54 protein-coding genes (1 of these 54 running past the window's edge) are annotated in these 57,671 nt (G+C 43.9%); 25 read left to right on the top strand and 29 right to left on the bottom strand.

What is annotated here, in order from left to right; all coding sequences use genetic code 11:
- The 3 genes from argS to R7Z77_RS11065 all read left to right on the top strand — a co-directional run.
- Nucleotides 1–127, top strand: the end of a protein-coding gene (gene argS, locus R7Z77_RS11075) for an arginine--tRNA ligase (protein WP_005388349.1). Its footprint begins 1,607 nt before the window's first position; the window shows 127 of its 1,734 coding nt (coding positions 1,608–1,734); its start codon lies off the left edge, out of view; the stop codon is at nt 125–127.
- Between the two features lie 124 nt (nt 128–251).
- Nucleotides 252–680, top strand: a complete 429-nt coding sequence (locus tag R7Z77_RS11070; RefSeq protein ID WP_005382194.1) for an HIT family protein — start codon at nt 252–254, stop codon at nt 678–680.
- Between the two features lie 150 nt (nt 681–830).
- Nucleotides 831–1,352: a YqhA family protein gene (locus tag R7Z77_RS11065; RefSeq protein ID WP_005382193.1), complete on the top strand. Its 522-nt coding sequence runs from the start codon at nt 831–833 to the stop codon at nt 1,350–1,352.
- A 108-nt stretch (nt 1,353–1,460) separates the two neighbouring features.
- Here the strand turns inward: R7Z77_RS11065 and R7Z77_RS11060 are convergent, their stop codons facing one another.
- The 5 genes from R7Z77_RS11060 to znuA all read right to left on the bottom strand — a co-directional run bounded on the left by R7Z77_RS11060 (nt 1,461) and on the right by znuA (nt 9,491).
- Nucleotides 1,461–1,691, bottom strand: a complete 231-nt coding sequence (locus R7Z77_RS11060; protein ID WP_169691303.1) for a FeoC-like transcriptional regulator — start codon at nt 1,689–1,691, stop codon at nt 1,461–1,463.
- Nucleotides 1,688–3,964 (bottom strand): Fe(2+) transporter permease subunit FeoB, encoded by a 2,277-nt coding sequence (gene feoB / locus R7Z77_RS11055; protein WP_054578018.1) that lies wholly within the window; start codon nt 3,962–3,964, stop codon nt 1,688–1,690. Before feoB ends, R7Z77_RS11060 begins: the two co-directional genes overlap by 4 nt.
- Nucleotides 3,964–4,191 (bottom strand): ferrous iron transport protein A, encoded by a 228-nt coding sequence (locus tag R7Z77_RS11050; RefSeq protein ID WP_005382190.1) that lies wholly within the window; start codon nt 4,189–4,191, stop codon nt 3,964–3,966. The genes feoB and R7Z77_RS11050 overlap by 1 nt, the downstream gene beginning before the upstream one ends.
- 832 nt (nt 4,192–5,023) lie before the next feature.
- The gene (locus R7Z77_RS11045; protein WP_171343124.1) at nt 5,024–8,401 is read right to left on the bottom strand and encodes an AraC family transcriptional regulator; all 3,378 of its coding nucleotides are present in this window, start codon (nt 8,399–8,401) and stop codon (nt 5,024–5,026) included.
- 202 nt (nt 8,402–8,603) lie between these two features.
- Nucleotides 8,604–9,491, bottom strand: a complete 888-nt coding sequence (gene znuA, locus R7Z77_RS11040; protein ID WP_033906913.1) for a zinc ABC transporter substrate-binding protein ZnuA — start codon at nt 9,489–9,491, stop codon at nt 8,604–8,606.
- A gap of 78 nt (nt 9,492–9,569) precedes the next feature.
- Between znuA and znuC the strand changes: the two genes are divergently transcribed.
- Together znuC and znuB are read left to right on the top strand one after the other, a co-directional pair.
- On the top strand, nt 9,570–10,358 hold the full coding sequence (znuC, locus tag R7Z77_RS11035; protein WP_017634809.1) for a zinc ABC transporter ATP-binding protein ZnuC: 789 nt from the start codon (nt 9,570–9,572) through the stop codon (nt 10,356–10,358).
- The gene (gene znuB, locus R7Z77_RS11030; protein ID WP_005382183.1) at nt 10,351–11,136 is read left to right on the top strand and encodes a zinc ABC transporter permease subunit ZnuB; all 786 of its coding nucleotides are present in this window, start codon (nt 10,351–10,353) and stop codon (nt 11,134–11,136) included. Before znuC ends, znuB begins: the two co-directional genes overlap by 8 nt.
- A 119-nt stretch (nt 11,137–11,255) precedes the next feature.
- Here znuB and sucD read toward each other — a convergent pair whose 3' ends face one another.
- From sucD to sdhC, 8 genes are all read right to left on the bottom strand, one after another.
- Entirely contained in the window at nt 11,256–12,128 is an 873-nt protein-coding gene (gene sucD, locus R7Z77_RS11025; protein WP_005382181.1) for a succinate--CoA ligase subunit alpha, read from the bottom strand.
- Nucleotides 12,128–13,294, bottom strand: coding sequence for an ADP-forming succinate--CoA ligase subunit beta (gene sucC / locus R7Z77_RS11020; protein ID WP_005382179.1), 1,167 nt, complete (start codon nt 13,292–13,294; stop codon nt 12,128–12,130). The genes sucD and sucC overlap by 1 nt, the downstream gene beginning before the upstream one ends.
- A gap of 213 nt (nt 13,295–13,507) precedes the next feature.
- Nucleotides 13,508–14,716: a 2-oxoglutarate dehydrogenase complex dihydrolipoyllysine-residue succinyltransferase gene (gene odhB / locus R7Z77_RS11015; RefSeq protein ID WP_005382177.1), complete on the bottom strand. Its 1,209-nt coding sequence runs from the start codon at nt 14,714–14,716 to the stop codon at nt 13,508–13,510.
- 28 nt (nt 14,717–14,744) lie between these two features.
- Nucleotides 14,745–17,570 (bottom strand): 2-oxoglutarate dehydrogenase E1 component, encoded by a 2,826-nt coding sequence (gene sucA, locus R7Z77_RS11010; RefSeq protein WP_005382176.1) that lies wholly within the window; start codon nt 17,568–17,570, stop codon nt 14,745–14,747.
- A gap of 171 nt (nt 17,571–17,741) precedes the next feature.
- On the bottom strand, nt 17,742–18,452 hold the full coding sequence (locus R7Z77_RS11005; protein WP_005382174.1) for a succinate dehydrogenase iron-sulfur subunit: 711 nt from the start codon (nt 18,450–18,452) through the stop codon (nt 17,742–17,744).
- A gap of 15 nt (nt 18,453–18,467) precedes the next feature.
- Nucleotides 18,468–20,234, bottom strand: coding sequence for a succinate dehydrogenase flavoprotein subunit (gene sdhA / locus R7Z77_RS11000; RefSeq protein ID WP_005382172.1), 1,767 nt, complete (start codon nt 20,232–20,234; stop codon nt 18,468–18,470).
- Nucleotides 20,235–20,579 (bottom strand): succinate dehydrogenase, hydrophobic membrane anchor protein, encoded by a 345-nt coding sequence (gene sdhD, locus R7Z77_RS10995; RefSeq protein ID WP_005382169.1) that lies wholly within the window; start codon nt 20,577–20,579, stop codon nt 20,235–20,237.
- On the bottom strand, nt 20,573–20,965 hold the full coding sequence (gene sdhC, locus R7Z77_RS10990; RefSeq protein WP_017634811.1) for a succinate dehydrogenase cytochrome b556 subunit: 393 nt from the start codon (nt 20,963–20,965) through the stop codon (nt 20,573–20,575). Before sdhC ends, sdhD begins: the two co-directional genes overlap by 7 nt.
- A 396-nt stretch (nt 20,966–21,361) precedes the next feature.
- On the opposite strand from sdhC, the gene R7Z77_RS10985 reads away from it, so the two are divergent.
- Nucleotides 21,362–22,651 carry a citrate synthase gene (locus R7Z77_RS10985; protein ID WP_005382163.1) on the top strand — a complete coding sequence of 430 codons (1,290 nt, stop codon included), beginning with the start codon at nt 21,362–21,364 and terminating at the stop codon, nt 22,649–22,651.
- 92 nt (nt 22,652–22,743) lie between these two features.
- Here the strand turns inward: R7Z77_RS10985 and R7Z77_RS10980 are convergent, their stop codons facing one another.
- On the bottom strand, nt 22,744–23,502 hold the full coding sequence (locus tag R7Z77_RS10980) for a Nif3-like dinuclear metal center hexameric protein (protein WP_025766984.1): 759 nt from the start codon (nt 23,500–23,502) through the stop codon (nt 22,744–22,746).
- Between the two features lie 232 nt (nt 23,503–23,734).
- On the opposite strand from R7Z77_RS10980, the gene R7Z77_RS10975 reads away from it, so the two are divergent.
- Entirely contained in the window at nt 23,735–24,508 is a 774-nt protein-coding gene (locus R7Z77_RS10975) for a DUF1853 family protein (protein WP_025766985.1), read from the top strand.
- Nucleotides 24,509–24,569: 61 nt separating this feature from the next.
- Here the strand turns inward: R7Z77_RS10975 and pgm are convergent, their stop codons facing one another.
- Nucleotides 24,570–26,216, bottom strand: a complete 1,647-nt coding sequence (gene pgm / locus R7Z77_RS10970) for a phosphoglucomutase (alpha-D-glucose-1,6-bisphosphate-dependent) (protein ID WP_025766986.1) — start codon at nt 26,214–26,216, stop codon at nt 24,570–24,572.
- A gap of 92 nt (nt 26,217–26,308) precedes the next feature.
- On the bottom strand, nt 26,309–26,851 hold the full coding sequence (seqA, locus tag R7Z77_RS10965; RefSeq protein ID WP_005382149.1) for a replication initiation negative regulator SeqA: 543 nt from the start codon (nt 26,849–26,851) through the stop codon (nt 26,309–26,311).
- Between the two features lie 92 nt (nt 26,852–26,943).
- Here seqA and R7Z77_RS10960 point away from each other — a divergent pair, with 92 nt between their 5' ends.
- From R7Z77_RS10960 to fldA, 3 genes are all read left to right on the top strand, one after another.
- Nucleotides 26,944–27,711 carry an alpha/beta fold hydrolase gene (locus R7Z77_RS10960; protein WP_005384988.1) on the top strand — a complete coding sequence of 256 codons (768 nt, stop codon included), beginning with the start codon at nt 26,944–26,946 and terminating at the stop codon, nt 27,709–27,711.
- 112 nt (nt 27,712–27,823) lie between these two features.
- Nucleotides 27,824–28,045, top strand: a complete 222-nt coding sequence (locus tag R7Z77_RS10955) for a DUF2788 domain-containing protein (RefSeq protein ID WP_005393038.1) — start codon at nt 27,824–27,826, stop codon at nt 28,043–28,045.
- Nucleotides 28,046–28,093: 48 nt separating this feature from the next.
- Nucleotides 28,094–28,627, top strand: coding sequence for a flavodoxin FldA (fldA, locus tag R7Z77_RS10950; protein ID WP_005382146.1), 534 nt, complete (start codon nt 28,094–28,096; stop codon nt 28,625–28,627).
- A gap of 52 nt (nt 28,628–28,679) precedes the next feature.
- On the opposite strand, the gene R7Z77_RS10945 is transcribed toward fldA, so the two are convergent.
- Nucleotides 28,680–29,183, bottom strand: coding sequence for a DUF4442 domain-containing protein (locus R7Z77_RS10945; protein WP_005382144.1), 504 nt, complete (start codon nt 29,181–29,183; stop codon nt 28,680–28,682).
- Between the two features lie 200 nt (nt 29,184–29,383).
- Between R7Z77_RS10945 and fcrX the strand changes: the two genes are divergently transcribed.
- Nucleotides 29,384–29,833 carry a ferric iron uptake transcriptional regulator FcrX gene (fcrX, locus tag R7Z77_RS10940; RefSeq protein ID WP_005382141.1) on the top strand — a complete coding sequence of 150 codons (450 nt, stop codon included), beginning with the start codon at nt 29,384–29,386 and terminating at the stop codon, nt 29,831–29,833.
- Nucleotides 29,834–30,053: 220 nt separating this feature from the next.
- On the opposite strand, the gene glnS is transcribed toward fcrX, so the two are convergent.
- On the bottom strand, nt 30,054–31,724 hold the full coding sequence (glnS, locus tag R7Z77_RS10935; protein WP_115385807.1) for a glutamine--tRNA ligase: 1,671 nt from the start codon (nt 31,722–31,724) through the stop codon (nt 30,054–30,056).
- A 276-nt stretch (nt 31,725–32,000) separates the two neighbouring features.
- Nucleotides 32,001–33,494, bottom strand: a complete 1,494-nt coding sequence (nagE, locus tag R7Z77_RS10930; RefSeq protein WP_104975952.1) for an N-acetylglucosamine-specific PTS transporter subunit IIBC — start codon at nt 33,492–33,494, stop codon at nt 32,001–32,003.
- A gap of 489 nt (nt 33,495–33,983) precedes the next feature.
- Here nagE and nagA point away from each other — a divergent pair, with 489 nt between their 5' ends.
- The 4 genes from nagA to asnB all read left to right on the top strand — a co-directional run bounded on the left by nagA (nt 33,984) and on the right by asnB (nt 39,903).
- Nucleotides 33,984–35,120 (top strand): N-acetylglucosamine-6-phosphate deacetylase, encoded by a 1,137-nt coding sequence (gene nagA / locus R7Z77_RS10925; RefSeq protein WP_054578023.1) that lies wholly within the window; start codon nt 33,984–33,986, stop codon nt 35,118–35,120.
- A 2-nt stretch (nt 35,121–35,122) separates the two neighbouring features.
- A complete protein-coding gene (gene nagC / locus R7Z77_RS10920) occupies nt 35,123–36,337 on the top strand; it encodes a DNA-binding transcriptional regulator NagC (protein WP_042523152.1) in 1,215 nt (404 codons plus the stop codon).
- 81 nt (nt 36,338–36,418) lie between these two features.
- Nucleotides 36,419–38,008, top strand: a complete 1,590-nt coding sequence (locus tag R7Z77_RS10915; RefSeq protein WP_318136654.1) for a cation:proton antiporter family protein — start codon at nt 36,419–36,421, stop codon at nt 38,006–38,008.
- 230 nt (nt 38,009–38,238) lie between these two features.
- The gene (asnB, locus tag R7Z77_RS10910; RefSeq protein ID WP_005384979.1) at nt 38,239–39,903 is read left to right on the top strand and encodes an asparagine synthase B; all 1,665 of its coding nucleotides are present in this window, start codon (nt 38,239–38,241) and stop codon (nt 39,901–39,903) included.
- A gap of 115 nt (nt 39,904–40,018) precedes the next feature.
- On the opposite strand, the gene rfaH is transcribed toward asnB, so the two are convergent.
- Nucleotides 40,019–40,519: a transcription/translation regulatory transformer protein RfaH gene (gene rfaH, locus R7Z77_RS10905; protein WP_005382098.1), complete on the bottom strand. Its 501-nt coding sequence runs from the start codon at nt 40,517–40,519 to the stop codon at nt 40,019–40,021.
- Nucleotides 40,520–40,852: 333 nt separating this feature from the next.
- Here rfaH and R7Z77_RS10900 point away from each other — a divergent pair, with 333 nt between their 5' ends.
- On the top strand, nt 40,853–42,241 hold the full coding sequence (locus tag R7Z77_RS10900) for a peptide MFS transporter (protein WP_005382097.1): 1,389 nt from the start codon (nt 40,853–40,855) through the stop codon (nt 42,239–42,241).
- Between the two features lie 49 nt (nt 42,242–42,290).
- Here the strand turns inward: R7Z77_RS10900 and hemH are convergent, their stop codons facing one another.
- The 3 genes from hemH to htpG all read right to left on the bottom strand — a co-directional run bounded on the left by hemH (nt 42,291) and on the right by htpG (nt 46,290).
- Nucleotides 42,291–43,253 (bottom strand): ferrochelatase, encoded by a 963-nt coding sequence (hemH, locus tag R7Z77_RS10895; protein ID WP_017819956.1) that lies wholly within the window; start codon nt 43,251–43,253, stop codon nt 42,291–42,293.
- Between the two features lie 167 nt (nt 43,254–43,420).
- A complete protein-coding gene (gene adk / locus R7Z77_RS10890) occupies nt 43,421–44,065 on the bottom strand; it encodes an adenylate kinase (RefSeq protein ID WP_005382094.1) in 645 nt (214 codons plus the stop codon).
- A gap of 320 nt (nt 44,066–44,385) precedes the next feature.
- Nucleotides 44,386–46,290, bottom strand: a complete 1,905-nt coding sequence (gene htpG, locus R7Z77_RS10885; RefSeq protein WP_213896438.1) for a molecular chaperone HtpG — start codon at nt 46,288–46,290, stop codon at nt 44,386–44,388.
- 271 nt (nt 46,291–46,561) lie between these two features.
- Between htpG and R7Z77_RS10880 the strand changes: the two genes are divergently transcribed.
- From R7Z77_RS10880 to R7Z77_RS10865, 4 genes are read left to right on the top strand one after another with little or no spacing between them, the layout of a single operon-like run.
- Nucleotides 46,562–47,440 (top strand): transcriptional regulator, encoded by an 879-nt coding sequence (locus tag R7Z77_RS10880; RefSeq protein ID WP_005382092.1) that lies wholly within the window; start codon nt 46,562–46,564, stop codon nt 47,438–47,440.
- 11 nt (nt 47,441–47,451) lie between these two features.
- Complete coding sequence (gene toxS / locus R7Z77_RS10875; protein ID WP_005382091.1) at nt 47,452–47,967, top strand: transmembrane regulator ToxS; 516 nt, start codon at nt 47,452–47,454, stop codon at nt 47,965–47,967.
- A gap of 46 nt (nt 47,968–48,013) precedes the next feature.
- On the top strand, nt 48,014–48,769 hold the full coding sequence (locus R7Z77_RS10870; RefSeq protein WP_053307523.1) for a sulfite exporter TauE/SafE family protein: 756 nt from the start codon (nt 48,014–48,016) through the stop codon (nt 48,767–48,769).
- A gap of 21 nt (nt 48,770–48,790) precedes the next feature.
- A complete protein-coding gene (locus R7Z77_RS10865) occupies nt 48,791–49,069 on the top strand; it encodes a SelT/SelW/SelH family protein (protein ID WP_005382088.1) in 279 nt (92 codons plus the stop codon).
- Between the two features lie 39 nt (nt 49,070–49,108).
- Here the strand turns inward: R7Z77_RS10865 and yfcE are convergent, their stop codons facing one another.
- From yfcE to R7Z77_RS10835, 6 genes are all read right to left on the bottom strand, one after another.
- The gene (gene yfcE, locus R7Z77_RS10860; protein ID WP_017634822.1) at nt 49,109–49,654 is read right to left on the bottom strand and encodes a phosphodiesterase; all 546 of its coding nucleotides are present in this window, start codon (nt 49,652–49,654) and stop codon (nt 49,109–49,111) included.
- A 75-nt stretch (nt 49,655–49,729) separates the two neighbouring features.
- Complete coding sequence (locus R7Z77_RS10855) at nt 49,730–49,939, bottom strand: hypothetical protein (protein WP_005382086.1); 210 nt, start codon at nt 49,937–49,939, stop codon at nt 49,730–49,732.
- Nucleotides 49,940–50,088: 149 nt separating this feature from the next.
- On the bottom strand, nt 50,089–50,496 hold the full coding sequence (locus R7Z77_RS10850; protein ID WP_005382085.1) for a CBS domain-containing protein: 408 nt from the start codon (nt 50,494–50,496) through the stop codon (nt 50,089–50,091).
- Complete coding sequence (locus R7Z77_RS10845) at nt 50,493–50,843, bottom strand: P-II family nitrogen regulator (RefSeq protein WP_005382084.1); 351 nt, start codon at nt 50,841–50,843, stop codon at nt 50,493–50,495. The genes R7Z77_RS10850 and R7Z77_RS10845 overlap by 4 nt, the downstream gene beginning before the upstream one ends.
- Complete coding sequence (locus R7Z77_RS10840; RefSeq protein ID WP_213967743.1) at nt 50,833–51,624, bottom strand: DUF1538 domain-containing protein; 792 nt, start codon at nt 51,622–51,624, stop codon at nt 50,833–50,835. Before R7Z77_RS10840 ends, R7Z77_RS10845 begins: the two co-directional genes overlap by 11 nt.
- Nucleotides 51,621–52,355, bottom strand: a complete 735-nt coding sequence (locus R7Z77_RS10835) for a DUF1538 domain-containing protein (RefSeq protein WP_213967742.1) — start codon at nt 52,353–52,355, stop codon at nt 51,621–51,623. The genes R7Z77_RS10840 and R7Z77_RS10835 overlap by 4 nt, the downstream gene beginning before the upstream one ends.
- A 255-nt stretch (nt 52,356–52,610) precedes the next feature.
- Here R7Z77_RS10835 and R7Z77_RS10830 point away from each other — a divergent pair, with 255 nt between their 5' ends.
- From R7Z77_RS10830 to R7Z77_RS10810, 5 genes are all read left to right on the top strand, one after another.
- On the top strand, nt 52,611–53,525 hold the full coding sequence (locus R7Z77_RS10830; RefSeq protein ID WP_005382076.1) for a TIGR01777 family oxidoreductase: 915 nt from the start codon (nt 52,611–52,613) through the stop codon (nt 53,523–53,525).
- Between the two features lie 44 nt (nt 53,526–53,569).
- Nucleotides 53,570–54,397, top strand: coding sequence for an SDR family oxidoreductase (locus R7Z77_RS10825; RefSeq protein WP_064353702.1), 828 nt, complete (start codon nt 53,570–53,572; stop codon nt 54,395–54,397).
- A gap of 472 nt (nt 54,398–54,869) precedes the next feature.
- The gene (locus R7Z77_RS10820) at nt 54,870–55,724 is read left to right on the top strand and encodes a co-chaperone YbbN (protein ID WP_005388628.1); all 855 of its coding nucleotides are present in this window, start codon (nt 54,870–54,872) and stop codon (nt 55,722–55,724) included.
- A gap of 159 nt (nt 55,725–55,883) precedes the next feature.
- The gene (locus R7Z77_RS10815) at nt 55,884–56,801 is read left to right on the top strand and encodes an SPFH domain-containing protein (RefSeq protein ID WP_213967741.1); all 918 of its coding nucleotides are present in this window, start codon (nt 55,884–55,886) and stop codon (nt 56,799–56,801) included.
- A gap of 3 nt (nt 56,802–56,804) precedes the next feature.
- Complete coding sequence (locus R7Z77_RS10810; protein ID WP_047102904.1) at nt 56,805–57,266, top strand: NfeD family protein; 462 nt, start codon at nt 56,805–56,807, stop codon at nt 57,264–57,266.
- The last annotated feature ends 405 nt before the right edge of the window (nt 57,267–57,671 follow it).

The raw sequence follows: 57,671 nt of genomic DNA, 5'->3' as shown, positions 1-57,671 counted from the left end.
ATGCCCTATCCTAGTTGCTGAAGACGAAGCAGTGAAACAAAGCCGCCTGAAACTAGCAGCGCTAACAGCGAAGACCATCAAGCAAGGTCTGTCTCTACTAGGTATTGATACTCTAGAGCGTATGTAATCCGCTTTTACGTAGGTAGCTTAAGTAGCACAAGCTAAATGATGACAAAGGTTGACGTGAAAGCGTCAACCTTTTGTTTTATCTGGCGTATACTGATGTCATTCAATTCAAATCGGACAACATAATGAGTTTTGAACTGCACCCTCAACTGGCAAAAGACACCACCGTTATCGGCCACTTCCCACTGTGTGTGGCGCTTCTGCATAAAGATAACGCCGTGCCATGGGTTATCTTGGTCCCTAAACGTGCAAACCTAAAAGAGCTTCACCACTTGCCAATGCAAGAACAGCAACAGTTTTTGCTAGAGTCTCAAGCGGTAAGCCAAGCACTGGAAGCAACATTCCGTCCAGACAAGCTAAACCTTGGTGCGCTAGGTAATATGGTGCCACAGCTGCACATTCACCATATTGCTCGCTTCAAAGATGACGTAGCATGGCCGGGACCGGTTTGGGGTAACACCAAAGGTGAATTCCGTACAGAAGAAGAGCAAAACGAATTGCTTGGTCGCATTAAAAATGTGCTGTCACTGAGTTCTATTTTCCAAAAAGCATAAGCACTGCTAGCGAAAATAATTCGCCTTTGAATACGGCTGAAATAGACAGAGAAAGATTAATACGTATTTGTAACAATCTTTCTCATTTTTCTGGGATTATCACTAAAATAAAACTTGTTTAGACTACCAGCTCAGTTAGAGAGGGTCATCATGAAACAAGTCTTCAACACATTCCGATACGTCAGCTGGATCGCCATTATCTGTTCTATGGCTGCTTCATTCTTGCTTTTTCTTATGGGTGCAGCAAAAACCTATTCGGCATTTGCGGTCTTCATTCTCAATCAAACACCTCCAGAAGCACTCGCACATTTAGATAAAGCAGACATCGCGATCGCTTATTTGATCAAGTCACTGGATACGTTTCTTGTCGCACTAGTTTTGTTCATCTTTGCTCACGGCATCTACACACTATTTATTTCCAACAAAGCTAAAGCGAAAACACAAGAGCAGTCGGTTTTGCATTGGATCAGAACCCCAAACATCGGCCATCTAAAAAACATTTTGGCTGAAGTCATCATCGTGATCTTGTTTGTGAAGTTCTTAGAGCTCGTGCTGATTAACTTCGACAGCTTAGATTGGACGATCTTAACATTACCTATTTCGATTTTAGTTTTAAGTCTTGGTTTAAAGTTCCTAGAGTTAGGCGCGACTAAACACTCTGAAGAACATTAATTTCGCTGTATTCACAAACAATAACCAGCAAAATAAAAGCCGCATCATTGCTGATGCGGCTTTGTCGTTTTTACGTGATAATTTTTAGGTGACTAATTTTGATAGTCGCTACATGGTGACTGTCAGAGACAAACCATCTTGTTTAGTCACTGAGTAGCGAACACGAGTCACGTCATGAGCTTTATTAGTGTCGACTAGGCGGCTAATTTTGCCCTTCTTAATCCACACGTTTAACATCGCGTCGGCGCCATCTTCACTCATCCCAAACTGTTTAGCCAGATCTGACTGGGAGACGGTTCCTTTGTCTGCAATGAATTGATAAAGCTCTTTTAAAATCATGCTACTTGCGCCTCTAATGCACCGTTTTGTTTCTTACCAACTTGTTTGAACACACGGTATGTGCCAAAGAAGATAGCTACGATCACAGCCATCCAAATACCACTTGTTACTGGGCTATCTGCGAAATGCGTCAATTGGTTGTAGAACGTCGCACATAGGTAAGCCAAGCCCATTGTCCAAACCGCGATAAAGCGTGCGAACTTATGACCAAACTCACGTACGTAAGCACCCATCGCCGCCACACAAGGAGTGTACAGTAGGATAAAGATTAGGTAAGCAAATGCGGCATTGCCAGAAGCAAACTGCGATTTAATGTTACCGAAGATAGAAGCATCGACTTCTTGTTCTTCGGCAACGGCATTTGAGTCAGTTAAGTCACCCACTTCAATGCCTAGTGGATCTGAGTAGCTCAAACCGGCTAGGTTTTCAGGGATACTCATTACTGCCTCTTCTAGGCTGCCCATTAGATCAAATTCTGCGTCTTCACCGTCGCTTGGCGTGGTGTATAGGCTGTTAAGCGTACCAACTACCGCCTCTTTTGCGAAGATACCGGTAATGATACCAACCGTCGCTGGCCAGTTATCTTCTTGAACACCGATTGGCGCGAATACTGGAGTAACAACTTGCGCAGCTTTAGAAAGCACCGAGTTTTCGCTGTCTTCGTTACCAAAACTGCCATCAGTACCCAATGAGTTGAAGAAACTCAGAATAGCAACAACGATAACGATGGTTTTACCTGCACCAAGTACAAAGCGCTTTAGCTTTTGCCAAGTTTTGATCACCACGTTTTGTAGCGTCGGAAGCTCGTAATCTGGCATTTCCATCACTAGGCTGTCGCTGCTACCTGGGTAAAGCGTGTGCTTAAGGAAAAGACCTGTGAAGATCGCTGCCACAATACCAAGTAGGTAAAGTGCGAATACAATGTTCTGGCCAGAACCTGGGAAGAATGCCGCAGCGAATAGCGCGTATACAGGCAGACGAGCACCACATGACATAAATGGTGCCATAGAGGCAGCCAGTTTACGCTCACGTTCTTGGTCTAGAGTACGAGTTGCCATGATTGACGGTACGTTACAGCCAAAACCAAGAACCAACGGTACAAATGCTTTGCCCGGTAGGCCGATCTTCTGCATCACTTTATCTAGTACGAATGCTGCACGAGCCATGTAACCTGAGCTCTCAAGTACCGCTAGGAAGAGGTACAAACACGCGATAACCGGAATGAAGGTTGCAACCGTCTGGATACCACCACCGATACCATCAGCAAGAACCGTCACTAACCACACAGGCAAATGACCGTCTAACAAGTGATGCCCACCATCAACCAATAATGCGCCCACACCAATGTCAAAAAAGTCGATAAATGCACTACCGATGTTAATCGAGAACATAAACATCAGGTACATAACAACAAAGAAGAAAGGAATTCCAATCCACTTGTTCAAAATAAACTGGTCGAGTCTTTCAGTCACACTACGACTTAACTTGCCTTCGCTTCGGCGAACTTTTTTACACTGTTCATGCAGATGCGTGTACTTAGTATCCGCGACATGCAAATCGATATCCAAATCTAACGTCGTAATGACTTCCAAGACTTTGCTTCTATCAATATCAGAAAGACTATTGAGCACCATTGTGTCTTTTTCAAGCGCACGAATCGCTAGTGCACGATGAGCGACGTTTTGGTCGTTAAAAAGTGCGGAAACCGTTTGAATTGCCGACTCCATCTTCTCACCGTAATGCAAAGACAATTCTTTAAGTGGCACTCCTTGAACGATGGATTTATGGAGCTTTTCTTTAAACTCTGCCACTTGAGTTTTATTGGTTGCAGATAAACTGACAACCGGACAACCTAACGTTTTCTCAAGCTCTGCAACGTTAATCATCTGACGTTCACGCTTTAGCGCATCCATCTTGTTGAGGACAACAATCATAGGGCGACCAAGTTCGCGAAGTTGCAGCGTCATGTATAAGCTGCGCTCTAAACTTGTAGCATCCACCACGTTAATAATGAGATCAGCAGGATGAGTTAGAACCGCACGCGATGCGATGGATTCATCAATACTATTACTATCATTACCACTGTCTAATGAGTAAATACCCGGAAGGTCAGTGAGCAAAAACTCATCCCCAGCATGCTTGAATTGTCCCGTTTTCTTTTCAACCGTGACGCCTGCCCAGTTACCAACTTGCTGTTTTGCGCCAGTTAAACCATTAAATAGCGTCGTTTTACCACTATTAGGGTTACCTACGGTTAGCACTTGATATTGCATTACACTCGCTCCACTTCAATTTTCTGAGCAATTGTTTCTCGCAATGCGACAGACACACCACGGACTTCGACTTGTAAAGGATCGCCCATTGGCGCACGTCGAATCACTTTGACTTCTGTATTGGGAAGCAGCCCCATTACCATGAGTTTCTTTCTGATATCTGATGAAAGACCATCTAACAACCGAATCGTCACCGTATCGCCAGGATTAATCTCTGATAACTTCATAGTGGCCCTTAAGAGTATTGCTAATGAGAAATATTATTATTTAATAAGTTTAGGTTGCCAATATTACTCCCCTATACCCCTTCAATCCTTGTGTGAAATCAAAGATTCCGTAAATGTTTTCACGCTTTCAAACGTTAACTTCGTAAATTTCCTCTCGTTATTTACGTCAAAATTAACAATTAAAAATGACACCTAACGAAACAAAAATGTCACAAACCAAGATAGAAAACAAAAAATACAAATTAAAACAATTGGTTAAGTAAAAAACCAAACGTTGTCGCTTTTCTCATATAAACATGGCGTTATTTTTATAAGAAAAATAAGTAACCTCTCGTATAGTTACTCCATCGAGAGGGCAACCTCTCTAATAAATTCCAGAGGTGGCATGGCAACATGTCACTCCGGCAGCAAGCGAAGGTGTCCTTGACACCCGTGGTATAGTCCCCCCGGCTATACCACGATATTTTTTTCACCTCTTTCAAAACTTCTTTACCTTATTCATCTTTTCAACACAGTTTTCGTTTTCACGAATGTCGCACACCATCATTCACCCAAATGAACAACGCTCTTTTGATACAGCAATACAACTGTCATTTATTTGTTGCAACTATCAATAAATCATTCTCTTGAAGCCATTTATGCTTATTGCTATGAACATCGCGACTAACAGATAGAACGTGATCGTGCTTACGTGTTGAGAATGGATTTGTAGGCTAGATGTGATGAAAAAACAATGAAACTCACTGCGTTAGCAACTGCAGCAATAATAGAGCACTGCATGCAGCTCCCCAGCATCTTAACTATTAACTAGGGAGCGTGTAATGAAGGTTTTCTAGTTAATTTCTTGGCTTTCTTGAGTCAAAGCAAACTTGGACGGGGGCAAACCAAAATGTAGCTTAAACTTTTGGCTAAAGTAAGATGGATCATTAAAGCCACAGTTAAAGGCGACTTCACTGATTTTCTCACCCGCCAATAACTGTTCACACGCCGTTTCTAAACGAACCTCTGTGACATAGTCTTTTAACGTTCTTGACGAGGCAGATTTAAAACGTCTCTGCAAAGAGCGTTCAGACATATACAGCATTTTAGCGGCTGACGCAGTGCCAAATTCAGGATCATGGTAATGCTCTGCCACTAATTGATAGACTTTTTGCAACCACTCTTTCTCTGGTGTGACTTGATCTTCTGCAATAGTTACAGGATTGAGTTCTTGCTGCGGTTCATCCAGATAACTACTTTCCTTCGCAGATGGCCATGTAATCTCGACTTTGTTTTGAGCATCAGAAGAGAAGACAGCCAAATAACCACCACTCGTTGTCACTAATTGGGCAAGGTGGTCAATACTCAACTCAGAGTGATTTAAGTTAGATGGAAACCCAGTCGCGACTTTATTAGGTAATTGCGTCCCGTAATCAAGAAAGCTCAATGACACAATATCATGCCCCTCTTCTAGCATAATTCTAACCGTTTGACCTCGGAAAGAGCGCTTGATGATATTGGCAAAAATGCTATTGAAAATAACATCAAGATTAAAGCTTTCCAGAGCAACCCGGCTCTGCTTGCTCTCATCTTCTAGCTCTACCAAAATACCCGCTTTTGCAAAGTCATCTTGCCATACATCAACCACTGACTGAGTTATCTGACTCAAGTTGTAGTTCTGGCTCCCACCACTTACATCACTTGGAACACTTTTGAGTTCATTTAACTGCCAATTCGTTTTAGCCAAATGATCCTCTGTCGCAGTATCCAGAGGCATAGGTAGTTTCGCCACAATAAAGTCGACGCTTGATTTTATGGATAGAGCTACATGGTCTACGAGTAGGTTTCTAACTTGAATCTGTTTACGTAATTGCTGGTTGCTCGTAAGCAACACTCTACTTTGATGTCTTAACTGATTCGTTTTGAGGGTCACTTGAGCTGCTAGATCACGGTTAGCCTGTACAACGTAGCGCGAGCGCCAGAATACGAGTACTGCAACGACCGCAATACTAGCTACGACAAAGCCTAAAATAGCAAATCGCGATAGATACCAAGGATGAAGGACGATAAAGTGAGATTCTAAACCAACGACTCCAGCGGCAACTTGAGACTCATTACTGACCTGCAAGTGATATTCACCGGAACTAAGGTGCTCGAGTGTCAGTTGGCCCCCCTCTAACGTTTGCCATGGGTCATCGTTGTTCAATCGATAGTACAAGTTTTGACTGTCTGGTTTTGGCATCACACCGAATAAAAAACTCAGCGAAGATCCATATGGCAGTGTGAGCCCATTCAGATCGGCACTACCAACTTGCAGAACTTCATTTTCAAGCACAACTTGGCTAACAATAAACTTAGACTCTGGGGGATTAGATACAAGCAGCTTGGATGCTTCTGCTTTTACGAGTCCGTACTTCGACCCCAGAACAAGCTCTCGCTCACCAATTTCTGTCTGCTGTATAACGCTACAAATACCAGGGAGGAACTCATTGTTCATTAAGCCTGATGACGATGAGTAATGTTTCACTAACTCACCCGAAAGGTGGTAATAGCTTAAACCGACAGAGGAAGCTAACCATACACCTTGCCTGTCTCTGATCAAGCAAGCAGGTCTGGCGTTGGGCTCACTCATTTCAACAACACGTTTTTCATCGCTTCGTGTATCAGTTTTAAACACACCATAAGATGAAGCAAACCACTGGCTGCCATCAACCGCCGTGGTCATGTCTAATGATTCACCAAACTTTTCTGAAAAACGGATAAACTGGATGTTGTCATTACTGTATTGGTATACGCCATGATCGGTGCCTATTAATAGGGCATCTTCAGTATCATATAGGCGCGTAACCTTAGCAGGCAAATACTGACTTACTAGCCACTCACTTCCAAAGTTTCGTACGCTTCGTGCAGCAGTATCAACATTGTAAAGATGGTATCCGCTTGATACCCAAAGACGGTCATCACCATCAACGGTCACATGCTCTACGGCATGTCCGGCCATAACCTGTAAATAAGGATATGTAATCTTGTTGAGACCATTTAGCTCAAATATTTCCAGCCCTTTTGAGGTCGCAAGCCAAAGCATACCGTTTTGAAACGCAAATTCATTGATCTGCGACTCCAACTCTAAGACTTGGTTAATCCCACTCTTTCCTGAACGATAAATCTTTCGGTCATCAGCAAACCAAAGCGCACCATCAGGACCTTCAATAGTTTGCCGAATTCGTCCTGATAGGGTGTGTGAGTCATAACTACTAAAGGTCACTCGTTCAAATTTTTTACTAAATAGCGAGTAATAACGAATACCTTGGTTAGTCGCAATCCACATCCCTCCCATATTGTCGCTCAACAACGAATAAATCTTCGTGTTATCTAACTCTAACTCAAGAAAACTTGCAGGCGCGACTTCGGTGACCTCACCTGAAAAAAATGAGTACAAATAAAGACCATGCTCGGTCCCCACCCAATACTCTTGATTTGTCTCTGCGAATGTCAAAACATGTGAGCCGCCAATTCTAATCACTTCTTTATCAGGCTGGTAAATGTTGAAAATTAAAGCGCCACGCAATGTACCTATCAAAATTTCTCTTCGCGTGTGTGAATAATAGACTTTCTCAATGTAGTTTTGACCTGAGGCAGCGACATGGTCAAACTTATCACCTTCAGAAAGATAGAAGCCGGAAGTCGTTGCTAGTGCCCACTTCGTTTCAACTAGCACCGCATCATTAATGTAAACGTAGCTATTATTACTATGTTGATAGAGCTGCAATAGAGAGAAAGAGTTTAATTCGCTAGTGTCGATATTGTAGGTATAGAAATGCGCGCCATCACTCACCCAAATATAGTTCTTTGAAGACCCTATTTTTCTTATTTGTGAGCCTGGATTTAAACTAAAGACTAAACGTCGTTCCTGATTTGGATAGGTTCGATAGACCTCATTTTCAATAAAGGTCCAAAAAGCACCTTTATGATAAGCCAACTGCTTAGCCGACGTTTGTAGGAAGCTACCTGATTTAGGTAATATAGTTTGACCATCGTAAAACAGGACTCGTCCGTGTACGTCATGAATCCACAAACCGCCCTTTTCACCCAAGAACAACTTTTTAGCCGCGATAAAAGTACCCTTTGCCTGAGTTGGCAAAGGGTAAAAGATTGCATTTGCATTATGAAGCGCAAATGCTTGGTAGGATAAGACAAAGCCCAACAGAGCAAGGGCTAATTGGCGTAGCAAGACGAAAACCTTTTGTATCAATTTGTGCTCGGAAAGTGACCGTTCATCGTTTGTAAAGCATGGATTGATACGGTTATTTTGAGCTGATAATTATTGGTAATGATATCTCAATTACTTTCTGAGAAAAGGCTCGCCTTACCAAAGGTTGTAATTCTTACTACTGGATCACGTTAAAAAGACTACTCCTACATTACGACAGCACTTAATCTGACTTTTTGTTCAAGCATTGCTCAAAACTATTCGCCATATTGTTGAGAAAAGTAAAGTAACTGCCAGGTTTTGCTTCAATTGTACTCCCTAACGGGTCAAGCTCGCCTTTAGCGACGTCACTGCCTCTCATTACGCTCTGAACGACAGCCGGGGTAAACTGAGGTTCAGAAAATACACAAGCCACATCTCCACCACTTAGCTTTTGACGAATTTGAATTAAGGTCTTCGCTCCTGGCTTTCGTTCTGGGCTCACAGTAAAATGCCCCATTTGATTTAGTTCATAACGATCTTCGAAATAACCGTAAGCATCATGGAATACAAAGTAACCTTTGTTTTTTACTGGTGCCAGCTTCTGCTTTATCTGTTGGTCAGTGTCTTTTAGCTCGAGTTCAAACTTTTTGAGGTTCGCTTGATATTGAGCTGCATTTTCCGGATCAAGTGATACAAGTTGATTCACAACAGCCTTGGCCACTTGTTGTGCTTGGCTTACACCTAGCCAAAAGTGCGGATCATGTGAGCCATGATCGTGCCCATCATGGTCATGGTTGTGCTCACTATCAAATTCACGCAATTCTAGATTTGGAATTTGACTAATAGTCAAAGTATTCGATCTATCCGAAACAACTTTCTCTAGAAACGGTTCAAGATCATGTCCGTACCAAATAACCAAATCAGCCGAAGCGACCTTTTTAACATCCGATGGACGCAAAGCATAGTCATGGGGTGATGTGTTAGACTGCAATAGCACGTCTGGTGAAGTTACTCCTTGAGTAAGCTCTGTTACTAACAACTGAATAGGTTTGATACTCGTCAGTACCGTTACTGCCTGTGCTGGAAGTGTTAACATTGCTGAGGCAGCAAGAATTAATGCTCTTTTCATAGTTTTACTTGGGATATGGCGTGGAAAGTGAGATAATGTTACATTATAACATTATTGATTTGCAAATGAGTTTCATTCATGTCTTCCTTAGTCCATCTTGAGCAGTTATGCGTCGAGTTCGATGGCCGCAGAGTTCTCGATAACATTAGTATGGAATTAGAAAAGGGCAAAATAACTACCCTAATTGGTCCCAATGGAGCGGGAAAATCAACGTTAGTCAAAGTTATCTTAGGTCTTCAAAAGCCAACAAGCGGCAAGTTGAACCGACAAAGAAAACTGAAAATTGGTTACGTTCCTCAAAAGTTGAAGCTCAATGACTCCCTTCCATTGAATGTAACCCGCTTCCTAAATTTAGCAGGAAAATACAGTAAGCAGGAGTGCATTGATGCATTAAGGCTTGTTGGCGCTGAACATTTACTTAATAGTAATATGCATCGCTTATCCGGTGGTGAAAACCAACGAGTGTTACTGGCGCGCGCTCTGCTTCAGCGTCCTCAGCTGTTGGTATTAGACGAACCAGCTCAGGGTGTGGATATCCAAGGTCAAATCGATCTCTATGACTTAATTGAGAGCATTCGTCACCGCTTTGATTGTGGCGTATTTATGGTGTCGCATGACTTACATTTAGTGATGGCGAAAACGGACGATGTTATTTGTCTGCATCACCATGTTTGCTGCTCAGGTTCACCTGCCACTATTACTCAGCACCCTTCTTACATCGCACTATTTGGCAATGCTGCGAGAGAGTCTCTCGCGTTTTATCATCACGACCATGAGCATCATCATCACGATTTATCCGGAACGCCAGTAAGCGGTGATGCGATATCATGCTCCCACCATAAACACGGACATCACCATCATGATTGAGTTTCTCCTACCTTCTATTCTTGCTGGTATTGGTATCGCGATCATTGCCGGTCCGCTTGGGTCATTTGTCGTTTGGCGTAAAATGGCTTACTTCGGAGATACCCTAGCTCATGCATCATTAATGGGCCTAGCGCTGGGTTTTTTGCTCAATGTAAATCTCTACCTTGCCCTACTCGTCTGCTGTTTAGCTCTGGCCGTTTTGCTTGTCACTCTGCAAAAGCAACAACTTGTGGCTACAGACACGTTGTTAGGTATCTTGGCACACAGTGCACTCTCTATCGGTTTAGTATCGGTTAGCTTTTTGGAAAACGTGCGCGTCGATTTAATGAGCTACCTATTTGGGGACTTACTTGCCGTCTCTCCACAAGATCTGATGTTTATTTACGCAGGTGTTGTTGCGGTAAGTGCGTGTTTGTACGTCTTCTGGCGCCCACTGCTTTCTAGTACTGTTAGTGAAGAACTTGCCGCTGTTGAGGGCGTGAATACAGACTTAGTTAGATTGGTGTTAATGCTAATGGTGGGTGTAGTAATCGCAGTAGGTATGAAGTTCGTTGGCGCGTTGATCATGACTTCGCTCCTAATTATCCCAGCAGCAACAGCACGTAAAGTCTCTTCATCACCAGAGCAAATGGCATTGTTCGCATCCATTATTGGCTCAGTGGCAGTACTGATGGGGCTTAGCCTATCATGGCACTTCGATACACCGGCCGGCCCTTCCGTAGTGATCAGCGCAACATCCTTATTTATGCTGAGCCAGCTGATTAAAAGCAAAGCATAATCGCATTGAGCATTAAACGCGAAAGACCTTGCTAACAACAAACATAAATCCACGGAAACGGAAAAAGAAAAGCCTGCGAAATCGCAGGCTTTTTAATACTTATTAAGTAGTGTGGTCGATTACCAACCCGTCACTTCACGTAGACCTTGGCCAATCTCTGCTAGAGATTTCACAGTTTTAACGCCAGCCGCTTCTAGTGCAGCAAATTTGTCTTCAGCAGTACCTTTACCACCAGAGATAATCGCACCAGCATGGCCCATACGCTTACCAGGAGGCGCAGTTACACCAGCAATGTAAGAAACCACTGGCTTCGTTACATTTTCTTTAATGTATGCTGCTGCTTCTTCTTCTGCAGTACCACCGATCTCACCGATCATAACGATCGCTTCTGTCTCAGGGTCTTCTTGGAACAGTTTTAGGATATCAATGAAGTTTGAACCCGGGATTGGGTCACCACCGATACCAACACAAGTAGACTGGCCGAAACCTTCGTCAGTGGTTTGTTTAACTGCTTCGTAAGTTAGAGTACCGCTACGAGATACAATACCTACTTTGCCTTTCTTGTGGATGTGACCAGGCATGATACCGATCTTACACTCATCAGGAGTGATAACGCCCGGACAGTTAGGACCAATCATGCGAACGCCAGTTTCTTCTAGCTTCACTTTTACGTCGATCATATCTGTAGTAGGGATACCTTCAGTAATCGTTACGATTAGCTCGATACCCGCGTCAATCGCTTCTAGGATTGCATCTTTACAGAAAGGTGCTGGTACGTAGATGACTGTCGCTGTTGCGCCAGTCGCTTCTACTGCTTCACGAACTGTGTTGAATACAGGAAGACCTAGGTGAGTTTGGCCACCTTTACCTGGAGACACACCGCCAACCATTTGCGTACCGTATGCGATAGCTTGCTCTGAGTGGAAAGTACCTTGACCACCAGTGAACCCCTGACAGATTACTTTAGTGTCTTTGTTAATTAATACAGACATTATTTAGCCTCCGCAGCAGCAACAACTTTCTGAGCAGCATCAGTTAGCGACTCAGCAGCAATGATATCAACATCAGAATTAGCAAGAACTTCGCGACCTAGGTCAGCGTTAGTGCCTTCAAGACGAACAACAACAGGTACGCTTACGCCTACCTCTTTAACCGCGCCGATAATACCTTCTGCGATCATGTCACAACGTACAATACCACCGAAGATGTTAACAAGTACCGCTTTCACATTGTCATCAGATAGGATGATCTTGAATGCTTCAGCAACACGCTCTTTCGTCGCGCCGCCACCTACATCTAAGAAGTTAGCTGGTTTGCCGCCGTGTAGGTTTACGATATCCATCGTACCCATTGCTAGGCCTGCACCGTTAACCATACAGCCAACGTTACCGTCTAGTGCTACGTAGTTCAGCTCCCACTGAGCTGCGTGTGCTTCACGCTCATCTTCTTGTGAAGGATCGTGCATTTCACGAAGCTTAGGCTGACGATACAGTGCGTTTGAGTCGATGTTGATCTTACCGTCAAGACATAGCAAGTTGCCTTCACCAGTAATCACAAGTGGGTTGATCTCTAGCAGAGCAAGATCGTACTGAGAAAACATAGTGCCAAGACCCATAAAGATCTTAACGAATTGTTTGATTTGGTCGCCTTCAAGACCAAGTTTGAACGCTAGCTCACGACCTTGGTAAGCTTGTGGACCTACTAGTGGGTCAATTGCTGCTTTGTGGATGAGTTCCGGCGTTTCTTCCGCAACTTTTTCAATTTCCACACCACCTTCGGTAGAAGCCATGAAAACGATCTTACGGCTAGCACGGTCAACTACCGCACCTAGGTATAGTTCGTTCGCAATATTTGAAGCTTCTTCAACAAGGATTTTTGTTACTGGCTGACCGTTAGCGTCAGTTTGGTAAGTCACTAGGTTTTTACCTAACCACTTCTGTGCAAACTCTTTAACGCCTTCTTTTGTATCGTGTAGCTCTACGCCACCCGCTTTACCACGGCCACCAGCGTGAACCTGACATTTAACTACTTTCTTGGCTGTACTAATACGGCCTGCGGCTTCAAAAGCTTCTTGTGGTGTATCACACGCGTAGCCTTCTGGCACAGGCAAACCGAATTCTGCAAACAGCTGTTTGGCTTGGTATTCATGCAAATTCATTTCGATATTCCGTTTGTTTTTCCCTTAAGGGATTTATTATTTCCATAACGCTGCAGTCTTGGCTGCTTGTACGTCTGTAGGGTCTTCTCAAATCAATCCTTCATCATGAGTTCTCATACTGAAGGATTCAAATGAAGGCCAAACGTTGAGCTAGTCTAGCCATTGAAATTTTTAACGTCTAGCTACCTACGATAACTAGACGTTTTAGCGATATTAAACGTCTAATAGGAGACGTGCTGGGTCCTCTAGTAACTCTTTAATCGTTACTAGGAAGCCAACTGATTCACGACCATCAATTAGGCGGTGATCGTAAGATAACGCTAGGTACATCATCGGCAAGATTTCAACTTTGCCATCCACTGCCATCGGACGCTCTTGGATCTTATGCATACCAAGAATCGCTGATTGAGGTGGGTTGATGATTGGTGTAGACATTAGTGAACCGAACACACCACCGTTTGTGATAGTGAAGTTACCGCCCATTAGCTCGTCTACCGTTAGCTTGCCATCACGACCTTTAATAGCCAGCTCTTTGATGCCTTTTTCAACATCAGCGAAACCAAGCTTGTCACAGTCTTTTAGGACAGGTGTAACTAGACCACGTGGAGTTGATACCGCCATGCTAATGTCGAAGTAGTTGTGGTAAACAATGTCATCGCCATCAATCGAAGCATTTACTTCTGGGTAACGCTTAAGCGCTTCTGTTACTGCTTTCACGTAGAAAGACATGAAGCCCAAACGAATACCGTGACGCTCTTCGAACTGATCTTTGTACTGCTTACGAAGGTCCATGATTGGTTTCATGTTCACTTCGTTAAACGTCGTTAGCATTGCCGTGTTGTTCTTCGCTTCTAGCAGACGGTTAGCGACTGTCTTACGAAGGCGAGTCATTGGAACACGCTTCTGACTGCGAGCCGCTGCCGGCACGTCAACCACTGCTGGCGAGTCTTCTTTTGACGCAGATTTAGCGTTCGCAAGATGCGCTTCAATATCTTCACGCGTAATACGACCACCAACACCAGTGCCTTTCACTTGGCTTGCTTCTAAGCCATGTTCAGCCAACAAACGGCGCACTGCTGGGCTTAATGCGTCATTACTTTCTTCGCTAAGCGCAGCTTTGTGACGCTTATCAGGAGATGCTTCAGTACCTTCTGTTTTGTCTGCAGTTGGTTCACCTGCAACTGCGCCTGGCTTCAATTTAGCAATGATTTGTTTAGAAAGTACTGTCGCACCTTCTGCTTCAACAATAGCTTCTAAAACGCCAGCTTCCGGAGCTGGAACTTCTAGCACAACTTTGTCTGTTTCGATGTCAACCAAAACCTCGTCACGCTCTACTGCGTCGCCTGGTTGTTTGTGCCATGTCGCTACGGTTGCGTCAGCAACTGATTCAGGTAAATCTGGAACCAGAATTTCAATTGTCATATCTGTTTCTTCCTTTAACTTCTAATTCTTAATTCGAAGTTTTTGAGTTCACGTTCAGAGCGTCTTCAACCAACGCTTTTTGTTGTTTCAAGTGCACCGACATGTAGCCAACTGCTGGCGAAGCAGAAGCTGGGCGACCTGCGTATTTAAGATTTGCACCTGCAGGAATAGCGGCACGGAAGTTATGTTGGCTACAGTACCAAGCACCTTGGTTCTGAGGTTCTTCCTGACACCACACGAAGTCTTCAACGTTAGTGTATTGAGCAATTGCTGCTTGTACTTCTTCCATTGGGAATGGGTAAAGCTGTTCAATACGCACGATAGCAACATCGTCTTGCTCGTTGTTACGGCGCTGCTCTAGTAGGTCAAAGTAAACCTTACCAGCACAGAACACGACACGTTTCACTTTGCTTGGTTCTAAATCATCTACTTCTGGAATTGCAGATTGGAATGTACCATCCGCCAAGTCTTCAATCGTTGAAGTACATAGAGGGTGGCGCAGCAAAGATTTCGGCGACATAACAATGAGAGGTCGACGCATTGGGCGTACAACCTGACGACGAATCATGTGGTACACCTGAGCCGGTGTTGAAGGAACCACAACCTGCATATTTTGCTCAGCACAAAGCTGAAGGTAACGCTCTAAACGTGCAGATGAGTGCTCAGGGCCTTGACCTTCATAACCATGAGGTAGAAGCATAGTAAGACCGCACAAACGCGCCCACTTTTGCTCGCCTGACGAGATAAACTGGTCGATAACAACTTGTGCACCGTTGGCAAAATCACCAAACTGTGCTTCCCAGATAGTTAAACCACCTGGTTCGGCTGTTGCGTAACCGTATTCAAACGCCAACACAGCTTCTTCTGACAATACTGAGTCAAAGACTTGGAATGGCCCTTGGTTGTCATGAATATTCGCTAATGGAATGTAAGTGCTTGCATCGGTTTGGTTATGAAGAACCGAGTGACGGTGGAAGAAAGTACCACGACCCGAGTCCTGACCAGAAAGACGAATACGCTTGCCATCGTCAACCAATGTAGCATACGCCAATGTTTCAGCCATACCCCAGTCAATGGCTTTTTCACCGGTCATCATTGCTAGACGATCGTTGTATAGCTTATTAACACGGCTTTGCAGTTTATGGCTTTCTGGGTACTGACACAGACGATTGCCTAGCTCAATAAGGCGTGTCTTGTCGTATTTTGAATCCCACTCCATATCCCATTCGTGCCCTAAGTAAGGGGACCAGTCTACAGAGTGCAACGCCATTGGACGCCATTCTTTAACAACCACTTCACCGCGATCTAATGCATCGCGATACTCATTGACTAACTGAGTCGCTGTCTCGATATCTGATTCATTTTTATCGATCAGAACATCTGCATACAATTTGCGTGGTGTAGGATGCTTTTTGATTTTCTGGTACATCAAAGGCTGAGTCGCATTTGGCTCATCCGCCTCATTGTGGCCGTGGCGACGGTAACATACAAGATCGATCACGACATCGCGCTTGAACTCGTTACGGTAATCCAATGCAATGCGAGTAACAAAAGCAACTGCTTCTGGGTCATCTGCATTTACATGGAAAATTGGCGCCTGCACCATCTTCGCGATATCGGTACAGTACATCGTAGAACGCGTGTCACGAGGATTAGACGTCGTAAAGCCTACTTGGTTGTTGATGACGATACGTACCGTACCACCAACTTGGAACCCACGAGCAAGAGACATGTTGAACGTTTCGGCAACCACACCCTGACCAGCGATTGCAGAATCACCGTGGATGGTGATAGGAAGCACTTTGCTACCTTGATTATCACCCAAGCGATCTTGACGTGCTCGAACTGAGCCCATGACTACTGGGTTTACGATTTCTAGGTGCGACGGGTTAAATGCAAGTGCTAAGTGAACATCACCGCCAGGAGTCGCAAAATCAGCAGAGAAACCTTGGTGATATTTCACATCACCCGTACCCCAAGTTTCGTCGTGTTTACCGGCGAACTCATCAAACAGGTCTTGAGGTTTCTTACCAAGTACGTTCACCAGCATGTTCAAACGACCGCGGTGAGCCATACCGATAACCACTTCACGCATTCCACTTGTACCCGCATGACGGATCAACTCTTTCGTCATCGGAATCAGCGCATCACCACCTTCTAAAGAGAAACGTTTTGCACCTGGGAATTTCGCCCCGAGGTAACGCTCCAAACCTTCAGCGGCTGTTAGCTCTTCTAGGAATGTGCGCTTCTCATCTTTGTTGAATGATGGCTGGCCTACGACAGACTCAAGGCGTTGCTGAATCCAACGCTTTTGCTCTGTGTCAGTCATGTGCATGTATTCAGCACCGATGGAACCGCAATAAGTTTTGTTGAGGGCTTCATAGATATCTTTCAACTTCATGGTTTCTTGCCCAACAGCAAAAGAACCTACGTTGAAAGTTTCTTCGAAGTCATCTTCGGTAAGATTATGAAAAGCAGGGTCTAACTCCGCCACTGTTGGGCGTTGCCATAGACCTAGTGGGTCTAATTCTGCAGCTTCATGCCCGCGGAAACGGTATGCGTTGATTAGCTGTAGAACTTTTACTTGTTTTGCATCGACATCTGGGTCACTAACTTGGACATTGTAATGCTTTGTTTCTCTAGCGAGTCGTCGGAAGTAGTCACGGACACGTGAATGTGGTTGTTCTGCCACTTCTTCTGATGGCTTAGGCAAGCCTTCAAAAACACGTTTCCACTCCTCACTTACCAGATCGGGATCACTTAGATACAGTTCGTAGAGGTCCTCTACATACGTTGCATTGGCGCCAGCCAAGTGTGAAGACTCGAGCCATGCCTTCATCACGCCGTTGTGCATATTTTCCCTTAACCAGTAGTTTTCACGTTTGCTTCGGTCTTTGCCGAGCTATAAGAGCCGACTAAAAATACGGTCGGCAATTTTTGTATTCTTTACTCGAATATTACTGAAGCAGTGAAGCGGTCATATCGGGTGATCCGCAACACTGCGACATTCCTAAGAGCGAGTAAATTAAACCGAACGATTAACCAACATCGACTTAATGTGACCGATGGCTTTCGTCGGATTTAATCCCTTAGGACAAACACTTACACAATTCATGATGCCATGGCAACGAAAAACGCTAAATGCATCATCAAGATCAGACAAACGTTCATCTGTTGCCGTATCGCGGCTATCAATTAGCCAACGGTACGCTGCGAGAAGACCAGCTGGGCCGATGAATTTATCAGGGTTCCACCAGAATGATGGGCAAGACGTTGTACAACATGCACACATGATACATTCGTACAATCCATCTAAATGCGCACGATCATCAGGCGATTGTAGGTTCTCACGTGATGGTGGTAATGCACCATCATCAATCAAGAATGGTTTAACTTTCGCATAGTTATCATAGAACTGCGTCATGTCAACGATAAGATCGCGCACGACAGGTAACCCTGGTAGTGGACGAATAACTATCTTATCGCCTTGTAGAGCAGATAACGGTGTGATACACGCTAGGCCGTTTTTACCATTCATATTCAAACCATCAGAACCACATACCCCTTCACGGCATGAGCGACGGAACGCGATGCTTGGATCTTGCTCTTTTAGCAGAATCAATGCATCAAGCACCATCATGTCTGAGCCTTCGTCTACCTCAAGGGTATACTCTTTCATGTAAGGCTTGGTATCCACATCCGGATTGTAACGGTATAAAGAGAAGTTTAATTTCATAGTCGTATCCTCCCTTTAGTATGTACGTACTTTCGGCGGGAAAGCTTCACGATGCGTTGGCGTCATGTTCACATCACGCTTAGTCATCGCTTCTGTTTCCGGATTGTAGATAGAGTGGCATAGCCAGTTCTCATCATCACGCTCAGGGAAATCGAAACGAGCATGTGCGCCACGACTCTCTGTACGGTAGTTTGCTGCAACGGCAGTTGAAAACGCGGTTTCCATCAGGTTATCAAGTTCTAGACACTCAATACGCTGCGTGTTGAACTCTGAAGACTTGTCCGCTAGATGCGCATCTTTCAAACGTTCGCGAATCACTTTCAACTCTTCTAGACCGGTTGCCATCGCATCGCCTTCACGGAATACCGAGAAGCTGTTTTGCATGCATGCTTGTAGGTCTTTACGAATCTGAACTGGATCTTCACCACCAGTGCTGTTTTCCCAACGCATAGTACGCGCTAGAGACGCTTCAATATCAGATTCTGTTGCAGGACGAGCTTCTGCTTGCGCTGCTAGCGTTTCGCCAAGGTGCAAGCCAGTAGCACGACCAAATACGACCAAGTCTAGTAATGAGTTGCCGCCCAGACGGTTAGCACCGTGTACCGATACAGAAGCAATCTCACCACATGCGTAAAGGCCTTGTACTTCCATCTCGCTACCGTCGGCCTTCTGCTTAATTGCTTGGCCAGAGACTTGAGTAGGTACACCACCCATCATGTAGTGACAAGTTGGAATTACTGGAATTGGCTCTTTCACTGGGTCAACGTGTGCAAATGTACGAGACAGTTCACAGATACCTGGTAGACGTGATTCAAGTACTTCTTTACCAAGGTGATCAAGTTTCAACTTGATATGTGGACCCCAAGGACCATCACAGCCGCGGCCTTCACGAATTTCAATCATCATTGAACGAGCAACCACGTCACGACCAGCAAGGTCTTTCGCGTTTGGTGCGTAGCGCTCCATGAAGCGTTCACCATCTTTATTTAGAAGGTAACCACCTTCACCACGACAACCTTCCGTCACTAGAACACCCGCGCCAGCAATACCTGTTGGGTGGAACTGCCACATTTCCATGTCTTGCATTGGAACGCCTGCGCGAAGTGCCATACCAACGCCATCACCCGTGTTGATGTGCGCGTTAGTGGTCGATGCGTAAATACGACCTGCACCACCTGTAGCTAGAATGGTTGCTTTCGATTTGAAGTAACAGATTTCACCCGTTTCCATACAAATCGCAGTACAACCCATGATTGCGCCGTCTTGGTTTTTCACAAGATCCAAAGCGTACCACTCCGAGAAGATGGTTGTTTTGTGTTTTACGTTTTGCTGGTAAAGCGTGTGAAGAAGTGCGTGACCAGTACGGTCTGCAGCAGCGGCTGTACGAGCAGCCTGCTCACCACCAAACTCTTTAGATTGGCCACCGAATGGACGTTGGTATATGGTACCGTTATCAAAACGAGAGAATGGAAGACCCATTTTTTCAAGCTCGATAACTGACTCAGGACCATTTTTACACATGTATTCAATCGCGTTCTGGTCACCGATGTAGTCGGAACCTTTAACGGTATCGTACATGTGCCATTGCCAATCGTCTTTGTGCGAGTTACCCAGAGCAACGGTAATGCCGCCCTGTGCAGACACAGTATGAGAACGTGTTGGAAATACTTTTGACAACAAAGCACATGATAGGCCTTGCTCTGAAATTTGTAGTGCAGCGCGCATACCTGCACCACCAGCGCCGATTACTACGGCATCAAACTCACGAACTGGAATAGACACTTACGCACCCCACAGAATAAATAGACCAGAGAAGACATAGCCGAATAGCACGGCAATAACACCAAGTTGTAGTGCGCCACGTAGTTTCGCGCACTTAATGTAATCAGTTAATACTTGCCACAAACCAACCCAAGCGTGAATCAGGATCGAGACAAGTGCCAACATGGTGAATACTTTAGTGAAGGTACCACCAAAGAATTGGGTCCAAGATGCGTAAGAGATATCTGAAAATGCACAGAAGCTAATCAGATAAATCGTGTATAGCGTCATAATGATTGCAGTTGCACGAATTAGTAGGAAATCGTGTACACCATTACGACCAAATGAAGATACGTGTTTTACCATACCAAGATCCCCGCCAATAATGATAATACTGCTGTTGCACCAAACGCGACTTTAGCGCTCATCGTGCCTGAATCTAGTTCTTCAAAGTGACCTAGATCCATCAATAAGTGACGGATACCACCTGCGATGTGGTAGGCAAGTGCAGTAAGAATTCCCCACAGGATGAATTTTACGAAGAAGCTATCGACGATGTCAGCGGCTTCCATAAAACCCATTGGGGATGACAGAGAAATGGATAGTAACCACAGTAATATACCCACCGCAACAAACGTAATTACCCCAGACACACGGTGTAGGATGGATGCGATTGCTGTGATAGGAAAGTGGATGGTCTGTAAATCTAAATTAACAGGTCTTGACTTTCTTTCTTTCACGGGCTTGCTCACTCAGCTCCATTGAGCATTTATTGTTATAACCAATTTCAGCTTCCAAACATACAAAAGTTAACATCTATTTAACAAATATCACGAGTAACCACTCAGATAATTGTAAACAAGTTGTTAACAAACGGAATCCAGCAACAAACCTCACTCTTTGTTTCTAGCCCCGAATTTATAAGGATTTAACTAAAATTTTCTTTGCCAATATACGGCGAGCAACATTCTAATACAATTGGTGTAACAAATTATGCTACATAGAACAGATTTTTAACGATTTTCATGAGAAAAATCATAACAAGTGCACACAAAGATGGAGAAAAATTGACTTTAAGCTTTAACAACAGTACAAAAATGGCACATAAACATCCTGGACGGATTAAATAATAAACAAAGGAGATTGTTATGGCGGATAAGAAAGCGACCCTTCATGTTGAAGGTCAAGCGCCAATCGAACTGCCAATTATGGACGGTACGCTAGGTACACCTGTAATTGACGTTCGTAAGCTGGGAGCCAATGGTTACTTTACTTTTGACCCAGGTTTTCTTGCCACTGCATCTTGTGAATCATCAATCACGTACATCGATGGCGGCAAAGGTATTCTTTTGCACCGCGGTTTCCCGATTGATCAATTAGCCAATAACGCAGATTACTTAGAAGTATGTTACATCCTTCTTTATGGTGAAGCCCCTACCCGAGAACAATACGAGCAATTCAAAACGACCGTTACTCGTCACACAATGGTACACGAGCAAATCGCAAGCTTTTTCCATGGCTTCCGACGCGATGCTCATCCAATGGCGGTAATGTGTGGTGTAGTTGGAGCACTTGCAGCCTTCTATCACGACTCTCTTGACATTAACAACGACGAACACCGCGAAATTGCAGCGTACCGTCTGCTGTCAAAAATGCCAACACTGGCGGCGATGTGTTACAAATACTCTATCGGTCAGCCATTTATTTACCCTCGTAACGACCTTAGCTACGCAGAGAACTTCTTGCATATGATGTTCGCAAACCCTTGCGAAGAGTATGAAGTAAATCCTGTGGTTGCCCGTGCGATGGATAAGATTTTCACTCTACACGCGGATCACGAACAGAATGCGTCGACATCAACTGTTCGCCTAGCTGGCTCTTCTGGTGCGAACCCATTTGCATGTATTGCCGCTGGTATTGCATCCCTTTGGGGGCCTGCTCACGGTGGCGCAAACGAAGCCTGCTTGAGAATGCTAGAAGAGATTGGCAGCGTCGATAACATCCCTGAATATGTAGACCGCGCGAAAGACAAAGATGACCCATTCCGCTTAATGGGCTTTGGTCACCGCGTTTACAAGAACTACGACCCACGTGCGACAGTAATGCGCGAAACGTGTCATGAAGTTCTCAAAGAGCTAAACATTCAAGACCCTCTGCTAGACGTTGCAATGGAACTTGAGCGCATTGCACTTTCTGATGAGTACTTCGTGTCTAAGAAGCTGTACCCGAACGTAGACTTCTACTCAGGTATCATTCTTAAAGCGATTGGTATTCCAGTTTCTATGTTTACGGTTATCTTCGCGATTTCTCGTACCATCGGCTGGATTGCTCACTGGAACGAAATGCACAGCGATCCACTGAACCGCATCGGTCGTCCTCGTCAGCTATACACTGGCGAAACACAACGTGAGTTTTCTCCACTTCACGAACGTGAATGATCTTTTAGTACGAAGATAGACAAACAAAAGGGTTGAGATTTTCGTCTCAACCCTTTTTTCTTTTTTGCGTTTAACGTTATTAATGGAGAACGCTAAACCGGATTATCAATATCGATAAACTCCACATGTAGGCCATATTCATCCGCTAGCCATTTGCCTAAGGCCTGAACACCATAACGCTCAGTAGCATGATGACCTGCAGCAAAGTAATGAATGTCCATTTCACGAGCAGTATAAGTGGTGCGCTCTGAAATTTCTCCAGAGATAAATGCATCCAGCCCGTGCTGTACAGCAAGTTCAATGAAATCCTGCCCTCCACCAGTACACCAGCCGACTGTCTCAATCATCTTATCAGTATTCTCTGGAGCGATATGCAGAGGCTCTCTTTCAAGAACTTGGTTGATCTTACTCGCAAATTCAACACCAGACATCGGCTTTTTCAAGCGCCCAAACATAGCAACTGACTGAGGGTGCCCTTCAAGCCCACCTTCTACTTCGATTTCAAGTAAGCGAGCTAATTCAGCGTTGTTGCCTAGCTCTGGATGAATATCTAGAGGAAGGTGATAACCATATAAGTTGATATCATTTTTGATCAGGCTACGAATTCGTTTACCTTTCATGCCACGAATTGGCTCAGGCTCACCTTTCCAAAAATAGCCATGATGAACAAGCAATGCGTCTGCATTAAGCTCAATCGCTTTATCGATTAAGGCTTGAGAGGCGGTTACGCCAGTGATAATACGCTTTACGGCTGGCGTCCCTTCTACCTGTAACCCGTTTGGTGCGTAATCTTTAATTAACTGCGGTGACAGTTTGTCATTAAGAATCTGTTCTAGCTTTAAGTTATTCATTATTACTTCCAATTTCTAGCGCATGTAAACCTAAATAACCTCTCGATGAAATCAGACCGAGAGTGTGCAACCTAGTTGATACAACAACGTTTTGACATCTGGCACCTTGATATCATTTAGGTATTTAAAGTGTATCTCGAACCCTAATATCGATGCTAGCCACCCTACCCTCAAAAGCAAATTTAGTTACAATAACAAAGCTTGTCGCCTCACCATACATTTAGGGATACGGATGAACCAACTGCAACGCTTTTACCAATGGATCGCCACTTCACCTCCTCTTTTCAAGTTACGCCCTCCGTTTGCAACCTTAGAGGATCTTACGGTAACGCCTTTAAAGAACACTGAGCAATACAATGGTAATCCAAGATTGGGCTTTTTATATCAGCACTTATGCACTGCAGTTCTCTCTAGTTCAGAACGATATCAGGTTATCGCGGAAGAGGTTCAGTTAAACGACATCGAAGGTAAGACCATTGGTGCTATAGATTTGGTGTTGCGGAATACAGAATCAAATCAAATAGAACACTGGGAAGTGGCGATTAAGTTTTATCTTCTTTATAACGGCGTTTGGTATGGTCCGAATGCTCACGACCAGCTGCATACAAAACTGAATAGAATGCTTACTCATCAATTGAAAATGAGCGATCGCCCGGAATTTCAAAAAATAATTCCGTTAAACGACGCCCCACAAGAGCATCTATTGATGCAAGGACGACTCTATATTAATCCGTTTACTCCAGAGCCAACTCCTAGCGAGTGCTTGGGTTATGAACTAAATCCAAGTCAGATTAGTGGTTACTGGTGCTACCAGAGCCAATGGGAGTTAATCGGTAAGCCACTTTATCATTTACACAAACCATGCTGGGCGATTGGTATGGACGATTTATCTCGACCCATTGAAAAGCCTTCAGACCGATTTGTACATGCACAAACGGAGGACGGTCAATTCTGGTTTGTGGTACCAGATTCATGGCCCGGAGATAAAGCGGTTCGGGGCACTTAAACATGAAAGGGTTGATGTTTTCACATCAACCCTTTGCTAGATACATTGACCATTGGATGTTTTACAAACCAGCGGCTGCAAACACTTGATTAACGATCTCTTGTGCTTCAGCTTCGATTTGTTTCAGATGTTCTTCACCTTTGAAGCTTTCACAGTAAATCTTGTAGATGTCCTCTGTGCCTGATGGACGAGCAGCGAACCAACCGTTAGCTGTCGTTACTTTAAGGCCGCCAATCGCAGCACCATTGCCTGGTGCATGCGTTAGACGAGCAGTGATAGCATCACCTGCTAGAGTTTCAGCCGCAACCATTTCTGGTGACAACTTCTTCAATACGTCTTTTTGTGGGCCATTTGCTACAGCTTGAATACGGTTGTACTTCGACTCACCGTGCTTCGCCGCTAGCTCTTCATAGTAATCTTGAGGGTTCTTACCCGTTACCGCAGTGATCTCTGCTGCTAGAAGGCATAGCAAGATGCCATCTTTGTCTGTTGACCAAGGCGTGCCATCTTTACGAAGGAAAGACGCACCAGCACTTTCTTCGCCGCCGAAACCAAACTTACCAGTGTACAGACCGTCTACAAACCATTTGAAACCAACAGGCACTTCACATAGCTCACGACCTAGATCCGCAACAACACGGTCAATCAGCGCACTTGAAACTAGTGTTTTACCAACAGCGACGTCTTTACCCCACGCGTCACGATGACGGTACAAGTAGTCAATACAAACGGCTAAGAAGTGGTTCGGGTTCATCAAACCTTTTGGCGTAACGATACCGTGACGGTCGTAGTCAGGATCGTTACCAAATGCTAAATCGTATTCGTCTTTCAGTGCCAATAGACCCGCCATTGCGTAAGGAGAAGAACAGTCCATACGCACAACGCCGTCTTTATCTAGCGACATGAATTGGAAAGAAGGATCGATCGATTCACTTACTAGCGTTAGGTCTAGGTTGTATGCCTGACCAATTTGACGCCAGTAATCGATACCGCTGCCACCCAATGGATCTACACCAATCTTCAGGTTCGCTTTTTGGATTGCTTCCATATCGATAACGTTCACCAGGTCATCAATGTATGGCTTCACCAAGTCCATCTCTACAAACAGATCCGATGCTTTTGCTTCTGCTAGTGGTAGGCGTTTAACACCTTGTAAACCTTCAGCAATCAATTCGTTCGCACGATCTTCGATAGCTTGAGTCAACTCAGCTTCTGCAGGACCACCATGTGTCGGATTGTATTTGATTCCGCCGTCTTGTGGTGGGTTATGTGATGGGGTAATAACGATACCGTCTGCTTTTTCATCGTGTTTGATGTTGTAAGTCAGAATCGCGTGTGAAATACCCGGTGTTGGCGTGTAACCGTTGTCTTGCTGGACAATCACTTTCACACCATTTGCAATCAATACTTCAATCACACTTGAAAAAGCAGGCTCAGATAGCGCATGCGTGTCTTTACCCACAAACAACGGGCCAGTTGTGCCTTGCTCAGCACGAACTTCTGCTACCGCTTGAGCGATCGCTAAAATGTGGTTTTCGTTAAAAGTGTGCTTGTCTGCAGTACCGCGGTGGCCAGAAGTACCAAATTGAACTTTGTGTTCTGCGTTTGCCGCGTCTGGTTGAAGTAAGAAGTAGTTAGCAACGAGTGCTGGGATATTGTGAAGATCTTCCTGCTGCGCTTTTTGCCCAGCACGAGGGTGCATAGCCATGTTTGACATCCTTTCTTTCAATACAAATAAAATTAAAAAAGCCTCATAATATCCGCTCACTGCGACGCATTATGAGGCTTCTATCAGGTTTCTTAGATTGAACCTGTGACTTTTTCTATTAAGTCAGGTTGGAACCCCATGTGTGCCATCACTTGTTCAACCATCTGTCTTTTACGACTTGTATTGTTATTCGTGATAACCCAAAACGGTGTGCCAGGAATGGCTTTTGGCTTGGTCGTATTACCGTTTGCTAGCAAGGTTTCTTCATTATCTGCAAAGTACACGCGTTTGCGTCCTTTTACATTCGTAGCCTGGGCGAAACCTTCTGGATTCAATTTATGTAAGGTCGATAATACCAACATAAAGCGATCAATCGCTTTTTTTAGACCGGCAAACTCATCAGAAATAAGCAGCGAACGCATTTCTTTCACTACATCAACAGATTCCGTTTTACCCGCATCTTTACTTACTACAATCCCTTGTGGCTTCTCTACTACAGGCGCGGCTTTAGCTTCCTGCAACTGACCATCAAGGTTTAAAAGGCGTCGCAAAATATCCGAGGCGCTTTCACCGATATGCTTAGTTTGACTAGCTATATAACGGTATAGATCCTCATCAACCTCAATTGTTTTCATTCGCTTTTCACATTCTCAATGTTTAAACTCTGGGGGATTATAACGAGATCCACGCGGATACTCCACGTTAAACCCATCACGAATAAGATAAAATGTCAGCATTACTCAACTATAAGCAGGAAGGCCAAGGCCAAACAGTTGTTTTGATTCACGGATTGTTTGGTAGTTTAAGTAATCTGGGTCTACTCGCCCGCGATCTTATTAAAGATCACACGGTGATCAGTATTGATCTGAGAAATCACGGCCTCTCTTTCCACTCCGAAGTCCATAACTATACCGATATGGCAAACGATGTGGCTCAGCTCCTTCAGCACTTAAACGTTGAGCCATCTATTGTTATTGGTCACTCCATGGGCGGAAAAGTCGCGATGGCTCTTGTGGACATTGCTCCAAATGTAGTCAAGCAGTTAGTCGTTCTCGACATGGCGCCTGTAGCCTACACTACGAACCGTCACGATAATGTTTTTAACGGCTTACATGCTGTTATTAATGAAAAACCAGCAAATCGACAGCAAGCCATGGATATCCTAGCTCAACATATTGAACTCGATGGTGTAAGACAATTTCTCTCTAAATCACTGTACAAAAATGGCGATAAGATGGATTGGCGGTTTAACGTACCGAGCCTTTTTGAGAATTATGACCAAATTATTGGCTGGCAAGAAATCACACCAACAGATATCCCAACTTTATTTATCAAAGGCGGCGACTCTGACTACTTAATGCCAGAACATCAGCCGGCAGTGAAGCGACAATTTAACCATGCTAAAGCACACATTATCGCTGGCACTGGTCACTGGTTACACGCCGAGAAACCGACAGAAGTAATGAGAGTCATTCGAAAATACATTTCGAGTTAACAAATTCGAAAAGCAACACTAGATTATTGAAATAACCCTTCTTGTAGTGCATTAACTTTACCGTTTAACAGTGGTATAGTGCGCCCAAGATTTTTCGGCATGAAGGGCTAAAATGCTTTACGACTATATGGATATGCTCGAGTCTATTGGACTCGATCTTCTTTTTGCTGCTATCTTTTTTTTCATCGGGATGGCGATAAAAGATGTACTAAAGCAAGGCAATGTACCTGTTTTTGGTCGTCGTATTGTGTGGTTAGTCCTTTTCCTAGGCTGTGCTGGCTTTATTGCAAAAGGTGTAATTCAGCTAACTTGGGAAGGCTCAGGGTTAGGTTAAACCCTTAGTAGCATCGCCAATAACAAACAATGTAAAGGTATAGACTCTATGGCAAGTGTAGGTATCTTCTTCGGTAGCGACACAGGTAATACTGAAGCCGTTGCAAAGATGATTCAAAAGCAACTAGGTAAACATCTAGTTCACGTTCAAGACATCGCGAAAAGCAGCAAAGAAGACATTGATAACTTCGATCTTCTTCTTCTAGGTATCCCAACTTGGTACTACGGCGAAGCACAATGTGATTGGGATGACTTCTTCCCTGAGCTTGAGCAAATCGACTTCTCTACTAAGCTAGTGGCTATCTTTGGCTGTGGCGACCAAGAAGACTACGCAGAATACTTCTGTGACGCGATGGGCACAGTCCGTGATATCGTTGAATCTAAAGGCGGCACAATTCTTGGCCATACCTCGACAGAAGGCTACGAATTTGAAGCGTCTAAAGCACTTGTTGAAGGTGACGAAAGCCAATTCGTAGGTCTATGTATTGATGAAGACCGCCAACCAGAATTGACTGACGAGCGTGTTGAAAGCTGGGTTAAACAGATCTATGAAGAGATGTGTTTAGCTGAGCTAGAAGGCTAATCAAATTGAATGATACAAAGACCTCCACTTGGAGGTCTTTTTGTATGTATTGTCACACAGCATCGGTAAGTACTTCCTCTTCGCGATACTGAGGTTTCTTTCTTACATAAAGCTTGCGTTGAACCTCTGAAACCACATTCCCCTGTTTATCTTTTACATGAGTAATAAACTCAGGAAAACACTTTTCTCCATTCCGTGTCATTTGATAAATGTTTTCCAGCATCCCTTCAGTGACCTCAAATTCTGCAAACAAATCACTTTGCCCCGGCTTAATAAAGTTAATGCTTGCCTCTTTATCCCACACATAATATTCCTCTCGTAGAATCCCCATCAGCATCAACGAGTAAATAGGATCAGTTAAAGAGAAAATACTGCCGCCATATTGGGTGCGATTGGCATTTTTATTCCACCAGCGAAGCTTTAAACGTACCTTTACAGTACGGAAGTCTTGAGAAATATGTAAGATTTTAATACCCGCCCCCCAAAAAGGAGGCCAAATATTGAGTGCGAACTTTACAATTCCTGGTTTGTATATCTTCGCTAGTCGCCTATTCATCGCTATCCCTGCCCTCTCCAAGCTTAATGTTACACAATTGTAACTGGTCAGAGCTGTAATATAATGGACCTGTTTCTAATTTACAAAAAGATTCTATTAACCCTTTGAAGTTCGTGGTTTAATGTTCCGAACGCTTATCCTATAATGGTAGGAAGATTGAATTCTGTTAAATCGCTGCAGATGATCCAACGGGAAAGTATATGTCAGATAATAATCAGGCGCTGAAGGATGCGGGTTTAAAAGTAACCCTTCCGAGGCTAAAAATTCTAGAAGTACTTCAGCAGCCAGACTGCCAGCACATCAGTGCTGAAGATTTGTACAAAAAGTTGATTGATCTAGGTGAAGAAATTGGCCTAGCAACTGTTTACCGAGTTCTAAACCAGTTCGACGATGCTGGTATTGTAACTCGTCACCACTTTGAAGGTGGAAAGTCAGTCTTCGAATTATCGACTCAACATCACCACGACCACCTAGTGTGCCTAGATTGTGGTGAGGTAATTGAATTTTCTGACGATCTTATCGAAGAACGTCAAAAAGAGATTGCAGCTAAGTACAATGTCACACTAACAAACCACAGCTTATACTTGTACGGCAAGTGTAGCGATGGTGGTTGTAAAGACAATCCAGATGCACACAAACCGAAAAAATAAGGGTTTGTTAATTTAAAAAGTAAACGTCAGCACATGCTGGCGTTTTTTGTTTCTAGAAGTCAGTACCTTAGACGTCAGTACTTTGGTTACAGAACAAAGGCTACTAAACACCCATCTTTTTTATCCACAGTTTTGCACATCTATATAGCACTCTGTGGGATTAGGTATAAAAAATGCCAGCATTTGCTGGCATTTTCATCACTCTCAGCATTAATCGAGATTATTGATTCTCAATTTTTGCCCAGGTATCACGTAGACCAACCGTGCGGTTGAATACTAGATTATCTGCTGAAGAGTCTTTCGAGTCTGCACAGAAGTAACCCATACGTTCAAACTGGTAACCTTTTTCTGCTTCTGCAGAAGCTAGGCTAGGCTCGACAAAGCCATTGATCACTACTAATGATTCAGGGTTAATAGTAGAAGCAAAATCTTCCGCTGCGCCTGGGTTTGGCACCGTAAATAAACGATCGTACAGACGAATTTCCGCAGGAAGAGCTTTATCTGCTGACACCCAATGAATAACGCCTTTCACTTTACGACCATCTGCTGGGTTTTTACCTAGCGTATCTGCATCGTAAGAACAGAAAATCGTTGTGATGTTGCCTTCGGCATCTTTTTCAACGCGCTCAGCTTTGATCACGTAAGCACCACGTAAACGAACTTCTTTACCTAGCACTAAACGCTTGTACTTTTTGTTCGCTTCTTCACGGAAGTCTTCACGCTCAATCCACAGTTCACGCGTGAATGGCACTTCACGCACGCCCATTTCAGGTTTATTTGGGTGGTTGGCAACTGTCAAGTTTTCTACTGCGCCTGCTTCAAAGTTTTCGATAACAACTTTAACAGGATCCAGTACAGCCATTGCACGCGGAGCGTTCTCGTTTAGGTCATCACGAATACAAGATTCTAATGAACTAAACTCGATCATATTTTCTTGCTTCGTTACACCAATACGCTTACAAAACTCACGAATAGATGCAGGTGTGAAGCCACGACGACGCAGACCTGAGACAGTCGGCATACGTGGATCATCCCAACCATTAACCAGTTTTTCAGTAACTAGCTGGTTAAGCTTACGCTTAGACATCACTGTGTATTCAAGGTTTAAACGACTGAACTCGTATTGATGTGGACGGCTTTCGATCGTGATGTTGTCTAGAACCCAATCGTACAGACGACGGTTATCCATGAATTCAAGCGTACAAATAGAGTGCGTAATGCCTTCTAATGCATCAGAAATACAGTGCGTAAAGTCGTACATTGGGTAAATGCACCACTTATCACCAGTTTGGTGGTGCGTAGCAAAACGCACACGGTATAAAACTGGATCGCGCATGACCATGAATGAAGAACCCATGTCGATTTTAGCACGAAGACACGCTTTACCTTCTTCAAATTCACCAGCGCGCATTTTTTCAAACAACGCCAAGTTCTCTTCAACAGGACGGTCACGGTATGGACTTGGTTTACCTGGCGCCTTTAGTGTGCCGCGGTATTCACGAATTTGCTCTGGACTTAGCTCATCTACATACGCTAAGCCTTTGTTAATCAATTCAATTGCATATTCGTAAAGCTTATCGAAGTAGTTTGATGAGTAACATACTTCACCACTCCACTCAAAGCCCAACCAGTTTACATCTTTCTTGATAGACTCAACGTATTCGATGTCTTCTTTTTCAGGGTTTGTATCGTCGAAACGCAGATTACATTGACCCTGGTAGTCCTGAGCAATACCGAAGTTCAAACAGATAGACTTAGCATGACCGATATGCAGGTAGCCATTTGGCTCCGGCGGGAATCGAGTATGCACGCTAGTGTGTTTACCATCCGCTAGATCTTTATCAATGATCTGGCGAATAAAGTTTGATGGACGAGCATCAGCTTCACTCATCTATAGCACCTCAAAAATATTAGTATTGTCAGAGAAAACGGAACCCTGTTTCCAAGTATGGTTTCACAGAGTACATTGTTCCTAATGATCCACAATTCTAAGCAATTAGACAACAAGAACTCGCTCTAAAACGACAATATTTATCGAGTTAGCGTGAAAGCAAAGCAGATTCAAAGGGCCTAAACGAAAAAAGGCCTCCTGCGGAGGCCTTTTGCGATGTTGTAGTATCAATTGTTTGCAATACCAATAACAAACAATCACACCACTATTAAACAGTTAAGCTGGTAGCTGAACACCACTTAAATCTTCATCTTTAGATACATTCTTCATCTCACCAGCAACAATCTCTGCTAGAGGACCAAGGATAACTTGTAGGTTGTTTGTACCTAGCTTCACAACTCCCATAGCTCCAAGATCTTTCAGAGTTTTCTCATTGATAACGCTCATATCTTTCACAGAAAGGCGCAAACGAGTAATACAGGCATCGATAGAACTTAGGTTGTCATGACCGCCAAGTGCTTTCAAGTACTGACGAGCGAGCTCAGAAGAGTTGCTTGAGCCAGCCACGTTAGATGAAGATTCTTCATCATCTTCACGTCCCGGTGTTTTAAGGCCAAACTTAACAATCACGGTACGGAACACGAAGTAGTAAACCGCAAAGAAACCAAGGCCTTGTACAATGAGCATGTACCAGTTTACCGCTAGCGGGTTACGAGTTGACAATACTAAGTCGACTAGACCAGCAGAGAAACCGAAACCTGCAATCCACTGCATTGATGCCGCGATATAAACTGATAGACCAGTCAGCGCTGCGTGAAGAACGTACAGTCCTGGAGCAAGGAACATGAATGCAAATTCAAGTGGTTCTGTTACACCTGTAAAGAATGAAGCAAACGCAGCTGCAATCATGATAGATGCCACTTTCTCTTTATTCTTTGATTTCGCAGTATGGTACATCGCTAGAGCAGCACCTGGTAAACCAAACATCATGATTGGGAAGAAGCCCGCTTGGTACATCCCCGTAACACCTACCGTTGCCGTGCCTTCAGCTAATGATTTCGCACCGCCAAGGAAGTTTGGAATGTCATTAATACCAGCAACATCAAACCAGAACACTGAGTTTAGTGCATGGTGCAGACCAACAGGAATTAGAAGTCGGTTGAAGAATGCGTAAACACCTGCACCTGCTTCACCCATACCTTGAATGCTTTCACCAAAACTGACCAGACCGCCGTAAACTGATGGCCAAACGTACATCAGGATGAACGCAATAACGATACCAGCAAAAGACGTTAGGATCGGTACAAGACGCTTGCCAGAGAAAAACGCCAGTGCTTTGTGCAGCTCTACGTGAGAAAAACGGTTGTACAACTCAGCAGAAACAATACCAACCAAGATACCGACGAACTGGTTATTGATTTTACCAAATGCAGCAGGTACTTCACTTGGGTCAATGCCTTGAATCTGTGATACTGCACCAGGGGCCAAAAGCGTTGTGACAACTAAGAAGCCCACGAAACCTGAAAGTGCAGCGGCGCCATCTTTGTCTTTAGACATTCCGTAAGCAACACCAACAGCGAACAATACTGACATATTGTCAATGATCGCTGCACCAGCTTTAATAAGAAATGCAGCAAGTGCACTGTTTGCGCCCCAGCCATTTGGGTCGATCCAGTAGCCAATACCCATGAGTATTGCTGCTGCAGGAAGTGTGGCAACCGGCACCATAAGCGCCTTACCCACCTTCTGGAAGTATCCGAGAATGTTCACCTTAAGTTCCCCCTATAGGATTAGATGTTATGTTGAATGACTTATTTCAGCCGTCCAATTTAGTCATCCTAAGTTTATGATATTAATTTTGCTCCGCAAATTAAAAGCTCACCGTTTGTGATCATAATCACCACAATTTGCCCTTTCGGAAGGTTTTTGCTAGCGAGATCATAAAACTTATTTTATTATACGAAAAAATGGCGTTTTAAAGATAATATTCTCGCACTTTATGCAAGGCAGAATCAGTGTTATTTTGGTATCTAGGCGGGTAAATCACTGTAACTTTGCTCTGAAAAAGAATCATAAAAAACCATACAATTATTACTTTTCAGTTAGTTACTATGACAATAACATCGATAAAACGCGACTTGCTGTATGTGACTCGTTATCTAATTCAGTGATACAAACTAAGTACCCATATGACTGAAGCAGTCTCTACTTAGATAACGATATAGAAATTGAATTCTCATCTATAAGGACTAGCTGACTATGTACGCGCTAAGTAACTGTAAAATTTATACCGGTAGTGATGTTCTTACCGATCATGCGGTCATCATCGAAAACGATCTTATTCAATCTATTGTGCCGGTTTCTGAGCTACCTCAAAGCATCGAACTAAAAGACCTTGCAGGCGCTAATCTAAGTCCAGGCTTTATCGATCTGCAGTTGAACGGTTGTGGCGGTGTAATGCTAAACGATGCAATTACCCCTGAAACCATGCAAATCATGCACCAGGCAAACCTCAAATCTGGCTGTACTAGCTTCCTGCCAACACTCATTACGTCATCTGATGAAGATATGCGAACTGCAATTGCCGCAGCTCGTGAGTACCACAACAAGTATCAAAATCAATCGCTTGGTTTACACCTCGAAGGTCCTTACCTTAACGTCGCGAAAAAAGGCATCCATAACGTCGATTTTATTCGCCCATCAGACGAAAGCATGATCGACCTTATCTGCGCAAACGCCGATATCGTAGCGAAAGTAACGCTAGCACCTGAGCATAACGACCCAGAGCATATTGCGCGATTAAAGGCTGCTGGCATCGTGGTTTCAATTGGCCACACAAATGCAACCTACGCCGAAGCACGTAAAAGCTTTGAAGCAGGCATTACTTTTGCCACACACCTCTTTAATGCAATGACACCAATGGTTGGTCGTGAACCAGGAGTTGTTGGTGCAATTTACGATACTCCTGACGTATACGCTGGCATTATTGCTGATGGTTTTCACGTCGACTACGCAAACATCCGAATTGCTCATAAAATCAAAGGTGAAAAGCTTGTTTTGGTGACGGATGCCACAGCTCCAGCAGGTGCTAACATTGATCACTTTATTTTTGTCGGTAAGAAAGTATATTACCGAGATGGTAAGTGTGTTGATGAAAATGGCACGCTAGGCGGCTCAGCTTTGACAATGATTGAAGCAGTTCAGAATTCAGTTGAGCACGCGGGGATCGCTTTAGACGAAGCTCTACGAATGGCCACGTTATACCCAGCAACAGCAATTGGTGTTGAGGATCGCCTTGGCCGAGTTCGAAAAGGGATGGTTGCAAACCTGACTATTTTCGATCGTGACTTTAAAGTAAAAGCGACGGTTGTTAACGGACAATACGAGCAAAATTAAGCATGAATGGCGGACAGATTGGTAATGTAGATTTAGTAAAACAGCTTAACAGCGCTGCGGTATATAGGCTGATTGATCAGCAAGGTCCTATCTCCCGTATTCAAGTCGCGGACGTGAGTCAACTCGCGCCTGCTAGTGTTACCAAAATAACCCGCCAACTTTTAGAGCGCGGCCTTATTAAGGAGGTCGCCCAACAAGCTTCAACTGGTGGTCGTCGTGCGATCTCTTTGACTACTGAAGTCAAACCTTTTCATTCGATTGCCGTTCGCTTAGGTCGAGATTACGTACAGTTCAGTTTATACGATTTAGGTGGTACCGCGCTGGCAGAAGATCAGCATGAACTGTACTACACTAACCAAGCAGACTTAATCGCAGGACTCATCGATTTATTAAAAGATTTCGTAAGCCGTTGCGAAGACAAAATTGATCAACTCATCGCTATCGGCATCACTTTACCGGGCCTTGTTAACCCAACAACTGGCGTGGTCGAATACATGCCTAATACCGATATCGATAATCTTGCTCTCGGTGAAATTGTTGGAGAGAAGTTTAATACAGCATGCTTTGTTGGCAACGACGTACGTGGCATGGCGTTGGCTGAGCACTACTTTGGAGCAAGCCAAGACTGCCAGGATTCTATTTTGGTTAGCGTCCACCGCGGTACTGGCGCAGGTATTATCGTTAACGGCCAGGTTTTTCTTGGTTTTAACCGCAACGTCGGTGAAATTGGTCATATCCAAATTGACCCGCTTGGTGAGCAATGCCAATGTGGAAACTTTGGCTGTTTAGAAACCGTAGCTGCAAACCCAGCGATTATTCAACGAGTGAAGCAACTGATTACTCAAGGATACGAATCAAGCTTAACCGACCTTGAAAACATCACAATTGAAGCGGTATGTCAGCACGCAATGAATGGTGATGAACTTGCGAAACAGAGTTTAGTGCGAGTGGGCAACCAGCTAGGTAAAGCGATTGCGATTACGGTTAACTTATTTAATCCACAGAAAATTGTAATTGCTGGCGATATTACTGCAGCACAAGATATTCTTTTCCCTGCAATTCAACGCAACGTAGAGAATCAATCTCTTAAAACTTTCCATAACGACCTCCCTATCGTGGCTTCTCACATTGATAAGCAGCCAACGATGGGCGCATTTGCGATGATTAAACGCGCTATGCTGAACGGAGTTTTGTTACAAAAGTTACTGGAAGACTAAGTTTATACAACCAATTGAGTTACAATCTCGGGCTGTGTTTTCACAGCCCGTTTTTGTATATCAGGAATACAGCTTAACAGTATGGAAATTATTCTAATTACAGCCGCTTTTTTAGCTGGTTTTATTGCGCTTAAATGCAGCCTCCCTCCCCTCGTTGGTTTTCTACTAGCTGGATTTGGCTTGCATGCATTTGGTTACCAAAGCAATGACGTTATCGTCACTCTCGCAGATCTTGGTGTTACTCTTCTTCTGTTTACTATTGGACTCAAACTCGATGTAAAAACCCTGCTGTCCAAAGAAATATGGGAAGGGGCAACCGCCCACAACATACTCTCTACCGCTTTTTTTGCCCTAGCGTTATCCGGCTTAAAACTACTGGGCTTGACTTCGCTAGCCAGTATGGACGGCAGCCAAATCCTGCTTTTAGCTTTTGCACTATCGTTCTCTAGTACCGTTTTTGCCGTAAAAGCATTGCAAGAAAAAGGCGAAATGAACGCGACCTACGGCACACTCGCGATCGGTATTTTGGTTATGCAAGATATTTTTGCCGTAGTATTCCTGACTGCTTCAACCGGAAAAGTCCCAGAATGGTATGCCATCGGTTTGTTCGCACTGCCTTTCCTTCGTCCCCTATTCTATAAGCTGCTCGATAAAGTTGGCCACGGCGAAATGCTGGTGCTATTCGGTATTTTCTTCGCGCTTGTTGTCGGTGCTGGGCTATTCGAGTTGGTCGGGATGAAACCAGACTTGGGCGCGCTAATTTTAGGCATGCTACTCGCAGGTCACCCAAAAGCCTCAGAACTATCCAAGTCATTATTCAATATGAAGGAGCTCTTTTTAGTCTGCTTCTTTTTAAACATTGGTTTATCCGCCTCATTGAGCGTGAATGGCGTCGTTCTCGCCCTGCTATTTATCTTACTGCTACCAATCAAAGGACTCTTGTACTTCGTCACTATTAATCATTTTAAGTTTCGAGTACGTACCTCTTTGCTCGCCTCTTTATCACTATTTAACTACAGTGAGTTTGGTCTTATTGTTGCTGGATTGGCCTATAAAATGGGCTGGATGCCAAGTGATATGCTTGCTGCGATTGCGGTTGCGGTGTCGGTATCCTTTGTAATTTCCGCGCCACTTAACCGCCTTAGCCATAAAATTTATCAACATTCAGGTAAGTGGCTGCAAGAGACAGCGGTAGAAAAGCTCAATCAACGCGACCAACTCATCAACCCAGGTCATGCCCAAGTATTGATCTTAGGTATGGGGCGTATTGGAACGGGCGCTTATGATGAGCTACGCTCACGCTATGGCAAAATTTCATTGGGTATAGAAATTCGTGAAGACGCTGCACATCATCATCGTTCAGAAGGAAGAAATGTGATTTCTGGTGATGCCACCGACCCGGATTTCTGGGAGCGAATTTTAGATACAGGTCATGTAAAACTGGTTCTGCTTGCAATGCCACATCATCAAGGTAACCAAACAGCACTTGAGCAGCTTAAACGCAGAAAATATAAGGGGCAAATTGCCGCTATCGCCGAATACCCAGATCAATTGGAAGGCTTACTTGAAAATGGCGTTGACGCAGCATTCAATATATATAGTGAAGCTGGTAGCGGTTTTGCTCGACACGTCTGTAAACAACTTCAGCCTAAATTCACACCAATTAAATAAGCAACAGCACTGATATTTTTTGAAAGGCTTTCTATTGATAGAAAGCCTTTTTTGTATAGTTTTTATACCAAACCTTGATCTCATTCACCAAAACAACGATTGAGTTAAATATTTTCCATACAACAAGGCCTTTTATCATTTTTTTAATCACAAAACGTTGCTTTTTTTATTAGTAATGGCAAATTTAAACCATACCGATTAGAAATTGTTTAGTTTAGTAAGGATGTAGTATGTGTTCAGTATTTGGCATTTTAGACATTAAAAGCGATGCAGCCGCATTGCGCCCTATCGCATTAGAGATGTCGAAAAAACTTCGTCACCGTGGCCCAGACTGGTCTGGGATTTACTCTTCAGAGCGTGCTATTTTAGCGCACGAGCGCTTGGCGATTGTTGGTCTAAATAGTGGTGCACAGCCGCTATACAGCCCTGATAAGAAGCTCATCCTTGCCGTCAATGGTGAAATCTACAACCATAAAGAAATTCGTGCTCGTTACGAAGGAAAGTACGAATTTCAAACCGATTCAGACTGTGAAGTCATTCTTGCACTTTACCAAGATATGGGTGCAGATCTCCTTGAAGAACTAAACGGTATTTTCGCTTTTGTGCTCTACGACGAAGAAAAAGATGAGTATTTAGTCGGCCGTGACCATATTGGTATTATCCCTCTTTATCAAGGTCACGATGAGCATGGTAACTACTATGTGGCATCAGAGATGAAGGCTCTTGTTCCAGTATGTAAAACAGTAAGTGAATTCCCTCCTGGTAGCTATTACAGCTCTAAAGATACTGAGCCAACACGTTACTATGTTCGTGACTGGAACGAGTACGCAGCAGTACAAGGTAACAGCACTAGCAAAGAAGAATTGACTGAAGCGCTAGAAGCGGCTGTTAAACGCCAACTAATGACTGACGTGCCTTACGGTGTACTTCTTTCGGGCGGTCTAGATTCTTCTATTACATCTGCGGTAGCAAAACGCTTTGCAGCGATGCGTATTGAAGATGATGAAAAGTCTGAAGCTTGGTGGCCTCAACTGCACTCTTTTGCTGTTGGCCTAGAAGGCGCGCCTGACCTGAAAGCCGCTCGCGAAGTTGCCGACCAAATTGGTACCGTTCACCACGAAATGACGTACACGATTCAAGAAGGTTTGGACGCGATTCGTGACGTGATTTACCACATTGAAACGTATGACGTGACGACTATCCGCGCATCAACACCTATGTTCTTAATGGGTCGTAAGATCAAAGCGATGGGTATCAAGATGGTATTGTCTGGTGAGGGCGCTGACGAAATCTTTGGTGGCTACCTTTACTTCCACAAAGCGCCAAACGCGAAAGAGTTCCACGAGGAGACTGTGCGTAAACTGCTTGCTCTGAACATGTTCGACTGTGCTCGTGCTAACAAGTCGCTGGCAGCATGGGGAGTTGAAGGACGCGTACCTTTCCTAGATAAAGAGTTCATTGATGTAGCAATGCGCTTGAACCCAGCAGACAAGATGTGTGGCAACGGTAAAATGGAGAAACACATCCTTCGTGAGTGCTTCGAGCACTACCTGCCAGAATCGATCGCATGGCGTCAAAAAGAGCAGTTCTCTGATGGCGTTGGCTACAGCTGGATCGATACGCTGAAAGAAGTAGCAGAACAGAAAGTGACAGACCAGCAGATGGAAACAGCTCAATATCGATTCCCATACAACACGCCAACGACAAAAGAAGGCTACGTGTACCGTGAAATCTTTGAAGAGTTATTCCCACTTCCATCAGCAGCAGAGTGTGTACCAGGAGGCCCTTCAGTAGCGTGTTCTTCAGCGAAGGCGATTGAATGGGATGAATCGTTCCAAAACTGTGTTGACCCATCAGGTCGTGCAGTACAGACCGTTCACAACGACTCATACTAATTCTCTACGATAAAGATAAGGGTTGGTTCGTCCAACCCTTTTAAAACAGACAAAAAATTAGATACGATCAAAAAGAGGTGCTTTTGCACCTCTTTTTATGTTTGATGGAATTAGGCTATTTTAAATCTAAATCACTATTGTCTATGCTGACAGGCACACGCTTGGTGATCATCTGAACTAGCATAATTGAGCGTTTCTCACCATCTTGTTCTTGGAAGATGGCATCTATGCCCGCAAATTGACCGCTTTTAACTCTAATTTGATCGCCTGGTTTTGGCATACATTCAGAAACGGTATTGTCATTACAACACTTTTCTAGCTGCATCAATTCGAAGACCAAGTCACCTTGAACTTCTTTCGGTTGAGCACCAAAACGCACAAAGTCAACAACACCTCGAGTAGAGCGGACTGAGGTGAAGTTTGGCCCTTGCTCATAATCAAAGTAAGCGAATACGTAACAAGGAAACAGCGGTTCCTCGACTTTTTGTCTTTTACCGCGCAAAATCTTCTCAACTTCTACAGTTGGATAAAAGCACTCTACACCTTGATTTTCAAGGTGTTGTTTCGCCCTAACCTGCTCCCCACGTTTACAATAAAGTAGATACCAACGTTTCATCTTTTTACTAGCCAATTCTATTTTGTTTTTATCCTAGCATTAAGCCAAAGTTGAGTCATTGATATTCAGTTTATCTATAAAAGTATGATTATACATCGCTCGCATTAACGACATTTTTCAGCAACTTACGATAAAGAAGTCCATAGGCAAAAATGGAAATTAAGTTTGTAACACAACCAATACACCATCATATAATCTGCAAATCCAATCAAAAACAGCCACTTAACAAACAAAAATAGTTGAATGGCAAAATTTTATTATTTGTCACTCGTTGAATTGCATTGTATACGTAGAAGTCGTTAAAAAATGTAATAACTATTATTAGAAGAGCTTATGTCAAACCAACATCAATATTTTGGTCATCCACGTGGCCTGTTCTTATTGTTCGGTACTGAACTGTGGGAACGCTTTTCTTACTACGCAATGCGTGCCATTCTCGTGCTTTACCTCACCGATACAACAATGAATGGCGGCCTTGGCTGGTCAACCAAAGACGCATTAGACCTATACGGCATATACACAGGGCTTGTGTATATCACGCCTCTTATCGGTGGTTACCTAGCAGATAACTATTTAGGTCAACGTCGCTCAATTTTGCTTGGTGGCGCGTTAATGGCCATCGGCCAGTTTACTCTTGCACTTCCTGCTGATGCTTTAGGTATTGGTTCGCTACACAGTTTCTATTTAGGTCTTGGCCTACTTATCACTGGTAACGGTCTCTTTAAGCCAAATATCTCAACCATGGTTGGCGACCTTTATCAAGAAGGTGACAACCGTCGTGACGGCGCATTCACTATCTTTTATATGGGTATCAACTTAGGTGCATTACTTGCCGGCGTCGTTTCTGGCTCTGTGACAACCTCTTACGGTTGGAAAGCAGGCTTTGTTGCCGCTGGTGTGGGTATGCTGGTTAGCCTAGTGATGCAAATGGTACTGGCTCAATCATGGCTTGGTGATATTGGTCGTGAACCAGCGGCGAAACGAGATCTAAACAACAAAAACGCCACCACGAAGCAGCCACTCACCAAAGAAGAAGTGAATCGACTAAAAGTAATTCTGGTCATGAGCTTATTCACTATTGTCTTCTGGGCAGGCTTTGAACAAGCTGGTGGTCTGATGAACATCTACACTCAACAATATACTGATCGCATGATTGGTGGTTTCGAAGTTCCTGCTGCGTGGTTCCAATCACTAAACCCATTTTTCATTATTACTCTAGCGCCAGTTCTGGCTGTCCTTTGGGTAAAATTGGGTAAACGTGAACCTACTTCGCCAGTGAAATTTGCGATGGCACTATTTTTCTTGGCGATTGGTTTCCTTTGTATGGTTGGCGCAGTGCTAGAACAAGGTGGAGATACAACAGTAAAAACATCGATGTTATGGTTGGTCGGCGCTTTCTTCTTCCACACATTAGGCGAGCTGTGTTTATCACCAATTGGTCTTTCATTGGTAACTAAATTAGCACCGCTTCGCTTAGCTTCACTTATGATGGGTGCATGGTTTGGCTGTAATGCGATTGCTAACTATGTTGCGGGCTATGTGGGCTCTCACGTAGGCGAGTTAGGCGCTATGGCTATCTTTAGTGGTATTGCGGTCAGCGCAACCGTAAGTGGCGTAATTTTGCTCCTATTCTCTAATACACTCGTTCGCTGGATGCATGGCGCTGAAAATACGCACAGCACGGCAGAGCAAGTAGAAGAGCAGCAAGTACAAGTTGCTTGATCGCTCAACTAAACGTAGAAAGGGTCGCTATTGCGACCCTTTTTTGTATCTAAAGTTTAGATTGAACTAACTCAACCATCATCTCGATATGAAGTTCACTATCGTTCAAACAAGGGATGTAGGTAAAGTTTTCGCCACCAGCTTCAAGGAAAATCTCTTTACACTCTTCCGAGATCTCTTCCAACGTCTCTAAACAATCTGACGAAAATGCAGGGGTCACAACATTAATATTTTTCACACCCTTTGCAGGAAGTGCTTCTAGGGTCTTATCGGTATAAGGTTGAAGCCACTCTTCTCTCCCAAATCGGGACTGATACGTCATGCCAATTTGTTGTTCGCTTAAACCTAACGCTTCCCCAAGCAAGCGAGTCGTCTCTTCACAATGCTGTGGGTAAACATCACCATTGTCAGCATAGCGTTTTGGAATACCATGATAAGAACACAGCAGGTAATCTCCCTGGCCATTCTTTTGCCAATGTTCACGAACTGAATGCGCTAACGCTTCAATATATTTCGGGTGATTGTAATAATCACGAATAAAGCTAAAGCCCGGCATCACAGGCAGGTTTTTAAATGCTTTAGTGATTCCGTCAGAAACCGCTGCCGTTGTTGTGCCCGAGTATTGCGGATACAAAGGTAAAACAATGACTTCATCAACGCCTTGCGCCAATAGGGCTTCAAAGCCTGATTGTAAACTTGGGTTACCATACGTCATACCAAGCTCTACAGGTATATCAAGCTTTTGTGCTAACTTTTCAGTTTGGCGTTTAGAGTACACCATCAACGGCGAGCCCTCTTCCATCCATACTGATTGATAGAGTTTGGCAACTTTAGGAGCTCGGATAGGAAGGATAACGCCGTGCAATAGTGGACACCAAAGCCATCGAGTCATGTCTACCACTCGGTGATCATGAAGAAACTGACTTAAAAAGCGCTTTACGGCAGGAGCGGTTGGTGCGTCAGGAGTTCCCAGGTTAACTAGGAGTACACCCTGTTTATTATTCTCTTTCATAACATCCTATTCATGGTAAACGGCTTGGTTCATATATTTAAGTAACCTCGAAGTAACGAATAGCCGAGCTGAAGTTAATTAGATATATGTTTACGAGTAAACTAAAAAAAGCGACCACTTGGGCCGCTTTCAATATATCAAAATATTAAATTTTTGACTTCAGCAAATTAAGATAGTGCTTTCTCGATATCCGCACTAACTTCAGCTACTTGCTTAGTACCATCAAACTTAAGGTACTTAGTCTTGCCTGCTTCAGCTTCTTTGCCGTAGTAGTTGATTAGCGGCGCAGTTTGCTCGTGGTAAACACCTAGACGAGCACGTACTGTTTCTTCTTTGTCGTCATCACGAACAACAAGATCTTCACCAGTTACATCATCTTTACCTTCCACTTTAGGCGGGTTGTAAACCACGTGGTAAGTACGACCAGAAGGAAGGTGAGCACGACGACCAGCCATACGCTCAACAATTACATCGTCTGCAACGTCAAATTCGATAACGTAGTCTACGTCTACGCCCATTTCTTTTAGGCCGTCAGCTTGAGGGATAGTACGTGGGAAACCATCTAGTAGGAAACCGTTTGCACAGTCTTCTTGAGCGATGCGCTCTTTGATAAGACCAAGGATGATTTCATCAGAAACTAGCTGACCAGCGTCAATAACAGCTTTAGCTTGTTTACCAAGCTCTGTACCTGCTTTGATAGCAGCACGAAGCATATCACCAGTAGAGATTTGTGGAATACCGTATTTTTCCATGATGAAGTTTGCTTGTGTGCCTTTACCTGCACCTGGAGCACCTAGAAGAATGATGCGCATGATTTATCCTCTTTAATATTTAAGATTTATACCGAAGCTCACAATAGCTGACCTCTTAGACATCAAACCTGAGAAGCACCTGCAACGATAAGTTTCGGTATAACGTATATAGGCGAGCAAAAATACACGCCTTATTACTCACATTCAAGTCGCAGATTCTATCACAGGTTCTCTGAGCAAAGAGTGTATTAAGACTAAAGAATGTTAACAGTACCCTCTTTCACGCCCTATTGATTATTAACTCAGCACTTGAGATGCAAAATTTTGCGACAACAAACAAAAAGCTCGCGAAATGCGAGCTTTTTGATTTGCAGAGGTTATTACACCTTAGTCAAAAGTTGATTAACGGCTCCTAAGAACTCTGTTGGATCCTCAATAGAGCCTCGCTCCGCTAGCATTGCCTGACCAAGCAGAACTTCAACCCAGCGACCAAACGCTTCTTCATCGGCTTCGTCAGCCATACGCTTAACCAATTTGTGCTCAGGGTTTAGCTCAAAGATGTATTTCACTTCCGGCACAGCTTGACCAGCTGCCGCAAGAAGCTTCGCCATTTGAGTACCCATTTCGTAATCGTCCGTTACCACAACAGCAGGCGTAGATGCGAGTTTGAAGGTGGTACGAACTTCTTTCACACGATCGCCTAGGTAAGACTTCGTGCGCTCTACAACCGACTTAAACTCTTCTTCGGTTTCTTTTTGCTTCTCTTTTTCTGCTTCATCTTCAAACTGACTTAGATCAAGCCCAGCTTTAGTGATTGACTGGAACTGTTTACCATCAAACTCAGTTAAGTAGTTCATCAGCCACTCATCAATGCGGTCGTACATCAAGATAACTTCAATGCCTTTCGCTTTGAACTGTTCTAAGTGAGGGCTGTTTTTCGCAGCTGCATAGCTGTCTGCCGTCAAGTAGTAGATCTTACCTTGACCTTCTTTCATGCGCTCAACGTAAGACGCCAAGCCCACAGTTTGCTCAGAAGAGTCCACTTCAGTTGAGGCAAAGCGCAATAAACCTGCAACTTTCTCTTTGTTTGCAAAGTCCTCCGCAGGGCCCTCTTTCATCACAAGACCAAACTCTTTCCAGAATGATTGGTATTTCTCTTCGTCATTCTTGGCCATACGTTCAAGCATCGTTAGCACGCGCTTAGTACAAGCATTACGTAGAGACTGAGTCACTTTATTGTCTTGTAAGATCTCACGCGATACGTTTAGCGGTAAATCGTTTGAGTCTATTAAACCACGTACGAAGCGTAAGTATGACGGCATAAATTGCTCTGCATCGTCCATAATGAATACGCGCTGTACGTACAGTTTCAAGCCTGATTTGTGGTCGCGGTTCATCATATCCCAAGGTGCTTTCGATGGGATGTATAGTAAGCTCGTGTAGTCGTTTTTACCTTCTACACGGTTATGACTCCAGACCAAGGGATCGGCAAAGTCATGTGATACGTGCTTGTAGAACTCTTGATACTCTTCTTCTGAAATATCAGATTTGTTACGCGTCCACAGTGCCTGGGCTTTGTTGATTTGCTCCCACTTCTTCTCATCTGTTTCCTTGCCTTCGTCATCACGAACGACAGTTTGGATTGAAACAGGAATGCCGATGTGATCAGAGTACTTACTGATAACGTCACGTAGACGCCACTCATTCAAAAACTCTTTACCCTCTTCACGCATATGAAGAATGATGTCGGTACCACGTGACTCTTTGGTAATGTTTTCGATGGTGTACTCACCTTCACCCGCTGAGTGCCATTGTACCGCTTCATCAGCGGCTAGACCCGCAGCGCGAGTGCGCACGGTAACGGCGTCAGCAACGATAAATGCCGAGTAGAAACCAACACCAAACTGACCAATAAGCTGAGAGTCTTTGCTCTGCTCTTCAGATAGCTTTGAGAAAAACTCGGCTGTTCCAGATTTTGCGATTGTTCCTAAGTGCTCAATCACATCATCACGGCTCATACCGATACCGTTATCAGAAATGGTTAAGGTATTTGCGCTTTCATCAAACGACAGTTTCACGCAAAGGTCTGCATTACCTTCGTATAGATCTGGGTTAGATAACGCCTGAAAGCGCAGTTTGTCTGATGCATCTGATGCGTTAGAGATCAGCTCGCGCAAAAAGATCTCTTTATTTGAATAAAGAGAATGGATCATTAAATGCAGTAGTTGTTTTACTTCTGATTGAAAACCACGAGTTTCTTTATTTTGAGATACGGTTTCGCTCATGTGTGCTCCATAACATCTAAACTAATTGGCTTTTTCATAGGGACAAGTTTGTGACTTTCCCCTTGAAATCACCTTACCGAGATGTCATTTAACATGTGGCTGACAAATGTAAATTCAAGGTCAATATTGCTAAAAACGGTGTTTTTTTAGAAAATTTTAATTATCCTACCCGTCTAAAAGCATCTAAAATGTCGTGCGCACTCCAAGCGCCCCGGTAATTTTGTGACATAAATCACCATAATTACAACATCATCCATCTAAGAAGAACTAAATGACTAACATTGGCACCAAATTTCTACTTGCTCAAAGGTTCACCTTTGATCCAAATAGTAATTCGCTCGCTGACCAACAAAACGGCAACGACGTTGTACGATTAGGAAGCAACGAAAGCCGTATACTTCTGATGTTGGCAGAGAGACCAAACGAAGTTTTAACCCGTAACGAGCTTCACGAGTTTGTTTGGCGTGAGCAAGGTTTTGAGGTGGATGACTCAAGCCTGACTCAAGCGATTTCTACTCTGCGTAAGATGTTGAAGGATTCAACAAAATCTCCAGAGTTTGTTAAAACGGTACCTAAACGTGGCTACCAACTCATTTGTTCAGTGGAACGCTTGAGCCCATTTTCTACTGACTCTAACACTGACGTTGAAGAAACCGCTTCTGAACAAGAAGCGCCAGCAGTGGAGTTAGAAGCGAGCGATACACCACCAACAGAGATAGTGACCGATACTACTGCTGATCTTGAGCCTCAAGTAGAGCCGACTAAAACTCAGCCGAAGCCAGCATCTAACACGATTAACTGGCTACCGCGTGTCATTATCTTTTTGTCTCTGCTGCTTCCTGTTTGCGTATTGTTATTCACGAACCCTGCGGAATCCCAATTCCGTCAGATTGGTGAGTATCAAAGTGTACCGGTGATGACACCTGTAAATCACCCTCAAATCAACAACTGGTTGCCTTCAATAGAGCAATGCATTGAGCGCTACGTGAAGCACCATGCAGAAGACTCGTTGCCAGTGGAAGTGATTGCCACTGGTGGACAAAATAACCAGCTGATTCTGAACTACATTCATGACAGTAACCACTCTTACGAGAACGTAACACTGCGTATTTTCGCAGGTCAAAACGATCCAACAGACATCTGCAAATAAAGGAGGCCAATATGAAGATTAAATTAGCATCTGCGGTTTTGGCCGTATCCGTTCTTTTCAGTAGTTGGTTGTATTGGGGAAGTGACCTAAAAGTGGAGCAGCTCCTCACAGCAAACGAATGGCAGTCGACCATGGTGACAGTCATTACAGACAGCTTGCCTGACGATACTGTCGGCCCACTACGCCGAGTTAATGTTGAATCAAACGTGAAATATCTCCCTAATGGTGACTATATTCGCGTAGCAAATATAAAACTATTCGCTCAAGGTTCAACCGCAGAATCAACGATAAATATCTCGGAAAAAGGCCGCTGGGAAGTAAGTGACAACTATTTGTTGGTCTCGCCTTCGGAGTTTAAAGATATTTCATCTTCTCAATCAAAAGACTTTTCCGAAGCACAGCTACGTTTAATTACTCAAATTTTTAAGCTAGATGCGGAGCAAAGTCGTCGTATTGACGTCGTGAACGAAAAAACACTATTGCTCACTAGCTTGAACCACGGTTCTTCGGTACTGTTTAAAAACTAATTTTGATTGGATGATAAGGGGGCAAGACGCCCCCTTTGTTTTGCTTATGGATTGGCTAGATACCACTACTCTCTTTTTCGGTTCACTAATCGCCAACACGCTGGCTTCACTTTCCGGTGGCGGAGCAGGCTTGCTTCAATTCCCTTTACTCATCTTTCTCGGCTTACCGTTCTCCGTTGCGCTAGGCACACATAAAGTGGCTTCGGTCGCTTTAGGCTTAGGCGCAGCAAGCACGCATTTAAGATCAGGCACTATTAAATGGAAAGTCGCGCTCTACCTTATCTTGTCCGGCAGTATTGGCGTGATTTTAGGGGCTAACTTAATTGTACAGATCCCTGATGGTATCGCGGAAAAGATGCTCGGCACGATGATCCTAGCGCTGGGTATCTACTCGCGATTTAAGACATCGCTAGGCCAAGCTGAAGTAATACGCAACCGTCATCCTATTGGTTGGGTTATTGGTGGAATTGGCTTGCTGTTCATCGGCATCATTAACGGATCTCTTACCGCAGGTTCTGGTTTGCTCGTGACACTATTTTTGGTGCGCTGGTTTGGTTACGACTACAAACAAGCCGTTGCTTACACCATGATTTGTGTCGGCCTGTTTTGGAATGGCATCGGAGGCATTGCCGTCGTACAGGCAGGGGCGCCTATTCACTGGGCTTGGTTACCTGTTTTATTGTTAAGCTCTTTTCTAGGCGGCAGTTTAGGCGCATGGGCCGCGACTCGATACAGTAACAGAGTGATTAAAGTTGCATTCGAAATTCTCACGTTTGCGGTGGGCATCAAGTTGCTGGTTTAAAAAGATTAAAAGGAAAGTTTCATGGATAAAGCAATCATTGATATTTATTACTGCCGCCAGTGCAACTGGATGTTGCGTTCAACTTGGCTATCGCAAGAATTACTGCATACTTTTAGTGAAGAAATAGAAACAATCAGCTTACACCCGGACACAGGTGGTCGCTTCGAAATTTTCTGTAATGGCCAGCAAATTTGGGAACGGAAAAAAGACAGCGGCTTTCCTGAAGCCAAGGTGCTAAAACAGCGCGTTAGAGACATTATCGACCCAGAACGCGATTTAGGACATTCAGACACAAAATAGGGAGCAATTCGCTCCCTATTTTTTTACTTAGTAAAACCGTTAAATCATGGTTTGTGCTAATACTTCGCCTTCTGGCGTTTTTACCGTTAGCTTATTGTCTTCTAGAGTACCAAAGCTTCTCGGTAAGCCATTACGTGGGAATGTCATCGAGCCTGGGTTGAATATAATGGCTCCATCTTGCATCTCTGCGACGGGAACATGTGTATGCCCGTGGGCGATGATATCACCTTCGCGCAGTGGCGGCCGTTTTTCAGAGTTGTACAAGTGACCATGAGTCAAAAAGATTCTCTTGCCAGATTCAAGTAGCACCCATGAGTAATCCATCATCATTGGAAACTTCAATAGCATTTGGTCCACTTCACTATCACAGTTGCCACGTACAGAAATAATTTGATCACTGTATTGGTTCAATAAGTCTGCTACCTGTGGAGGGTTGTAGCCTTCCGGAATAGGGTTTCGCGGCCCATGGTTTAGCGTATCTCCTAGCAAAATCAGGTGGTGCGCACCAGAGGCCAGAAATAGCTCAATGGTTTCTTTAGTTGCTGGCAAAGAGCCATGCAGGTCTGAGGCAAAAAATAGTTTCACGACATTGTCTCCTCAAAAAGTATGAGGTCATTCTACGGCATTTTTTTAGCAGCTCAACCTACGACGGTTTGAATACTACTGATAGCGCAATGATTCAATGACCATAGGCAAAACATAGAACCATGCTGCATACGCTGTTCCAACCAACACCAGTATCCAAAACACCATCGACATAAATTTTGATTTGGCTAGATGGTGCAGCGGATCGGGCTCTCCGCATCCTGGACATGCATGAGCGCGTTTTGAGATTTGTTTCTCACACACGGGGCAAGAGACTAAAGGCATGATACAGATTCCTCGACATTAGGCTTAGGGCGCAAAGAATAATGGTGAATTAACACATATGCAACCTAACATATATTAAATATTTTAGTTCTTTGTAACAGTCGCTGACTTGAGAAAAAATTCGTTGATTTTTCATTTATATCAACCGATTACACTTCTTCTCGCACCATACCATTGATGACAATATTGTTATAACTCACCATCCCAATGACCTCGCCACTTTCAATGACCGGCGCTCTGCTTATGCCAAATCGCTCAAACAAACGGGCACAATATTTTACGTTCATATCTGGTTCGACACACAAAGCGGGCTTGGTCATGATTTCATAAATATTTGTGCGCTGAGGAGAACGATTATTCGCCAGCACCTTTTTGGCGATATCATTCATCAACACGATGCCATATTCATCATTATCATCTCGCTTTTTCACCACCAGCGCTTTGACTTGGTATTTTTTCGCTAGCGTTATGCCTTCGTATACGGTCATCAGTCCATCAACCATTACATACGTTGCCGCCATAACATCTCGAACTCTAATTATCGTTTGATCACTCATAATTCATCCTCGACTACTTTGGTCAATGTCTCGACTTGATGCGCGACACCGACTGCATCTTCAATATCGATCTGAATAGCAATCCCCTGTCCCGACTCTCTGTCAAATTCACCAACCTCATTAATGGTCTCTAATATGTGTCGAGATAGATGTTCCTCGACCACAAACAGCAGCACATCTTTTTGCACTTCTAGCGTTAAACCAAAAAACGTTCGCTTTTGATTTAAACCTTGCCCGCGAGCATTGTTAATCACTGTTGCACCGGTCGCACCAGCATCGCGTGCAGCGTCCAACACCTTGTCTGTTTTGCTGTCTTCCACAAACGCAAGTATCAATTTAAAGCGCATTTTCTTCTTCCTCCGAGACGTTTTTATTCAGCCACTGGGTTATTTGCGCATAGCCCATCACAGAGATCATAGGAAATAGACTGGCAAACGCGATCAAGCCAAAGCCATCAATCATTGGGTTTCTTCCAGGGACGGTCGAAGCAAGCCCTAACCCTAATGCAGTTACAAGTGGGACAGTGACGGTAGAAGTTGTTACGCCTCCAGAATCGTAGGCGAGTGGAACAATAAGCTTAGGAGCGTAAAACGTTTGAATCACAACGACGATGTAACCCGCGATGATGTAATAATGAATGGGATCGCCCACGACAATCCGGTAACTCCCTAATGCAATACCAATTGCCACCCCAAACGCAACGGCTACGCGCAAGCCGTTAATACTGATACTGCCTCCAGAGACTTGGTTTGCTTTTATCGCTACAGCGGTTAAAGAAGGCTCTGCAATCGTGGTACTAAAGCCTATAAAAAAGGCGAAGGTGTAAACCCAATAATAGTCGACCCACATTAAGGCTTTCCCTACCGATACTTTGAACTCTTGTAAAAACTCCGGCGCCGTTAATTGCACAGCCATCGTCTCCCCAAGTGGAAACAACGCCATTTCTAATCCAAGTAAAAAAAGAGCTAACCCGAAAATCACATAAACGAACCCAAGCAAAACTTTCTTAAGGTTGCTAACAGGACGCCTTAACACGGCTAACTGAAAACCAAAAATAATGCTGGCGATGGGAACGACGTCTCTAACGGTCGATAATAAAGTGTCTAGGAAATGATCAATTGAAATCATGTTACGACCATTCCGTAAACCATCACAAACATCATCGGTAACAGCGAGGCAAAAGCAATTAAACCAAAGCCATCCACCATAGGGTTGCGCCCTTTAATAGAAGACGCTAAACCGACGCCCAGAGCAGTGACCAAAGGTACTGTTATGGTGGACGTGGTTACACCTCCGGAATCGTAAGCGACGCCAATAATGGCTTCAGGTGCAAACCACGTCAGTATTACAACGCCTACATAGCCAACAATGATCATGTAATGAATCGGCCACCCTTTTAAGATACGCAAAACGCCGATAACGATGGCTATCCCCACAGAGAGAGCTACTGTTACTCGAAGTCCTTCTCCGTAATCCTGCATGGACTGCTCTGAGTTAGCGATCATTCCGCCCTCAGCCGCAACTTCTGAGGCTTCTTCCGCTACCGCGGTTAATGCAGGTTCAGCTATCGTGGTGCCAAACCCCAAACAAAACGCAAAGACTAATAACCAAAACACGCTGCCTTTTTTTGCAAAGGCTTGAGCCATACTCTCTCCGATAGGAAAAAGACCAAGTTCTAGGCCAAAGATAAAAAAGGTTAATCCTAAAACGACAAGCAACAAGCCAAAAAGAATGGAGACCAGGTTGGGCAGCGGCTCTTGCAAAACGACTAATTGGAAAAAAGTGATAACAATGATGATGGGTAATAAGTCACGAGCACTATTGAGGAGCGCTCGAAAAAGCGCAACAAATGCTTCCATGCCTATCCTCCTTGATTGTGCAAACTGATTACGCTCGTTCCAATGAGCGATAACTTCTAGTCTGGCATAGATTTCACTCTTCTACCGTGAATGCACTAGCGCCATCTATAACATTTAGTTACATATTTTCTAATATGTGAAGTTAATAGTATCTCTGCCAGCTTGTCACTATCCCAGAAATAATGGTGTTGAGATGATCAAGCTAAGCACAAAGCGACTATAATGTTCTAATACGTGTACATTCAAAGAGATAACATGAAGATATTACTCACAGGTGGCACTGGGTTTATTGGCTCGGAGTTGCTCAAGCTGCTATCAACTCACCAAGTTATGCTACTTACACGCTCTCCAGAGCGAGCAAAACAACGCCTACAGCATGCTGATCTGGGTAATATCGAATACCTTGACTCGCTCGAGTCGTTCGCCGATCTCAATCACGTTGATGCCGTCATTAATCTTGCAGGTGAGCCTATTGCGGATAAAAGGTGGACCAGCGAGCAAAAAGAAAAAATCTGCAAAAGTCGTTGGAAAATTACCGAGCAAATTGTTGAGCTGATCCACGCAAGTACCGAACCTCCCTCTGTTTTTATTAGTGGCTCGGCAGTTGGCTACTATGGTGATCAACAAGACCATCCGTTTGATGAGTGCTTACATGTTAATAGCGACGACTTTCCTCACGAGGTTTGTGCAAAGTGGGAGCAAATAGCCAAGCGCGCAGAGTCGGAACAAACACGGGTTTGTCTACTGAGAACTGGCGTGGTACTCGGCCTTAATGGTGGTGCGTTGGCAAAAATGCTATTACCTTACAAGCTTGGCGTAGGCGGCCCACTTGGGAACGGTAATCAGTACATGCCTTGGATTCACATCCTAGATATGGTCCGCGCCATCATGTACTTGCTTGAAACACCACATGCCCACGGTGCATTCAATATGTGCGCCCCCCATCCTGTGACTAATCGTATATTCAGCGGCACACTAGCTAAAACGCTAAAACGTCCGCATATCTTGTTCACGCCTAAATGGGCGATGGAACTCCTAATGGGAGAATCTTCCTGCTTATTGTTTGATAGCATGAGAGCCAAACCCAAAAAACTCACCGAACTGGGCTTTAAATTTAGCTACTCCAGAATAGAGCCAGCACTCAAGCACTTGCTTCATGACCGGAGCTGATGAATGATGGCTCTAATCAAGGTTTCTGAGTCTTAAATTAAATTATGAAAAAGTCGATTCTTATTACGGGTTGTTCAACCGGCATCGGTTACGTGTGCGCTCACGCCTTACAAAACAAGGGATTTAATGTCATTGCATCTTGTAGGAAAGAACAAGATGTCCAGCGCCTAATTAATGAAGGGCTAACCTGCATCAATCTAGACCTAAATAGCCCAGAAAGCATTTCTTCGGGCGTGAAGCAAGCGCTAGAGTTAGCAGAAGGTAAGCTTTACGCAGTGTTCAATAATGGTGCCTATGGTCAGCCCGGAGCACTGGAAGACTTACCCACCGAGGCTCTTCAAGATCAATTTCAGACCAACTTTTTTGGTTGGCACCAGTTGGTCAGAGAGGTGCTTCCTCATATGCGCCAGCAAGGCGAAGGACGCATCATACAAAACAGCTCTGTTCTTGGTTTTGCCGCAATGAAATACCGTGGCGCCTATAATTCATCAAAATTTGCCTTAGAAGGCTGGACAGATACGCTCAGGCTAGAGCTTGCGGATACGAATATCAAAGTGGCATTGATAGAACCAGGACCGATCGAAACTCAATTTAGAAACAATGCATTACGAGCCTTTGAGAAGTGGGTTGATATTGAATCTAGCCCCCATCGTCATGCTTATGAAGGACAAAGAGAGCGACTCAACAACGACAAGTCTAATAATCGATTTGTTTTGCCTGCAGAGTCTTGCATCGCACCAGTTCTTCATGCATTAACTAGCGTTTCACCGAAAATTCGTTATCGAATTACTACACCGACTAAATTATTCGCAGTCTTGAAAAGACTATTACCAACCCGTGTACTTGATAAAATTTTGCGACAGGCTGCATAAAAAAGTTTTGTCGAAATGTAATTTCACCGTAACAATGTGATGTCATTATGAACATGTAGGTTAAAAAAACCTCAACTAAACGAATCAATTTCTACGCAATTCAGCGGGGATTCTTTCGCCCAAAGTGATTGAGTTGCTTAGATTTGGTATCGCCACCCATTACGTTTTGTAGCAATGTTTATACTACTGCGAGGCAACAATGACATTAAATCAGCTTAACTGGCTTAGTGTGGGTGTAGTGTTGACCATGTTCATCCTATTTTGATACCGCACTAACAAATAGCATTAGAATTGCGCTGCTTCGGCAGCGTTTTCTTTTTATCTAACACCTGAGCAGCAATAACCTCACTCTATTACCTCACGTTTTCTCAAAATAGAATGATTCATTATTGATGGTGAATGTCGCTTGAATTTCACCTAAATCAACTCCATATCTAATATCAACGACAAGACACAAGGCAAGGATACTCTGATGCAATCCCCATTTATCGTTGAGATAACAGAACAGAACTTTCGCGAAACGCTTGAAGGATCAATGAACACGCCCGTTTTGATCCACTTTTGGGCCAACGCTCAGCCAGAAAGCGCACAGATACTCCCTGAGTTGCAATCTCTTGCTCAACAGTACAACGGTGCATTTACGCTTGCTCTACTAAATTGTGAAGATCAGCCCGCTTTAGCGTCTCAATTTGGCGTGCAAGTATTGCCAACTATCGCGCTGTTTATAAATGGTCAAGCCGTCGATGGTCTGGGAGGCCCCCAGCCAATTGATGCCATTGCTACCATGCTACAAAAGCATTTGCCAAGCCCAGATGAACAACTATTAAAACAAGTCAGTGAACTTCTTCAGCAAGGTGAGCATGCTCAGGCTTTGAGCATCATCCACACTTTGCCGCCAGAGCTGCAAGAGCGTGGTGATGTGAAACTCGCGATGGCTGATTGTTTGCTAGAAACCAAACAATTTGATATTGCCCAAGAACTACTGAACGCTATCCCTCTCGAGTATCAAGATAACTACTACAAGAGCCTAATAGCCAAGCTCGAGCTGCATTTGCAGGCTGCAGATAGCCCTGAGTTACAGCGACTAGAACAAGCATACGCAGCAGACATGGCAAACTTCGAACTCGCTTGTGAATTGGCGGTACAATACAACCAAGTTGGTCGGGATGAAGAAGCGTTGGAACTGCTGTGGAATATTCTTAAAAAAGACTTGGGCGCCCAAGACGGTGACGTGAAGAAGACTTTTATGGATATTCTCAGTGCGCTAGGTCAAGGTAACGCATTAGCAAGCAAATATCGTCGCCAGCTTTACTCAATTTTGTACTAAGCGCAGCATTCTTCTAGGAATAAGACAACAAAGGCCGGGATTTCCGGCCTTTGTCATATAAAAAACCAATAACCTCTCAAAGGTCTCAGAACTTCAATTGTCTATTGTCTATAAATAGGTAAAAATGGATCGAATATTATGCACTTAAGGGAATAACTCATGCCAATTGATTCACTGATCACCATCGGTATTTTCGTCGTTCTTGCTGTCGTTATCTTATCTTCAGCCATTAAAACGGTTCCGCAAGGAAACAACTGGACAGTTGAACGCTTCGGACGCTACACCCACACATTAAAGCCGGGTTTAAACTTGATCATTCCATTCATTGATAAAGTTGGTCAAAAAGTAAACATGATGGAGCGCGTTCTCGATATTCCTGCGCAAGAGGTCATTTCAAAAGATAACGCTAACGTGGTTATTGACGCTGTCGGATTTGTTCAAGTGATCGATGCTGCAAAAGCGGCTTATGAAGTCAACGACTTAGAACACGCTATTAGAAACTTGACCCTTACGAACATTCGTACCGTTTTAGGTTCAATGGAACTGGACGAAATGCTGAGCCAACGCGACATGATCAACTCTAAGCTGTTGGCGATTGTTGACCAAGCAACAAACCCTTGGGGCGTAAAAGTCACACGAATTGAGATTAAAGATGTCCAGCCACCAGCCGATCTGACCGCTGCAATGAATGCGCAAATGAAAGCCGAGCGTAATAAGCGTGCGGAAATTCTTGAAGCAGAAGGGGTTCGCCAAGCTGAGATATTAAAGGCCGAAGGTCATAAACAATCAGAGATATTAAAAGCTGAAGGCGAAAAGCAGTCTGCTATTCTCCATGCAGAAGCACGTGAGCGTGCCGCGCAAGCAGAAGCAAAAGCGACTTACATGGTTTCCGAAGCCATTGCAAAAGGTGACATGCAAGCCGTCAATTACTTCATTGCACAGGGTTATACCGAAGCGATCAAGAGCATTGGTCAAGCCGAAAATGGTAAAATCATTATGCTTCCATTAGAAGCAACCGGACTAATGGGCTCGGTTGCAGGGATAGCAGAAATGTTTAAACAGCAAGGTAAAGAATAATTTATGGACTTTTTTAGTTTGCTGGAAGGTATCTCTTTCTGGCATTGGCTAGCGTTTGGCTTTGCTCTTTTAGCAGTTGAGCTACTTGGTACCGCAGGGTATTTTCTCTGGCTCGGGGTGTCTGCACTTATCGTTGGAGCCATCATGACCGTTTTGCCAATGAGCTGGCAATTACAATGGCTTTGCTTTGCAAGCTTCAGCTTAATCACCACCTGGCTTTGGTGGCGACGACAATGGTCTAAAGACAAGCAAGAAGACCAAGAAAGAGATCTGAACCAAAAGTACAAGCAGTTAATTGGGCGTACTCTTATCCTTGAAGAAGACTTTTCCGTCGGGCTCAATCGCATCAAGGTAGCCGATACCACATGGTCCGCACAATCGGATCAAGCACTTCCAGCCGGTACCCGCGTAAGAATCACCGATGTTGAAGGTATTATTTTAATCATTGAGCCTGATTCTAATTAATTTATGCCAAAGTAATGGGGCAAATCATGCTCCATTACTTTAATCTAAACAACTGCTTTCATTTCATTACCTTAATTAAAATCGAGAAAAAAATAAGTATTAGTAATATTATTAATACCCTACCTACCATTTCCTATTATTTAATTATTCAACACACGACAATCAATAAGATAGAAATATATTTAGGTAAATTATCGATCTAAATTTATTTTAAAAAATAAAACTTTATTGAATTATTTTTTGATCTTTTTATCCTCGGATACATACTTAACGCATAAGCATTTAAGTTGAGTGCTTTTTATTTGGTAAGTAAGAGGATGTACTATGAATCCGAGATTCCGCAGCCAATTTAGGAATAAACTGCTTCATACAGAACACCAAGAAGCTTAAGCAGCCGAGTCTGAT

The sequence above is a fragment of the Vibrio sp. 1401 genome (assembly GCF_033340295.1).
This window is presented reverse-complemented; position numbering and strand designations above follow the sequence as displayed.

Coding starts and splice junctions, on each gene's coding strand:
- R7Z77_RS11070 (WP_005382194.1), top strand. CDS start 252: ATGAGTTTTGAACTGCACCCTCAACTGGCAAAAGACACCACCGTTATC.
- R7Z77_RS11065 (WP_005382193.1), top strand. CDS start 831: ATGAAACAAGTCTTCAACACATTCCGATACGTCAGCTGGATCGCCATT.
- R7Z77_RS11060 (WP_169691303.1), bottom strand. CDS start 1,691: ATGATTTTAAAAGAGCTTTATCAATTCATTGCAGACAAAGGAACCGTC.
- feoB (WP_054578018.1), bottom strand. CDS start 3,964: ATGCAATATCAAGTGCTAACCGTAGGTAACCCTAATAGTGGTAAAACG.
- R7Z77_RS11050 (WP_005382190.1), bottom strand. CDS start 4,191: ATGAAGTTATCAGAGATTAATCCTGGCGATACGGTGACGATTCGGTTG.
- znuA (WP_033906913.1), bottom strand. CDS start 9,491: ATGAAAAGAGCATTAATTCTTGCTGCCTCAGCAATGTTAACACTTCCA.
- znuC (WP_017634809.1), top strand. CDS start 9,570: ATGTCTTCCTTAGTCCATCTTGAGCAGTTATGCGTCGAGTTCGATGGC.
- znuB (WP_005382183.1), top strand. CDS start 10,351: ATGATTGAGTTTCTCCTACCTTCTATTCTTGCTGGTATTGGTATCGCG.
- sucD (WP_005382181.1), bottom strand. CDS start 12,128: ATGTCTGTATTAATTAACAAAGACACTAAAGTAATCTGTCAGGGGTTC.
- sucC (WP_005382179.1), bottom strand. CDS start 13,294: ATGAATTTGCATGAATACCAAGCCAAACAGCTGTTTGCAGAATTCGGT.
- odhB (WP_005382177.1), bottom strand. CDS start 14,716: ATGACAATTGAAATTCTGGTTCCAGATTTACCTGAATCAGTTGCTGAC.
- sucA (WP_005382176.1), bottom strand. CDS start 17,570: ATGCACAACGGCGTGATGAAGGCATGGCTCGAGTCTTCACACTTGGCT.
- R7Z77_RS11005 (WP_005382174.1), bottom strand. CDS start 18,452: ATGAAATTAAACTTCTCTTTATACCGTTACAATCCGGATGTGGATACC.
- sdhD (WP_005382169.1), bottom strand. CDS start 20,579: ATGGTAAAACACGTATCTTCATTTGGTCGTAATGGTGTACACGATTTC.
- R7Z77_RS10985 (WP_005382163.1), top strand. CDS start 21,362: ATGGCGGATAAGAAAGCGACCCTTCATGTTGAAGGTCAAGCGCCAATC.
- R7Z77_RS10980 (WP_025766984.1), bottom strand. CDS start 23,502: ATGAATAACTTAAAGCTAGAACAGATTCTTAATGACAAACTGTCACCG.
- R7Z77_RS10975 (WP_025766985.1), top strand. CDS start 23,735: ATGAACCAACTGCAACGCTTTTACCAATGGATCGCCACTTCACCTCCT.
- pgm (WP_025766986.1), bottom strand. CDS start 26,216: ATGGCTATGCACCCTCGTGCTGGGCAAAAAGCGCAGCAGGAAGATCTT.
- seqA (WP_005382149.1), bottom strand. CDS start 26,851: ATGAAAACAATTGAGGTTGATGAGGATCTATACCGTTATATAGCTAGT.
- R7Z77_RS10960 (WP_005384988.1), top strand. CDS start 26,944: ATGTCAGCATTACTCAACTATAAGCAGGAAGGCCAAGGCCAAACAGTT.
- R7Z77_RS10955 (WP_005393038.1), top strand. CDS start 27,824: ATGCTTTACGACTATATGGATATGCTCGAGTCTATTGGACTCGATCTT.
- fldA (WP_005382146.1), top strand. CDS start 28,094: ATGGCAAGTGTAGGTATCTTCTTCGGTAGCGACACAGGTAATACTGAA.
- R7Z77_RS10945 (WP_005382144.1), bottom strand. CDS start 29,183: ATGAATAGGCGACTAGCGAAGATATACAAACCAGGAATTGTAAAGTTC.
- fcrX (WP_005382141.1), top strand. CDS start 29,384: ATGTCAGATAATAATCAGGCGCTGAAGGATGCGGGTTTAAAAGTAACC.
- glnS (WP_115385807.1), bottom strand. CDS start 31,724: ATGAGTGAAGCTGATGCTCGTCCATCAAACTTTATTCGCCAGATCATT.
- nagA (WP_054578023.1), top strand. CDS start 33,984: ATGTACGCGCTAAGTAACTGTAAAATTTATACCGGTAGTGATGTTCTT.
- nagC (WP_042523152.1), top strand. CDS start 35,123: ATGAATGGCGGACAGATTGGTAATGTAGATTTAGTAAAACAGCTTAAC.
- R7Z77_RS10915 (WP_318136654.1), top strand. CDS start 36,419: ATGGAAATTATTCTAATTACAGCCGCTTTTTTAGCTGGTTTTATTGCG.
- asnB (WP_005384979.1), top strand. CDS start 38,239: ATGTGTTCAGTATTTGGCATTTTAGACATTAAAAGCGATGCAGCCGCA.
- rfaH (WP_005382098.1), bottom strand. CDS start 40,519: ATGAAACGTTGGTATCTACTTTATTGTAAACGTGGGGAGCAGGTTAGG.
- R7Z77_RS10900 (WP_005382097.1), top strand. CDS start 40,853: ATGTCAAACCAACATCAATATTTTGGTCATCCACGTGGCCTGTTCTTA.
- hemH (WP_017819956.1), bottom strand. CDS start 43,253: ATGAAAGAGAATAATAAACAGGGTGTACTCCTAGTTAACCTGGGAACT.
- adk (WP_005382094.1), bottom strand. CDS start 44,065: ATGCGCATCATTCTTCTAGGTGCTCCAGGTGCAGGTAAAGGCACACAA.
- htpG (WP_213896438.1), bottom strand. CDS start 46,290: ATGAGCGAAACCGTATCTCAAAATAAAGAAACTCGTGGTTTTCAATCA.
- R7Z77_RS10880 (WP_005382092.1), top strand. CDS start 46,562: ATGACTAACATTGGCACCAAATTTCTACTTGCTCAAAGGTTCACCTTT.
- toxS (WP_005382091.1), top strand. CDS start 47,452: ATGAAGATTAAATTAGCATCTGCGGTTTTGGCCGTATCCGTTCTTTTC.
- R7Z77_RS10870 (WP_053307523.1), top strand. CDS start 48,014: ATGGATTGGCTAGATACCACTACTCTCTTTTTCGGTTCACTAATCGCC.
- R7Z77_RS10865 (WP_005382088.1), top strand. CDS start 48,791: ATGGATAAAGCAATCATTGATATTTATTACTGCCGCCAGTGCAACTGG.
- R7Z77_RS10855 (WP_005382086.1), bottom strand. CDS start 49,939: ATGCCTTTAGTCTCTTGCCCCGTGTGTGAGAAACAAATCTCAAAACGC.
- R7Z77_RS10850 (WP_005382085.1), bottom strand. CDS start 50,496: ATGAGTGATCAAACGATAATTAGAGTTCGAGATGTTATGGCGGCAACG.
- R7Z77_RS10845 (WP_005382084.1), bottom strand. CDS start 50,843: ATGCGCTTTAAATTGATACTTGCGTTTGTGGAAGACAGCAAAACAGAC.
- R7Z77_RS10840 (WP_213967743.1), bottom strand. CDS start 51,624: ATGATTTCAATTGATCATTTCCTAGACACTTTATTATCGACCGTTAGA.
- R7Z77_RS10835 (WP_213967742.1), bottom strand. CDS start 52,355: ATGGAAGCATTTGTTGCGCTTTTTCGAGCGCTCCTCAATAGTGCTCGT.
- R7Z77_RS10830 (WP_005382076.1), top strand. CDS start 52,611: ATGAAGATATTACTCACAGGTGGCACTGGGTTTATTGGCTCGGAGTTG.
- R7Z77_RS10825 (WP_064353702.1), top strand. CDS start 53,570: ATGAAAAAGTCGATTCTTATTACGGGTTGTTCAACCGGCATCGGTTAC.
- R7Z77_RS10820 (WP_005388628.1), top strand. CDS start 54,870: ATGCAATCCCCATTTATCGTTGAGATAACAGAACAGAACTTTCGCGAA.
- R7Z77_RS10815 (WP_213967741.1), top strand. CDS start 55,884: ATGCCAATTGATTCACTGATCACCATCGGTATTTTCGTCGTTCTTGCT.
- R7Z77_RS10810 (WP_047102904.1), top strand. CDS start 56,805: ATGGACTTTTTTAGTTTGCTGGAAGGTATCTCTTTCTGGCATTGGCTA.